At 69.7% G+C, this 51673-nt stretch carries 40 protein-coding genes, 1 tRNA gene and 3 pseudogenes; 23 read left to right on the top strand and 21 right to left on the bottom strand.

The genetic code is table 11. The annotated features are described in order from the left end of the window. Positions 1–133: pseudogene (locus IE318_RS46850) on the top strand (IS110 family transposase); the annotation flags it as partial. Positions 134–1009: 876 nt separating this feature from the next. Here IE318_RS46850 and IE318_RS20265 read toward each other — a convergent pair. Beyond that, positions 1010–1459 carry a hypothetical protein gene (locus tag IE318_RS20265; RefSeq protein ID WP_189902312.1) on the bottom strand — a complete coding sequence of 150 codons (450 nt, stop codon included), beginning with the start codon at positions 1457–1459 and terminating at the stop codon, positions 1010–1012. Positions 1460–1905: 446 nt separating this feature from the next. Here IE318_RS20265 and IE318_RS20260 point away from each other — a divergent pair, with 446 nt between their 5' ends. The 6 genes from IE318_RS20260 to IE318_RS20235 all read left to right on the top strand — a co-directional run bounded on the left by IE318_RS20260 (position 1906) and on the right by IE318_RS20235 (position 13848). Beyond that, positions 1906–3504 (top strand): restriction endonuclease, encoded by a 1599-nt coding sequence (locus IE318_RS20260; protein ID WP_229903617.1) that lies wholly within the window; start codon positions 1906–1908, stop codon positions 3502–3504. 430 nt (positions 3505–3934) lie between these two features. After that, positions 3935–4756 (top strand): helix-turn-helix domain-containing protein, encoded by an 822-nt coding sequence (locus tag IE318_RS46525; protein ID WP_189902310.1) that lies wholly within the window; start codon positions 3935–3937, stop codon positions 4754–4756. Continuing rightward, positions 4753–6510 (top strand): hypothetical protein, encoded by a 1758-nt coding sequence (locus IE318_RS20250; protein ID WP_189902308.1) that lies wholly within the window; start codon positions 4753–4755, stop codon positions 6508–6510. Before IE318_RS46525 ends, IE318_RS20250 begins: the two co-directional genes overlap by 4 nt. Before the next feature lie 2 nt (positions 6511–6512). After that, a complete protein-coding gene (gene dptG, locus IE318_RS20245) occupies positions 6513–8195 on the top strand; it encodes a DNA phosphorothioation-dependent restriction protein DptG (RefSeq protein ID WP_189902306.1) in 1683 nt (560 codons plus the stop codon). Continuing rightward, positions 8192–13339 carry an FtsK/SpoIIIE domain-containing protein gene (locus tag IE318_RS20240; RefSeq protein WP_189902304.1) on the top strand — a complete coding sequence of 1716 codons (5148 nt, stop codon included), beginning with the start codon at positions 8192–8194 and terminating at the stop codon, positions 13337–13339. Before dptG ends, IE318_RS20240 begins: the two co-directional genes overlap by 4 nt. Positions 13340–13770: 431 nt before the next feature. Further along, a tRNA-Arg gene (locus IE318_RS20235) sits at positions 13771–13848 on the top strand. Positions 13849–14040: 192 nt separating this feature from the next. On the opposite strand, the gene IE318_RS20230 is transcribed toward IE318_RS20235, so the two are convergent. Both IE318_RS20230 and IE318_RS20225 read right to left on the bottom strand, forming a co-directional pair. Beyond that, positions 14041–14448: a hypothetical protein gene (locus tag IE318_RS20230; RefSeq protein ID WP_189902302.1), complete on the bottom strand. Its 408-nt coding sequence runs from the start codon at positions 14446–14448 to the stop codon at positions 14041–14043. Positions 14449–15222: 774 nt separating this feature from the next. Continuing rightward, positions 15223–15627, bottom strand: coding sequence for a hypothetical protein (locus IE318_RS20225; protein ID WP_189902300.1), 405 nt, complete (start codon positions 15625–15627; stop codon positions 15223–15225). Between the two features lie 271 nt (positions 15628–15898). Here IE318_RS20225 and IE318_RS20220 point away from each other — a divergent pair. Next, positions 15899–16265 (top strand): annotated as a pseudogene (locus IE318_RS20220) (DUF4265 domain-containing protein); the annotation flags it as partial. A 273-nt stretch (positions 16266–16538) separates the two neighbouring features. On the opposite strand, the gene IE318_RS20215 reads toward IE318_RS20220, so the two are convergent. Next, positions 16539–16739 carry a DUF397 domain-containing protein gene (locus IE318_RS20215; protein ID WP_189902298.1) on the bottom strand — a complete coding sequence of 67 codons (201 nt, stop codon included), beginning with the start codon at positions 16737–16739 and terminating at the stop codon, positions 16539–16541. Beyond that, positions 16736–17602, bottom strand: coding sequence for a helix-turn-helix domain-containing protein (locus tag IE318_RS20210; protein WP_189902296.1), 867 nt, complete (start codon positions 17600–17602; stop codon positions 16736–16738). Before IE318_RS20210 ends, IE318_RS20215 begins: the two co-directional genes overlap by 4 nt. Positions 17603–17736: 134 nt before the next feature. Here IE318_RS20210 and IE318_RS20205 point away from each other — a divergent pair, with 134 nt between their 5' ends. Beyond that, positions 17737–18174 carry an ATP-binding protein gene (locus IE318_RS20205; protein WP_189902294.1) on the top strand — a complete coding sequence of 146 codons (438 nt, stop codon included), beginning with the start codon at positions 17737–17739 and terminating at the stop codon, positions 18172–18174. A 70-nt stretch (positions 18175–18244) separates the two neighbouring features. Here the strand turns inward: IE318_RS20205 and IE318_RS20200 are convergent, their stop codons facing one another. The 7 genes from IE318_RS20200 to IE318_RS20170 form a co-directional block, all read right to left on the bottom strand. Then, positions 18245–18985 (bottom strand): hypothetical protein, encoded by a 741-nt coding sequence (locus IE318_RS20200; RefSeq protein WP_189902291.1) that lies wholly within the window; start codon positions 18983–18985, stop codon positions 18245–18247. Next, positions 18982–19536: a SigE family RNA polymerase sigma factor gene (locus IE318_RS20195; protein ID WP_189902289.1), complete on the bottom strand. Its 555-nt coding sequence runs from the start codon at positions 19534–19536 to the stop codon at positions 18982–18984. The genes IE318_RS20200 and IE318_RS20195 overlap by 4 nt, the downstream gene beginning before the upstream one ends. A gap of 75 nt (positions 19537–19611) precedes the next feature. Further along, positions 19612–20229 carry a hypothetical protein gene (locus IE318_RS20190; RefSeq protein WP_189902286.1) on the bottom strand — a complete coding sequence of 206 codons (618 nt, stop codon included), beginning with the start codon at positions 20227–20229 and terminating at the stop codon, positions 19612–19614. Between the two features lie 172 nt (positions 20230–20401). Beyond that, a complete protein-coding gene (locus IE318_RS20185; RefSeq protein ID WP_189902284.1) occupies positions 20402–20794 on the bottom strand; it encodes a hypothetical protein in 393 nt (130 codons plus the stop codon). Next, a complete protein-coding gene (locus IE318_RS20180) occupies positions 20794–23145 on the bottom strand; it encodes a DUF4132 domain-containing protein (protein ID WP_189902282.1) in 2352 nt (783 codons plus the stop codon). The genes IE318_RS20185 and IE318_RS20180 overlap by 1 nt, the downstream gene beginning before the upstream one ends. Further along, a complete protein-coding gene (locus IE318_RS20175; RefSeq protein WP_189902280.1) occupies positions 23142–25658 on the bottom strand; it encodes a DUF4132 domain-containing protein in 2517 nt (838 codons plus the stop codon). Before IE318_RS20175 ends, IE318_RS20180 begins: the two co-directional genes overlap by 4 nt. Positions 25659–25778: 120 nt before the next feature. Beyond that, positions 25779–26216 (bottom strand): isomerase, encoded by a 438-nt coding sequence (locus tag IE318_RS20170; protein ID WP_189902279.1) that lies wholly within the window; start codon positions 26214–26216, stop codon positions 25779–25781. Between the two features lie 130 nt (positions 26217–26346). On the opposite strand from IE318_RS20170, the gene IE318_RS20165 reads away from it, so the two are divergent. Continuing rightward, positions 26347–27123, top strand: coding sequence for a helix-turn-helix transcriptional regulator (locus tag IE318_RS20165; protein ID WP_189902277.1), 777 nt, complete (start codon positions 26347–26349; stop codon positions 27121–27123). 417 nt (positions 27124–27540) lie between these two features. Continuing rightward, positions 27541–29354, top strand: a pseudogene (locus IE318_RS20160) (beta-ketoacyl-[acyl-carrier-protein] synthase family protein). A 30-nt stretch (positions 29355–29384) separates the two neighbouring features. On the opposite strand, the gene ku reads toward IE318_RS20160, so the two are convergent. Beyond that, complete coding sequence (gene ku, locus IE318_RS20155) at positions 29385–30446, bottom strand: non-homologous end joining protein Ku (protein ID WP_189902275.1); 1062 nt, start codon at positions 30444–30446, stop codon at positions 29385–29387. A 72-nt stretch (positions 30447–30518) separates the two neighbouring features. Between ku and ligD the strand changes: the two genes are divergently transcribed. Next, complete coding sequence (ligD, locus tag IE318_RS20150; protein ID WP_030170339.1) at positions 30519–31400, top strand: non-homologous end-joining DNA ligase; 882 nt, start codon at positions 30519–30521, stop codon at positions 31398–31400. Positions 31401–31451: 51 nt separating this feature from the next. On the opposite strand, the gene IE318_RS20145 is transcribed toward ligD, so the two are convergent. After that, entirely contained in the window at positions 31452–32297 is an 846-nt protein-coding gene (locus IE318_RS20145; protein ID WP_189902273.1) for a nuclease-related domain-containing protein, read from the bottom strand. 312 nt (positions 32298–32609) lie between these two features. Here IE318_RS20145 and IE318_RS20140 point away from each other — a divergent pair, with 312 nt between their 5' ends. From IE318_RS20140 to IE318_RS20120, 5 genes are all read left to right on the top strand, one after another. Continuing rightward, positions 32610–33443 carry a hypothetical protein gene (locus tag IE318_RS20140; RefSeq protein ID WP_189902271.1) on the top strand — a complete coding sequence of 278 codons (834 nt, stop codon included), beginning with the start codon at positions 32610–32612 and terminating at the stop codon, positions 33441–33443. Beyond that, positions 33440–34768 carry an ATP-binding protein gene (locus tag IE318_RS20135; RefSeq protein WP_189902269.1) on the top strand — a complete coding sequence of 443 codons (1329 nt, stop codon included), beginning with the start codon at positions 33440–33442 and terminating at the stop codon, positions 34766–34768. Before IE318_RS20140 ends, IE318_RS20135 begins: the two co-directional genes overlap by 4 nt. 190 nt (positions 34769–34958) lie before the next feature. Beyond that, the gene (locus IE318_RS20130) at positions 34959–35468 is read left to right on the top strand and encodes an SH3 domain-containing protein (protein ID WP_189902267.1); all 510 of its coding nucleotides are present in this window, start codon (positions 34959–34961) and stop codon (positions 35466–35468) included. A gap of 63 nt (positions 35469–35531) precedes the next feature. Beyond that, a complete protein-coding gene (locus IE318_RS20125) occupies positions 35532–36914 on the top strand; it encodes an FtsW/RodA/SpoVE family cell cycle protein (RefSeq protein WP_030170358.1) in 1383 nt (460 codons plus the stop codon). 31 nt (positions 36915–36945) lie between these two features. Then, complete coding sequence (locus IE318_RS20120) at positions 36946–38415, top strand: penicillin-binding transpeptidase domain-containing protein (protein WP_189902265.1); 1470 nt, start codon at positions 36946–36948, stop codon at positions 38413–38415. A gap of 49 nt (positions 38416–38464) precedes the next feature. Here the strand turns inward: IE318_RS20120 and IE318_RS20115 are convergent, their stop codons facing one another. After that, a complete protein-coding gene (locus IE318_RS20115) occupies positions 38465–39577 on the bottom strand; it encodes a ferritin-like domain-containing protein (protein ID WP_030170364.1) in 1113 nt (370 codons plus the stop codon). 153 nt (positions 39578–39730) lie between these two features. Between IE318_RS20115 and IE318_RS20110 the strand changes: the two genes are divergently transcribed. The 4 genes from IE318_RS20110 (at position 39731) to IE318_RS20095 (ending at position 43217) form a co-directional block, all read left to right on the top strand. Further along, positions 39731–40669, top strand: a complete 939-nt coding sequence (locus IE318_RS20110; RefSeq protein WP_030170368.1) for an AurF N-oxygenase family protein — start codon at positions 39731–39733, stop codon at positions 40667–40669. Between the two features lie 120 nt (positions 40670–40789). Continuing rightward, positions 40790–41446 carry a TetR/AcrR family transcriptional regulator gene (locus IE318_RS20105; RefSeq protein ID WP_189902263.1) on the top strand — a complete coding sequence of 219 codons (657 nt, stop codon included), beginning with the start codon at positions 40790–40792 and terminating at the stop codon, positions 41444–41446. Between the two features lie 10 nt (positions 41447–41456). Then, positions 41457–41765 carry a DUF8847 domain-containing protein gene (locus IE318_RS20100; protein ID WP_229903616.1) on the top strand — a complete coding sequence of 103 codons (309 nt, stop codon included), beginning with the start codon at positions 41457–41459 and terminating at the stop codon, positions 41763–41765. A 105-nt stretch (positions 41766–41870) separates the two neighbouring features. After that, complete coding sequence (locus IE318_RS20095; protein WP_189902259.1) at positions 41871–43217, top strand: NlpC/P60 family protein; 1347 nt, start codon at positions 41871–41873, stop codon at positions 43215–43217. On the opposite strand, the gene IE318_RS20090 is transcribed toward IE318_RS20095, so the two are convergent. Genes IE318_RS20090 through IE318_RS20070 form a run of 5 tightly spaced genes read right to left on the bottom strand, consistent with a single transcriptional unit; the run spans position 43181 to position 48897 of the window. Then, on the bottom strand, positions 43181–44443 hold the full coding sequence (locus IE318_RS20090; RefSeq protein ID WP_189902257.1) for a styrene monooxygenase/indole monooxygenase family protein: 1263 nt from the start codon (positions 44441–44443) through the stop codon (positions 43181–43183). The genes IE318_RS20095 and IE318_RS20090 overlap by 37 nt on opposite strands. A gap of 15 nt (positions 44444–44458) precedes the next feature. Next, positions 44459–45070, bottom strand: coding sequence for a GTP-binding protein (locus IE318_RS20085; RefSeq protein WP_030170383.1), 612 nt, complete (start codon positions 45068–45070; stop codon positions 44459–44461). Next, the gene (locus IE318_RS20080; RefSeq protein ID WP_030170386.1) at positions 45051–45473 is read right to left on the bottom strand and encodes a DUF742 domain-containing protein; all 423 of its coding nucleotides are present in this window, start codon (positions 45471–45473) and stop codon (positions 45051–45053) included. Before IE318_RS20080 ends, IE318_RS20085 begins: the two co-directional genes overlap by 20 nt. Positions 45474–45493: 20 nt before the next feature. Further along, positions 45494–45997 carry a roadblock/LC7 domain-containing protein gene (locus IE318_RS20075; RefSeq protein ID WP_189902255.1) on the bottom strand — a complete coding sequence of 168 codons (504 nt, stop codon included), beginning with the start codon at positions 45995–45997 and terminating at the stop codon, positions 45494–45496. Further along, complete coding sequence (locus IE318_RS20070; RefSeq protein ID WP_229903615.1) at positions 45994–48897, bottom strand: sensor histidine kinase; 2904 nt, start codon at positions 48895–48897, stop codon at positions 45994–45996. Before IE318_RS20070 ends, IE318_RS20075 begins: the two co-directional genes overlap by 4 nt. A gap of 414 nt (positions 48898–49311) precedes the next feature. Here IE318_RS20070 and IE318_RS20065 point away from each other — a divergent pair, with 414 nt between their 5' ends. Then, positions 49312–50100, top strand: a complete 789-nt coding sequence (locus IE318_RS20065; protein ID WP_189902251.1) for a protein phosphatase 2C domain-containing protein — start codon at positions 49312–49314, stop codon at positions 50098–50100. A gap of 61 nt (positions 50101–50161) precedes the next feature. Here IE318_RS20065 and IE318_RS20060 read toward each other — a convergent pair whose 3' ends face one another. After that, positions 50162–50665 carry a MarR family winged helix-turn-helix transcriptional regulator gene (locus IE318_RS20060; RefSeq protein ID WP_030170396.1) on the bottom strand — a complete coding sequence of 168 codons (504 nt, stop codon included), beginning with the start codon at positions 50663–50665 and terminating at the stop codon, positions 50162–50164. A 280-nt stretch (positions 50666–50945) separates the two neighbouring features. Between IE318_RS20060 and IE318_RS20055 the strand changes: the two genes are divergently transcribed. Beyond that, a partial coding sequence (locus IE318_RS20055; RefSeq protein WP_229903614.1) for a lysozyme occupies positions 50946–51673 on the top strand: 728 nt, incomplete at its 3' end.

Below are 51673 nucleotides of genomic sequence, written 5' to 3'. Positions count from 1 at the left end.
CGCCCGCCGCACCGCCGAAGGCATGTCCAAGAAGGACATCCTCCGCTGCCTCAAACGCTTCATCGCCCGCGAGGTCTGCGGGCACCTCACCCATCCCCACCACACGCCGAAACCACTCACACAGACCGCTTGACGGCCTATAGGAGCGTCATCATCAACGACGGCGGGTCGGGGCGTACACCAGCGTCTCTGTGCGGCCGCCGCGCCCGTGGCCGGCCCAAGCGGGAGCGCGCTTCGATCGAACCCCTAAAGCGGTGCTCACCCATCAGCCAGCTCAGGGCAAGGTGGAGAAGCCGACGGACTGGTCAAGGTGAAACGCCGAGCCCGCGCGAGTGGGAACCCATCCCTGTCGTAGGGCGGATGCAATGGCATTGGCGACATCGGAGGGCAGTACCGGGTTGCCCACGCCTCCAAGCCAATTGCTGAGGTGAGGCTGCTCTGTGGTGACGACGAGAGTCGTCCCGGGACTATCCGCATGCTCCACGGCGTAAGTGCACGGCGACCAGCAAAGAGCCTGGCTGTAGGTGGGTCTGCGTCGCAACCGCCAGCGGTAGACCGTGCCGTCGACGACTATGCGCCGTGCCCCCTCATGACCCAGTGCCATATCTGCCCCCTTCGATCCCGGGATGCTAGCGGGCCTAGCTCAACGAAGGCCCGGTGCGATATTCGGGCCGTCTCTGGGCCGTCCAAGGTCACCCGACGCCGACCAATAACGACAGACACCCACGGCATCCGAGCAGTTCGGAGCCGTGGGCTTCCTCAGCCGAGCTGGTGAGCGAGACCCTTGATCAGTAGACCGGCTCCTGATCACAGTTATTGGCGCTGGCCGCATCCATTGAGACTCCGTCGGCCTGGGAAGCCACAGGTTGCGTACGGTCGCGTCGCTTGACATCCCGGAGAGCGCCGGACTGCCTCAAGCTCACGGTCACCCGCAGAGGCAGCCCGTATGTCGGTCTGGACATGATTCGCGCGGACACGGTCGAGAAGGTGGCGGAGGCCGTGCAAGGCATCACCACCGGCGCCGGCGAACCTTACCCGTCTTGCGGATCTGCCGAGCAAAGATCTTGCCCGACTCAATGAGGTACCGCCCTCCATCAGACGTCCTCACCTCTACCTCCAAGATCCGGCGTTGAAGATGCGGGGGAAGGTGCGGGTACGTGTCGCGGCGTCTCTGTCTCCAGGAGATGATCGATCCGAGTGGGAGCAGATAGACGTTGCCGCGCTTGTCGCGGTAGTACAGGGTCAGATCGGTAAGGACGAAATCCCCGTCAGGCGCGGGGAAGTAGGACAAGATCTCGCCCGTCGAGGCACCCTCGGGAGGCATCGGTTCCTGGCGGACGAGGTCGCCAGCGCTACTTGCGACGGGCGTCTCTCCCTGCTGAAGGCGATCTCCGAGCGCCCGAGTCCTGTCGGCAAGACGCTGAGTGAGTTCTGTCCTGGCCGTTACCCGTATGCCCATTGGTGCCACTCCTCTGTGTGGTGAGATGAGTTGCGGCATCTTCTCGCGGTTGGAGGGCGCATATCACGGTTTCGCCGAGTCGGCAGCTAGTGGTTGTGCCGGCCCTATGGTCACCACCGCAGGCTCACCGCACCAGGCGCACCGGCCGTAGCAGCGCACCCGCACTGCACCACAAGCGCACCAGATCGAGCGGGGAACAGCGGGGAATCACAGTGAATGCGGCCCGCCCGACGATGCCGTCGTGTCGCCGGTCGCCCAGGTCAGCGCCCGAACCTGCCACATGGGGTCGCAGCTTCCCAAGCTGATGGCTCCGAGGTCGTCCCTAGTTTCACCGCCGTGCCGCAGCTGCCGCACCTCGCACCAGGTCCACGTTCCTAGGAGCGTGATTCTGCGAGATGAGAGGGGAATGCAGCTTTGGGGAGCCGAGCCAGGGGAGGGGCTAGCGAGTGGCGCAGCGCAGTAGTGACCGAGGCAACGAGTACCAGCGGCAGCAGCAGGCTTTGCGACGAGCCCAGGAGCAACAGGCCCGCCAGGCGGAGCGGGCCCGCAAGGCTGCTGAAGCGGCCAGCAAACGGCGGGAGCAAGAGCGAAAGGCTGCGTATCTAGAGCAGCAAGCCGAGCAGGCCAAGGTGCAGGCGATCGGGGTCGAGCACGAGGTCGAGCAGCTGAGCCAGTTGCTGCGTGATGCTCTGGTCGGTGACCCGCCCACGACGTTCGAGCGTCGGCGGAGGACTCATACGCCGACGGTGTTAGATGAACGCCCTTGGTCCCGCCCGGAGCCTTCACCGCGGTGGGAAGACTTCGCGCCCCCGGAGCCCGGAGGGCTCGCTGCCGTCCTGGGCTTTGGCAGGAAGCGATACGAAACGGAGGTTGCCGAGGCCCGTGAGCGGTTCAGCGAAGCGCAGGCGCGGCATGCGCGAGCTGAGGAGAAGCGCCGGGCGACGCTGGAACAGAAACGCGCGGAGCACCGTCAGGCGGAGGAGCGATCCGCTGAGGAGGCCGAGGCCTTCAACAGGCAGTTGGATGAGCAGCGCGAAGCGTATCGCGCCGGCGATCCGGAAGCAGTGGAAGCGCACCTAGGGGCCATCCTCGATGCCTCGTCGTACCCCATGGGCTTCCCTCACGAGCACCGCATCGCCTTCCGCCCTGCTACGGGGGACGTCCTTGTCGAGATTCAACTGCCGCCGGAGGCGATCGTGCCCGCCGCGCGCGGCTACAGGTATGTGAAGAGCCGGGATGAAATGACTGTGGTGCCTCGGCCGGAGAAGGAGCGTAAGGAGATCTACGCGTCTGTCTTGGCGCAGGTCGCTCTACGGACCGTCCACGAGATCCTGGCCGGCGATCCGGACCGGGTGGTCAACGGCGTCATCTTGAACGGTCGCGTCAAGACCATCGACCGAGCTACTGGTCAGGAAGTCTCACCCTGTCTCGTCACACTGAGTGCCAGCAGGGAACAGTTCGGAAAGCTGCGCCTCAGCCAGGTCGATCCCGCTGCCTGCCTCAAGGGACTCAACGCCCTCATCTCTCCCAACCCTTACGACCTCGAACCCATCCGGCCCATCATCGAGTTCGATCTGACCAAGTACCGCCTGATGGACAGCATGGACGTGGTAGCCGACCTGGACAGCAGGCCAGTACTGGTCAAGCTGACCCCCACCGAGTTCGAGCACCTGATCCGCCAGCTCTTCGAGGCAATCGGCATGGAGGCATGGAACACCCAGGCATCGAAGGACGAAGGTGTTGATGCGGTAGCCGTCAGCAAGGACCCTGTCTTCAACGGTGAGTGCATCATCCAGGCCAAGCGCTACAGCAAGCTCGTGGGCGTCGAGGCCGTCCAGGCACTGGCTGGCGTTGTGGAGCACAAGCGCGCCGCCAAGGGCATCCTGATAACCACCTCATGGTTCGGTAGGGCCAGCCACGACTTCGCCCGTCAGCATGGTCGGCTCCAACTCATCGAAGGCCCTGAGCTCAAGTACTTGATCAAGGAACACCTGGGCAAGGACGTGATCCCGGGACCGGTTCCTCCGAAGCGTCCGTCGCGCTGAGAACGGGCGGCCTACGCGGCCCGGGTGGAGCCGCGTTCTGGGCCGTCTCTGGGCCATCCGAGGCCGCTCAACAGTGGCCAACGACGACCGACGATGACCACCAAGCGTGCGGGCCCGCCGTCCCTGACCCGCGCAAACCCAGCTCCCCAAGATCTCCGACAAGACCCAGGGCAAGAAGACGTGTTGCGACCCGCTCCTCCGCCGCAGCACCAAGGATTTCTCCCTTCCTTGCGCTCAACTGTGCGGACGAGTGGTGATCTTTATGTCCTCTTCTGAGCCCAAGGTGAGCGCCGTTGGGGCGAGGAAGACGACACCGCAGGCGGCGACTTGAGCGGTCGCCTCAGTTCCATGTGCTCTCGACTGTGTCCTGTGCGCACAAGACACAGCCCGGGGTTTGAGGTTCAGGAACTGTGTCTGCCACCGTTGAGTCATGGATGGTGAGGAGCCTGCCGAGGCCAGTAGCAGAGAGTGGCCCACCGAAGCTTTCGCCCGCGCCCTGCGGGATGCACGTAGCGCAGCAGGCATGTCTCGTACGCAGCTAGCGCATGCTGCAGGCTTGCACCGAAGTGTGCTGTCCCGATTGGAAAACGGGCGCTATCGGCACAGGCTGAGCGAAGGCAGCCTCGGGCGATTGAGTGCCGCACTCGCCTGCGGAGATGCCCTATACGAGGCGGGGGGCTTCCCCATGCCGGGCATCCGCGATTTGGTAACTGACCCTGCACTTGGGCGGGCCCTTTCTGACGCTCCGGCTGCCCGGCATGCGCTGCGGCGACTGCACCTGGCCCAGGTTGCCCGGTCAGCTGTAGTTCGCACTCTGATGCCTGATGAGCCGAGCGTCGACGTGCAGCGGCTGTGGAGCGTGGCGCGGAAGCAAGCCGGGCTCGCTCCTGCGCCAACGCCAACCAGCGGCCCGGGAGGCCGGGAAGGGACGGTAGTTGGCAGGCGCTTCCGGACTGCCCATGGCGTTGCCCACTTACTCCTCAGCACCTGCTGCACCTGGCCCTACGGCACCGACGCGGAAAGCGAGGCAAGCGAGTTGGCCGGCATGCTGCTGACACCGCCAGGGCCCTTCACTCAGGCAGTCCGGGCGGCGTTCACCTCAGGCATTGACCCATGGGATCCGGACACCGGCGGACTCGTCGCGGCCATCTCCGATTCCCTACTGATTCCCGGGTGGTTGGCCGCCTACCGGCTTGCCGACTTCCCAGGCATCCACTTGCAGCTCATTCCTATTGACGAGGAGACGGCGTGAATTCCATTCCAGAGCCGTTTGACCGATCGCTGCCCAGCCCCCTGGCCGACTTGGCTGCCCTCCGCTCTTCCGGGGAGGACAGTGTGGTGGCCACGGATCGTCTATCGTCGCGACAGCGGGCCATGTACGTTGCCACCGAACTCGACGAAAACCTAGCGACCCGCATCGCTAACGATGTGGATCTACGGCTCGTCTTGCTGACCGGCAGCGCAGGAGGGGGCAAGAGCGCACTTATCCGTCAGCTGCAGAGGCGGCTCCCCCCTGGCACGCTAACTCGTGTTGTGGAGGACGCCACCCACGCGGATAGTCCCAGCGAGGGCCAGACCGACCGGCTGGCCGACATTCTTGCCGGATTCGAGGATGGCGTGCCAGGAGCCGGTGACCTTACCGTCATGGCTGCGAATACTGGCTTGCTGTTGGAACTTCACCGGGAGTTCCGTGATCGCGCCCGGGAGCCTCTGGCAGAGGTGGTTGCCTACGCACTCCATGTCCTCGGAGTCCCCGGGACACGCGCCGTCACGCCGACCCGCAGAGCAGAACTCAGCACAGCTGTGCTCGTGGTCGACCTCGATCAGCGCCCTACGTCCGGCGGCGAGAGGCGCCTCCTGCGGAGCATGCTCTCCGCCCTGCACCCCGATTCCCCGGATGGCGTTCTGGCAGGCGCCCCCCGCTGCCAAACCTGCACAGTCAAGGCCTGGTGTGCACCCCGGACTAACGTCGAGTTGCTTGCCGACTCTCGAATCGGCGAGGCCCTAGACGAAGCGATCGAACATGTAGCCATGCGCCGCGGACGAGATGTGGCTCCCCGTCAACTGTGGGACAGCGTAGATGAACTCGCGCTGGGCGGAATCAGCACTGAAGGGGACCCATGTGACGCTGTCGCCCGCATCGCTACCGACCGGAATGCGGGCGCCGTGTGGGCCCACCTCCTCCCTAACGGCGCATTCGTCCATCCACAGAGTGCCGTGACTAGGGAGCTGGCGGAGCTCGATCCTTCCTATCGTGCCAGCGATGAAGCGCACGCCATCATCGCCTCTGTCGGGATCTCACCTGCGGATGACCGGCGCATGCTTGAGCGTCTGCTGGGTCACGGGGGCAGCGATGTACTGCATGCCGTCGTCACCGCTGCCTCGGCTCTGGAACAGGGAGTAGCCGCGAATGCAGCGCGCGGCCTAGTGCGTGCGCACTGGCTCGTCCGCCTCATACCACTAGGCCCCGTAGTGCCGGACGAATTCAAGGCTGCGGTCGCGGCGCAGGAGGAAGCCGAGGATCGGGTCATTGAAGTGGTCTGCGAAGGCCTGGTGCAGGCCTTCGGACGGAAGGCGGAGCGAAAGAGCTACCTACCGACGGAGAGCCTGGGAGAGAGCCGTGAGGCGCGCGTCTTGGTTCAAGTCGAACTCGAGGACGAGGTTCAGCTACTGGACCAGTACGCCCAAACGCTCAATCCTGAAGGTTCCGCCGTCGTCGGCCGGCGGCCGCTAACGGCCCGCCTGAAGATCGGCAAGTCGACGGTAGACCTGGACCTTCCACTCTATCAACTCCTGCAGTTGGCTGGGGATGGCTCGCTTCCGGCCACTGTAGACATTGAGCGTTTCCATGCTCTGCGGTACGCAGCCGAGAGAGTGGGCAGAGCCGCGAGCGACGACATCGACCGCCCCTTGCTCATCACAGACGACACCCACGGCACGGCCTTTCTGGTGTCCTCTCAGCAGCGCCGCGGCAAGCAGCGACTCAAGATCGAGAAGGTAGCCTGAGGATGACCGACAGCTTCACTGACCTCAAACGCCTGGCCGACCAACTACCCGGAGCCGCCCACGGTGTAACTCTGAAAGACGGCCGCATCGTCGTGCCCGGTGCACCAGGCATGGATGTTCCACAGACTCCGAAGGCATGGCTGCAACACGAAGCGCCCACCGTCTGGCCGAACACGCCTCATGGCGAGCCCCGGCCCACTTTGCTGTTCGGAATCGTCAAAGACGCGGGGGCAGCACATGGGCGACAGCCCTTGGACGGAGCCCTTCGAGACGCTCTGGAACGCGATCTGCCTGGCGATTCCCCGCAGCAGCGACAGGCGTTGGCCGCGGCTATGCGCTCCAAGTTCTGGACTACCGCAGCTGGAGGCCGTAGTAGAACCTTGGAACGCCGCTATCTACTACCGCTGCACGCCCAGCTGCCGCTCTCCTTCCAGCAGGAGAAGGCCCAAGGCGGCAAGACCGCCTTCGGATACAAGATGTTCCGCGGCACCGTCCTGCCGTTCCTGCTCAGCGGACCATCAGGCGAGGTCGACCGCAACCTCCTAGACCAGGTACTGGAGGTCTTCACGGACGACCAGGACCTGACCAGGCTGGACAAAAAGGTGCTGGAAATCGCTGCAGACATAGCGCCGGAAATCTCCGGACCCCAGACCGAGACCTTGATCAACAGCTCTCAGAAAGTGCTCCAGCGCCTCCATGAAGCAGGAGGGGCATTCTGTGCGCCGTCCCTGGATCAGTTCCGGCACGACCTAGGCCAGGTCCTCGCCCTCGACCTGCCGCGCCGAGACCGCATCCATCAGCTGACCCTGCTCCTCGCGCTGCATCTGACCACACGCCTCTACCGGGCCGGCCTAGTATTGAGCCTACGGCTGGATCGCTGCGTAGCCCTGTTCCCCGGAGGCCAGCCTGGCGATCCGATCAGCGCCGCCTGCGCAGCCCGGTGCTGCGGCGAGCCCGGCCAGTGCGATCTGTCTGGCACGATGCGCTTCCGGACCGGCTCCGGGTCCTTCCGACCCGTCAAGCTCACCGAGCCCTGTGTGACCAGCTACCGCGATCTGACCAGCAACTACCTGCTGCCCCTCCCCGTGACGATCAGCACCGCCAACATCGCACGACACGCCGTGTACGCGGCCGGGGGACCAACCCTCACTCCAGCAGACTTGGAAGGGGTGTACGACGCCCTTGCTGAGGATGCAGCCCTGCGTACCAAGTTCGATGCCGTGGCGCGGTTGCTGGCAGTTTGCCGCCGCTACCAGCTGCGCCGTAACAGCGCTGTCGGTGCCCCCGTGCCCGCCGGTCTGCCCGGGCTCCATGCCCTGCGCTTGGCCCTGCTAGAAAGCCGAAGGACCACCATGCGCCACGAAGGGCGGGACGTTGTGCATCAGCTTGCCAAGGAAGTACGGACGGGCCGTCTGATCGCCAGTAACGGCAATGCCGCCACATTCTTCGAACTCGATGAAGACATGCTGCACCTGCTCGTGCGCCTCGTCTGCGAGGACCAGCTCCTCGCCTACAGCCGGTTCCTCGAAGGCTTGCGCCGCTACGGGCTGGCCCCGCAGGACCCTGCGGAGGAGCAACTGCTCCAATCGGCGCTCTCCCGCCTCGGCATGCTCAAGCGCTACTCAGATGCAGGCGAGAGTGCGTACGTCCACCACTCCAGCATCAGCAACGAGGAGGACTTGTGACCGACACCCGCGCGCCCATGGCCGCCGGAGCCATCGCGTCAGCGCTGGTTGAAGCGGCCGCAGGCAGCATGACGCACCGTCGGCTGTACCTACGTACTCACCTCTCTGTCCCTCCGGCAGCCGTGTTTGCCCAAATGGAGGCCAGCCTCACTCATGAAGTCACGGTCGGCAGCGACAGTCCGAGGCAGCTGGCAGCCGCCCCAGCAGGTCGTGCTCTGCTGATCCCCTACCTTGTCGACGAGGAACGGCCTGGACCAAACCGGGGTCGGCGCGGATATGCCGCGACGCTACGTACAGACTTTGCGGCGCATGCGAGCGCCGGGGCGCCTCACGTCCTGCTGGTGCTGGACGAGCACCCCTTCGAGACGGTCCTGACAGCCGCCGAGGACGCAGCCGACCTGCCCCAGCTGCAATGGGGCCGCCTCGTCGCACGTATCGCCCAGGGGGCATCCGGTCCGGCAGCCTCGGTCGTCACCACAGTCGCCGCTGACCTGGAGTACATCCCGGAATCACTGCGCGCTGGCGCGCTGCTGGATGAGTTCGCCACATTCGCCGCAGCAGACTGGTCAAGTACCGAGCAGGCAGGCCTGGCCCTGGCTGACCTGAGCCCTTACCTTGCCGACCCGCAGCCGACGGCGGCGCGGCTCAAGCAGTCGCGGGAATGGCGCCATTGGCTGCGAACATGGACCCGCCCCGACCGCGACCTGGCGGCAGAACTAGTCCGCTACGCCGGCGAGCACACACCCGGGGTGAAGAATGTCCTCGCGGCGCTCGGCGTAGGCGGCCTTGACTGGCACAGATTCACTCTCTGCGACCTCCCCGCTCGGCCCGACAAGTCCAAAGCCGCCCTCGTTATCCCTGCCCAGCTCGACGGCGTTCGTTCCTTTCTCCCCAACGGCCACTCCGCTGCCGCCTGGATCGGCCCGGGTGATGAATCTCTTGCAATTCGCTTCACCGGCGACCCGAAGGGCCTGGCAGCGTCAGCACGCGTACGCTGGGGCGGCCGCGAGACCGAGAAGCCTGTAGTCGACGAGGCAGAGCTCGTCGTACACCTCAAGGTTCCTGACGCTGGCACCACAGGGTGGCAGTTCGGGCGGCTGGATCTGCGCCGGGGGCAGCACCTAGACCTGGCGGTTTTCCGAGGGGAAGGCACTTGGTTCCCCGTCGAACGGTCCCTGGCGCTGGACCCACTCGCTGAGGCTTTTATCGCCCCTGATCCAGCCAGCGTCGCTGCGGTAGGGCACGACGGAATTATCCTGGGCAGCGCACAGTTGGGGGACGAGGTCGCCAACAGCGACCCGGGCGAGCGCGTGATGGCTGCAGCGGTGTACGCCGGAGCCCGGCAGGACATTCCGCTTCTTGATGAGAGTGACCTGGAGTCCTCAACACCTCCAGGAGAGGGATACGACGGACCAAACGAAGGTGACGGCCCGGACGGAGCCCCCCCACCGGAACCGCCGTCCGAGCCAGCTCCTCCTGCTACTCAGGGCACTGCTGCGACTGGAGCGCACGCTTTGCTTGCCTTCACCTCAGCCCGCGCTCACAGCGGACTACCAGTGGCAACCGAGCTCCTGCATTTCGCCGGCGGTGACGCCCCAGGCTTCAGCGGTGGGGGCATCAACCAGGCCCTAGAGAGCCAGAACCTCAGCCGTGGCTTGGACGGCCTCGCACTGGAGGCGGCTGTTCTTCAGCAACCCTCCGTGCTGGCCTTCGCCGTCTCGCGCGAAGGCAGCTCGCCCAGGCTGGTACCTGACCACCCCTTGGAGTCGCTAAGCCTAGGATCCCTCAACAGCACTGTCGTACAGGCATTCCTGAAGACGCGCGCGGCCTTCTTTGAGAGTTTGAGGGAGTACGGGTCAGTACACGCGCTGCTCTGCGGCGCCGCCCAGGAACAGGGCCGCGCCTACACGGACGCCTACCAGGCACTCCTGTCTTCGATCTCGGTCCCGGGACGCTACGAGCCTGAATATGACCGGCTGTTGCTGTGTGACCTAGTCTCCGACGCAGCGACCGGGCAGTGCTGGCTTGCCCCCACCAATCCAGTAACCGTCGCCTGGGCGTTGGAACTTGCACGCACAGCGTCCCACTGGGCCCAAGAGGGCGCCCAGCTAGCCCTCCGCGACCTTGACGCCCTGTCTCCCGCCTTCCTCCTGCCCCTGCTCCACCATGGCCAGAGATGGTGGGAGGTTGACCCCCGCTCTCCACGACTATGGCGCCGTTACCGGCCGCTGGGCTCCTCCCTCGCCCTGGGCGGGGGTGACCCGCGCACCATCACCCGCCGCTTGGAGAAGTTCCTGGCCGTCTTTGACGACTACAAGGACCCACGCCAACGCCTGGCTGTTGCTCTCCACGAGCCCGGCGACGGTGGCAGCGCCGCCGACGCCCTGCGCGCCTTCTACGCCGCCGAACACCGCCCGGGAGCGGAGCAGGTAAGGCCCGGCCTGGATGTCACTGTTTACGCAGGTGACGGACGCGTGCCCGAGCAGATGGCCAAGCTCGTCGCTCCAGACAACGACGCAGACGTCGACAAGCTCGTGCGCAGCCGTATCAGCCTGACGTGCGCGCCTGGAGAGCAGGAGCCTTCCTTCGCCCATCTTTCGTTTGTCTTCCGCTCCCCAGCTCAGCGCGAGCCACGGTCGGCCGATCTGGGCGAACGCGCCCCCACCGCCTGGGTAAGCGGACTGGCCGCGGCGCCAGGCCGTACCGCCCGTATCGGCGCCAACGAGAAGGCGTTCGCTTCCGGACTATTCGTAGCCCCTGGTAGCGGTCCACTCGCGCCGCTTCTAACTCGTACCCTCGAGCTTGTCGGCGGTCAGCCGCGCGGCCGTCTCGCACCTGCGGCCACGCAGGTCACCACCACGGTCATCGAACCCGGCGCCATGGATGCTGTCTACGCCAACAGTGTGTGGACAACCCACGCCGACCGTCTCCTCGGCCCCGAGGCCTTTGCCCCAGCGCCTGGCCATGCCCCGAGCATTGTCGACTTCGACGACCGCAGCAGCTACTGGCAGTCGGGGCTGGACAGCATCACAGTGACCGAGCGCGTAGAGCCTTACCGTACGGCACTCACGCGCGCGTTCGCCCCGGCAGCCGAACTCATGCGCAGCGCATTGCCGGGATTGCTGGACCTCGGGAATGCCGTAAGCGGCCGCTGGAATATGGATCTGCTGTCGCTGCCTGTGAACAAGGTTCGTGAGCGGGTGGGCCTACTCGCTGCCATCGCCGCCCTCCGAGACCTGGACCGCGCCTTCACCCCAACGAAGTCCTCTGGGGATCTGGGTGGAGTGCTCCTCTCCTTGGAAGAGCTTTTCCGGTTGCTGCAGGCCAGCGGTGTGAAACGGCCCTCGATGCGTCTCTGCGACGATCTGCTGTACCTGCGCATCAGCGACAACGGCAACGGCCGTCTCCAGCTCCACACCCGCCTCATCGAGGTTAAGTTCACCAGCGAGGGACGTCCTGACCTGGGTATAGCGCGCGGCGAAATTGAAGCAACACGTGCATGGCTCGATGAGATCTACAACCGCGCCAGTTTCTCCAGGCCTTTCCGGTCACGCGACCTCGCGGAATTTATCCGCACCGGGGCCGCGCGCAACGCCAGCTTCGGTTTGCCAGGACTTGACCCGGCCGCGGTGGAAAAGATCGCCACTGCGGTCGCCGCGGGTGAGTTCGACCTGATGCTGTCATTCACCGCGGCAACCGACCGGCTTCACGGAGACGTCATCAGCCTTGAGCTGGACAGCCCGCGCATGGCGCACCGCCAGAGTCTGCCAGGTAACGGCACCTCCCCGATGGGCTACGTGCGCTTGGGAGCACCTGCGCTGCAACGGCTCGCGCAAGGAGAACCGCTCCCCCAACCGCAGGGGTGGGCGAGGGTCTCGTTCCCGCCAGCGGACGAACCTCCACCAGCGGCCATGGCGGAGCCCGAGGATGACGGCCCGCCCCCCGGTGGCGGCAGGGATGGGGCAGACGGCGCCAATGCCGGGGGTGAAATGGGCACTCCCCCAGCATTTCCGGAGGAGAACTTCCGAACTGATGGCATCTCAGAGAGCTTGGCCCGCGAGGTTGCTGCTAAAGCCGCCGAACTGGATGAGGCAGCCGCCAAATATGAATTGAACCTCGCCCCATTCGATACCGCTGCGGCCCAGGTCGGCCCTTCAGTCATCCGCTACCGCACGCGGCTCCTCGGCAAGCAGACCATCGCCGGTGTACGCAACAAAGCCCTGGACCTAGGTCGCGAGATCGGTGTGGCGGAAGGTGTTCTCGTCGACCAAGAACCCTATTACTTGACCGTGGACGTTCCTCGCCGCGAACGGGTCGTAGTGCCTCTCGCTGACTCCCTGTACAAGCTGCAGGACGTGGACGACCTCGGCGCACTGCCATTCCTTCTTGGTGTAGCGCCCAGCGGAGAGGTCCGGGTCGCAGACTTGGCGCGACTGCCCCATCTATTGGTGGCCGGCGCGACCGGTTCGGGTAAGAGTGTCCTGTTGCGCGGCCTGCTCTGCTGCCTGGCACGCGTACGCAGTCCGCGCCAATTGCAGGTTCTGATCATCGACCCCAAACAGGTCGACTTCATGCCTTTTGAGGACCTCCCCCACCTGACTGACCGGCGTATCGTCACCGACCCCGCTGAGTCCATCACCGTACTCACAGAAACGCTTGAGCGAGAAGTCTCCTGGCGGCGCGCCAAGCTGAAGGATGTCGGGGCCACTAGCGCTCTGGAATTCTACGAGATGGGGCACTCCGTTGAGGAACTACCTCAAATGGTGATCCTGGTCGACGAGTTCGCCGATCTGGCAGCCAGCCTGGAGCGGCGCGACCGCCAGTCGTTCATGAACCTGATCCAGAGATTCGGGCAGCTGACCCGAGCCTTTGGCATCTATCTGGTCCTGGCTACTCAGCGCCCCAGCGTCCAGGTGATTACAGGAGACATCAAAGCAAATCTGACCGCCCGCGTTGCCCTAAAGGTGCAGTCCGCCGTAGACAGCACCACCATCCTCGGCCGCGGCGGCGCGGAGTCACTTCGTGACCGGGGGGACCTCTTGTTCGACCATGGCGGCATCACCGAACGGCTGCAGGCATTCTATGCAACCCTGCAGGATGTCCGCTCTGTAACGTCTCTGTGGAGCGGCGAGGCGGGCCAATGACCAGTGTAAAGCCGCAGACGACAAGCACCTCGTGCATGCTGAGGTAGTCACGTGCCCCACCCGGCCAGAAGCTGGCCGCCACAAGCGGGGCACGTCGGAGGAACTCGTCAAGCATGAAAACAAACGACGTCGGAGGCGTCGGTCGGGAGCCTCGAAACTGCTATCCCAGGCCAACGGACTAGCGAATCACCACCTTGGGTGCCAGTCCCTGACCGCTTCCGAGGTGACACCTTGGTGCGGGCACCGGACCTGCCGACGGACCCCTCGGCTTCCTAGGTCGGCCCGGTCCGCCGAACAGAGATCAGCCCAAGCCGCGGAGCTGCAGCCGACGCCGTCCGTCAGCGACTGAAGCAGAGCTTCCCGAGGCCGTAGCGGCTTCGCGCAAGACGTGGCCTATTCGTGGACTGGAGTGGCTAGGGGGCGACATCTAAGCTCCTGAGCTGCTGGAACCTGTGAGCCGCACGGGGCCTCCGGAGCCGTGTGCGCAGGTTGGAATCCTGCCGGGGGCACCTCGAAGAAGGTGCCAAAAGACCCCGCCACCAGCGAAAGCGCTGAGTGCGGGGTCTTTACGTTTGCGCAGCCGCATGTCGGGAGCTGTGGACAAGGCGTGGGCGGGATCTTGGAGCGTTACCGCAGGTGAGCCCCAGAAAGCCACGACATCGCTGGACGGTCGGTCCACAGCACCTCAGTGTCCTAAATAACTACCGGCTGCTGGTAGGCGTCGAGGGGCGGGAGCGCGAGGGACGGGCCGCCAGGAGGACAAGAGGCACGCACGCAAGTTCACCGAGGGCCACGAGCGGGAAGCCGTCGATCGCGATCAGGACAGTGACAGCGAGGTGGCCGAGAGCGAGGAAAAGGAAGCCCCGGGACCAGGTCGCGATCGGCCGGCGGTACGCACGGGCGAAGGACCGGAGAGAGCCCCAAAGACATGCGACGACCCAGAGCATGGCCAGAGCGAAGGAGACATAGGTCGTCCACGTAGTGCCGGGGCGGTCAGGTTCGCGGGGGAAGGCCACGGCGACAACTGTGATCCCGGCGAGCAGAACGAACAGCCAGAGAGCCTCGACGATGAGGATCAGACCGAGGGCGATGCAAGCAGCCCTGCGCACCGGCGCTCCTCTGCGGAGGGGAAGGGAAGAAGGCGACGGAACAATACGCCGGAGACGGACGCTCAGGTCGTGCGGGGCCGCCCATGGCTCCAGTGGGAACGGCCCACCCCATCGGGATGCCCGGCTCGGGCTTGGTTCCAAGCCTGGCGATGGCGAGCAACGCTGTACACCTGCTCCAACTGGTCGGCAGTGAGAACGCCTGAGAGCGGAGCGAGTGCCGATACCTGGCGCTCCTGGTGCACCCGGACATGGAGCTGCGCAGCGACCACCTTCAGCTCGGTGACACCCGCGAAGACGAGCACCGGCTCCACCGGTACCGGGAAGTCGCAATACCGCTCAAGCACTCGGGCGACCCGCTTGGCCTCCGCCCGGCTCTTGCGTGCGTAGGGCGCCGGGTTCCCGTGAGGTGCAGCCCAAACCGCATGACGTCAATCGCCAAAGCCATCCTCACCCTGGAGCGGCAACGCTGAAGAAGCTCAGCAAACGGGATCCGGCCACAAGACCGCAGGGCGTGCGCCGCAGCTCAGTTCGGCCGCCCCCGGATGGTGCCGACCACGCTGTGACCATGCTCTCTGGAGCTGCGGGCTCAAGCCCGAGCACACGCGCAGGAAGTTGCCCATCCACCTGCGCCGATGTGTACGGGCAGGCTTGTCCATCCCGCAACGGGCCTGCCCTTGTTCGAGAGACTGACTCCCGTGCCCGACTTGGCAGGGCGGCGCCGGACCACTTCAGATGGCGGGGCAGCGTGGCCAGACATCGAACTTCAACGGGCACCTAGCCTGCCGAGCAGAGGCCGTCGTTCGGACAGAACACGACCCCCGTGTAGTTATAGCCGGTCCGTATAGTCACGGGATTTGGGTTGGGAGGGATATTGACGTATGAACCAGCGTCAGCTGTAGCGGTGAAGTGGACCGTCGTCCCAACCGAGAAGCTCGCAGTGCAGGTGCCGGTCGGGTTCGGCGCCGGGTCACCGGCGTACGGATCCCACGCTGAAATGTGGCAGTTGATCCCGGCAGGGCTGCTGGTGATGGTTCCACCACCCCAGCCGTCACCAACGTACGCATGGAGCTGAGCGGTGGACTGAGCCTGAGCCGGAGCGACGAAGCCTATCGCGGCGGCCGTGGCGAGTGTGGTGATGACTCCCATCGCGCGCCAGGCACGGTTTCTGTACTTACTCATGGGCGGCCCCTTCGATCGAACCGACCCCCTCCGACCAGGCTATTCGCCACCTCGGGGAGCCACAACCCGGGCGCGTTCACCCTTAGTACCGGCAGCGATTCTTCTCCCTCGAACGCGCATGTTCACTGCGCTTACTACAGTGAACGAACAGACACAGAACCCTTAACGGCCGTGTAGCGCGCCCAAGCCGCCGAAGCACGTTGCCGGACAGCACCAACAAGGGGCCCCTGGACGCGATGCCAGGGGCCCCCGATCGTTCGGGCCGAATCACCAGGGTGACGGCACGGCGCAGCTCGACAACATCCCCTGGTTCGTCCGGGGCATCGCCTGAGCCCGACGAGGACAGCGTGCGATGGGCCCGCGAGGTGGTTCAGCGTTCGGAGAACTGCGCTACCCGCCTCATCGTGTTCCGTGACGGCGGCTCGGGAGCCGCACGGCAGAGCGTGATTAACGCGTTTCAAGCACTCGACGTCGACGGTGAGGGCGTAGAGCGTTTCGGCATGGTCGCCCTGGACGTCCCGCCCACTGCCGACCTCGCCAAAGTGCAGAGGCTGCTCAGCCACGGCGTAGCCGAGGAGTGGTGGGACATGGAAGAGGGATGCGTCACCGCGCAGTGGCGGGTGGCTTCCGCCACCTGACACTGATCGTGTGGGCCACAGGTACGTCGTCCCAGGGGCGTGCCGCCCAGCGGGTCACCGGGGCTCAGCAGCCCCTGCGCCGGAGCCGGCGACCTTGCTGGTGTTGTGCGCCGTGACGGTGGCGGAGCCTCGGCAAAAAGCCGGCCACACCAGCGTTCACATCCCGGCTGCCTGACAAGCGACGCAATGCGACACACCACACACAAGTAAACGTAGTGCCCACGGAGCGGAGCGCGGAGGTCAAACGGGACCGGATCTCCAGGGCGCGCGTGCTCAGCCTTCGGCCGCCCCCGCGTACCGCACGAACGCGGTCCACTGCGGGAGGTGGAAAGCGAGTTGGGCGCGGGCTGGGGCCTTCGAGTCGCGGATGTGGACGGTGGCGGGATCGAAGGCGGCCTCCAGGCATTCGCCGCCCTCGTTGCCGCTGTAGCTGCTCTTGAACCAGACGAGTCGCGCGGGTTCATCGGTGCTCATCGTTCCCCCAGCAAGTCCTCGATCAGGGCCAGGGACTCCCGCATGGTGAGCGCTTGGGCCCTGATGCTGCCGTACCGTGCGGCCAGGATACGTACTTCTTCGTGGTCCGTGATCAGTCGGCTGGAGTTCTGCGCCTCGGTGTATCCCAGCTGGACTTTGCCTCTCGGTGTGAGGAGTACGAACGGTCCGCCCATGCCCGCGTGTTCACTGCGGTTTGTCGGCATCACCTGTAGTTCTACGTTGCGTAGCCGACCGAGCTTGAGTAGCTGTTCGAGTTGCTCCCTGTGCGCCTCCGGTCCACCGAGCGGGCGCCGCAAGACGACCTCCTCGATCACGGCCGTGACCAAGGGCGATGGCCAGCCGGTCAGAATCTCCTGCCTGTCCATCCGGGCGGCGACCCGCTGCTCGATGGTCTCCTCGTCCAGCAGAGGCTTGCGCATCTCGTACAGTGCCCGGGTTCGCCGCTCGGTCTGCAGAAGACCAGGGACGTCGTGATTGTTGTAGAAGTTGATCTCGACCGCCTCGCGCTCCAGACGCGCATAGTCCCTGAACCAGGCCGGATGCCGAACTCTCGCCTTCGCCTTGGCCTTCTCCACATCCTCGATGGTCGCCTTCAGCAGCCCACCGGCGCTCAACAGTTCGTCCGCCGCCGACAGGAACTCCCGTTGCGGTGTCCGTCTCCCCCGTTCCAGTGACGAGACCAGGTCCTCGCTGTATCCGAGCCGGTCCCCCAGCTCCTTCTGCGTGAACCCCGCCCGCTCCCGAAGGAGCTTGACCTGCTTGCCGATCGCCCGGTTCAGATCGCCGGCCTGCTCACCGTCGTCGTACGTCTCCTGCGACTCCGCCATCGCCACCCCCGACATCCACGCTGCCGTCCCGCGCGCCCACCAAGTCACGGCCGACGCCCCGTACGGGACACCTTCCGTATCCGTACGCGCACCCTCCGTACCGAAGGATTCCCTGGTCAGGGTAGAGCGAGGCGGCCACGCTCAGTGACATGAAGTCGGAAATCTCCACCCGCCAGTTCAGTCAGTTCCTCAGTGCCACGCCTCGTGGCGCGCGTCTTGCCCAGCTGCTGGCTGTGCAGCAGCTCGATGCGTGGGGTTGGCCGCCCGGCTGCGCGGTGAGCGAGGCTGCGGCGCTGGTCGTCGCCGAGTTGGCTGCGAACGCGGTCACGCACGGGCGCGTGCACGGCCGCGGCTTCCGGCTCGCGCTCGCTGTCGACAGCCCGGACACGCTGCGTATCGACGTGGTCGATCCACGAGGCGATCGGCGGCCCCTGGCCCGTCGTGCCGCCGGTCCTGCCGACGAGACGGGCCGCGGTCTGCTCCTCGTCGAGGCGCTGGCCGCCCGGTGGGGCAGCGAGCCATGGCCGCCGTCCGGCAAGGCCGTGTGGGCGGAGATCGCTCTTCCCTGCCCCGCGATCAACGGTTGATCGTGTGGCGAGGAGGGCGGCATGAGGTGGTCACCGCCCGCAGGGTCATCGTGGCTTCACGCCCGCGGGGTCATTGCGGCTTCAGCCGGGCGTAGATCCCGCCTTCGGTGTCGTGGACGGTGACCTGGGACACGAAGTCCCAGGAGCCACCGTCGGGACCGGCGTCGGAACCGACCTCTGTGGTGGCGTACCAGACACCCCATCCGGGATGGCCGGCCAGCTCGATGAGCTTGCCGTGCACCGTCCCGGCCGCCGTTTCGATCTCGACATCGGACGCCACGCCCTTGCCGCCGTAGTAGAGACCCGAGAGGTAGACGCGGCCGTCCGCCATCTCGGACTGCAGCGACACGCCAGGAGTGTTCCGGTCGATGTTGCCGTCCACCACACTGCGGAACTGCGGCTCCGGCGAGGTGGGCGCCGTCCAGTGCTTGCCCTCGACCGTGAGCCAGAGCCGGAAGCCGGGAGCAGCCGTCACACGCTCACCGGAGGCGACGACGCGGAGCGTCGAGACCGGGGAGGCCGAGGGAGGGGGCGCGGCCGGCGCGGCCGCCGCCGGGGGCGTGGTCCGCTCCGTGTCGGAATCCGTGGCGTGCGGCGCGACGAGGGCCAGGGGTACCAGCAGCAGTCCGAACCCCGTGCCGAGTACGGTCGCCCGTCGCCTGCGCCGGAGCCGCCGCCCTTGATGTTCTACGGCCGCCAGCGGCAGACGGGACGGCGTGATGTCGTACGCCACCTCGGCCAGCGCCTCACGCAGCCACCCGGTTTCGGCGTGCTCGGGGCCTGGTTCTGCTTCGGTTCTGGGGTCGTTCATCGGCGGGCTCCGGAGACGGGGTGAGAGCGGTCGAAGGCTGCGAAGGCAGGATGGGAGCGCAGTGCCGCGAGACCGCGCCGCGCATGCGTTTTGACCGTTCCGAGCGAGCAGTGGAGCAGCTCGGCGATGTCGGTTTCGGCCAGGTCCTCCCAGTAGCGCAGCACCAGCACCGTCCGCTGCCGGGCGGAGAGCGTGGCAAGCCCCTCTGTGATGGCGGCGCGGCGCTCGACCGACTCGGCGTGGTCGTTGTCCGGCTGGTGCATCCGCTCGGGCAGGAACGGCATCAGCAGATGAGTGACCCGTCTCCTGCGGATCCGGCTGAGGTTGTTGTTGACGAGTGAGCGCCGTACGTAGAAGTCGACTTCGTCGAACGGGATGCGTTCCCAGCGCGCGTACACCTTGGCCAGGGTGGCCTGCACGAGGTCCTCGGCCTCATGGAAGTCCCCGGTGAGCAGGAGAGCCGTCCGCAACAGACGGGACCAGGCCGCACCGGCGTAGGTGGCGAAGTCGGGAGTCTCCGGGGAGCCTGCGAATGTCTCGTACTGCGGCACGGACGCCGTTCCTCTGGGTCGGGTGTGGGGGAGGAGAGCCGGGGGCGGGGACCGTACGGGCCCCCGCCCGCACGGTCACTGCGTCTTCAGCTGGGCGTAGATCCCGCCTTCGGTGTCGTGGACGGTGACCTGGGACACGAAGTCCATGGGGCCGCCGGAACCGACCTCTGTGGTGGCGTACCAGACACCCCATCCGGGGTGGCCGGCCAGCTCGATGAGCTTGCCGTGCACCGTCCCGGCCGCGGTTTCGATCTCGACACCGGACGCCACGCCCTTGCCGCCGTAGTAGAGGCCGGAGAGGTAGGCACGGCCGTCCGTGATCTCGGACTGGAGCGACACGCCAGGGGTGTTCAGGTCGATGTTGCCGTCCACCACACTGCGGAACTGCGGCTCCGGCGAGGTGGGCGTCGTCCAGTGCTTGCCCTCGGCCGTGAGCCAGAGCCGGAAGCCGGGAGCAGCCGTCACACGCTCACCGGGGGCGACGATGCGGGGCGTCGAGGCGGTGTTCTTCGTCGCCGGCCTCATCGCCGTGGCGGCCCGGGCCTTCCCTGCCGGAGCGGCCTCGATCTTCGCCGCGCCCACCTTCGTGACCGTGTTGTGCGGTGCCTTCGCCGGTGCGGCGTACGACACCGTGGCCATCCCGGCCACAGCGGCCGTGACGACCGCGCCGGCCAGGTACTTCATCCACTTCATGTACGGGCAACTCCTTGCGGGAGCCGGACCCGCATGGGGTCCGGGCTGGCTGGTGGACGGAGGGCGCCTCTCCACCCCGACAAACTCCCGCGGGTTCTCGCCCGGATGACACCGGCGCGAAAATTCTTCGCGTGGGGCAGCCCGCGTTCGTGACTCCCCAGCAGCCGGTCCCTCAGCCTCCGACCAGGGCGACCAGCTTGATGAAGACCAGGTCCGGATCGGCCGTGAGGTCCACGACTTCGTCGAGGTCCTCGACCTGGCGGTCGCCGGCCAGGACGAAGAAGCCGTTGGAGAGGAAGGCGCGTTCGGCGATCTCGGCCTGGCGTTCCCAGTCGATGCGGCGGGTCTCGCGGAGTCGGTAGCCGTTCAGCTCCGTCTCGGCGTCGTCGGGGCGGACGAGGCCGTTGAAGCGGTCGCTCGGGCGGGCGTTGTGCCGGGCGACCTCCTCGCGGACCCGGAGTCTGATCAGCTCCCGTACGGTCATCCGGTCGGGCAGGCCGGCCACCTCCCACTCGCTGAGCGCTTTGCCCGTCGCCGTCTCGTCGCGGAAGGTCACAGTGGCCATCAGGCACCTCGCTTGATCTGCATGAGGATGGACTCGTCGGTGATCTTGGTGTCGGCCGCGAGGAGGAACGCCTTGCTGAGGATGAGCGACAGTCTGTCGTCCTCGAACGGCAGGAAGACCTTGCCGTTCGACGAGGCTCGTGCCGGGACGATGCACAGGTAGCTGCCGTCCGGTTCCATCAGGATGTTGGCCGAGCCGAGGTGGATCCGGTACGTGCGCAGGTCCCCGGCCACCACCAGGAAGCGGCCGTCGAGCGAGCAGCGCTCGGCGATCTTCAGGCGCGGCAGGATCCGTTCCAGCGCCTCGCGGCGGGCCTCGGCGCTCGCCGTCAGTTCGGCGAAGCCGGACCGCTCCCAGTAGGTGCGCCCCGGGCCGGCGTCGGTCCAGTCGGGGTCGGCGGCTATCGAGGTCACGCCGACGAAGAGGTCCACGTCGCGCATCGCCTCGCTGAACACCAGCGGGGGCACCTCGGCGAGCGGTGCCTCGCGCCAGGCGCCCCCCGCCCGGCGGTCGAAGCGCACCTGGTCGGTGGAGGCCAGTTCGTCGTTGCCCGCCCAGTCCGCCCAGCTGTGGAAGAAGCGGACTCGCCACTTCCCTGCCGCGAGCGTGCGCTCCGCCTCGCCGGCCTCGCCGTCGTCCCAGGGGCCGAGCAGGCCGCTCTTCCATCCCCGGGCCCGGAACAGGGCGAACATCCTGCGGTAGTGGACGAGGTGCGCGGCGAAGCGGTTGGAGTAGGTCCGTGTCTCCTCTTCGGCCGGGGTGAGGAGGTAGATCTCGCGGAACGCCTGCTTGAAGGGCTGGCGGATGTGCCGTTCGATGAGCAGGTCACGCCAGGCCCGCACGGCGCCGCGATCGGAGCGGAGCGGGTGCCAGAGCCGTACGGGGGCGTCGTCGGGCGCGGCGGGAAGGTGCTCGTCCGTTTCGGGCAGTACCGCGCGCCACTCGCCAGGGGCGATCTCGATCTCCCAGATCAGCCGGCGTACGAGGGTCCGGGCGAGGGGGTGCTCGGCCAGTTCGGTGCGCCACCAGCCGTAGGGGTGGACGGCGTCGACGGTGAAGCCGCCCTCCAAGGCGCGTACGAGGGTGGCGAGATGCGCGTTCACCCGTTTCACCAGGTCGCGCAGCTCCTTGACCAGGGCCGGGTGGTCGCGGCGGACCGGGGCCGGCACGCTGCGCAGCGGGCGGCCGTCCTTCTCCCAGGTCAGCGTGGCGGTCTCGGTGACCGTGACGACGGCCTGGTAGTCACCGGCCGTCCGGCGCAGGACGCCACCCGCGGCCGAGCCGCTGATGGATTCCGTCTCGAACTCCAGCCTCGGCAGCCGCAGTGCCACGTCGGCGCGTTCGGCCAGGGCCGCGTCGGCCTTCTTGAGCATCTTGTCGAGCTGCTTGGGCACCCCTGCGTGCCGGACGGTCCGGCGCACCGTGCGGATCGCGCTCACCAGTTCGGGCGTCGGGAAGTCCTGTGCGGCGCGGACCACCTCGTACAGCAGGGCCTGCGACGGGAGGGTCTTCGCCGTCGTCGGGGCGAGGGCGACGCCGGGCAGCAGCCGGTCGAACAGCTCAGGCAGCCAGGGTTCGTCGCGCAGGAGCGCCACCCGCAGGGCCTGTCCGAGCGAGATGATCTCCCGGTCCGTGAACGCCTTGTCCGCCCGGTAGGGGATCTCGCCCGCCCGGATCGCGTCGGTGCGGTCGGCCGCCGCTTCCAGGGCGCGGCGGGCGAACGCCACGTAAGCGGGGTTGTCGGCGGACCTGCGCCATGTGTGCGGGAGCGACGGGAGGAACCTGTGGTCCTGGCCGATCTCGGACAGCAGCGTCTCCTGTTCGGCCGGTGCGAGGCCGGCGATGGCGGCCATCTCGTCCGCGACGATGGGGCCCACGTCACGGGAGAGGCGCTGCACGGCCGCGCACAGTGTCTCCTCGCCGGCGAGCCCCGCCACCGCGAGCAGCGCGTAGGGCTGGCGCACGGTGTCCTGTTCCAGCCGGAACTCGACCAGGGTGCGGGCCGGTTCGGACACGTCGGGCAGCGGCCCCGTGCAGTGCTCCAGCGCGCGCATGCCCAGGTCGAGGTCCGCCCAGCCGCGCTCCTGGCACTTCTCGACGAGCGTCTCGAACATCCGGCGGCAGGCGTCGGGCGTGTAGCGCGGCTGCCGTTCCCGGGCCGCGTCCTCGACGGCGAAACGGACCGTCCTCATCGTGTGGGGGGCCGAGGCGCCGACCCGCAAGGCCGCCACGAGCAGGCTGCCGAGTTCCTCGTCGGAGACCTGCGACAGATCGGGGTGCCCGTCGTCGCCCTCGAGTGTGAAGTCCGGGTCGGTCAGTGCGCGCATCAGCCGGGCGGCGAGGCGGTTCATCGGGCACCCCTCTTGATCTGGCGGAGGATGGTCTCGTCGGTGATCCTGGAGTCGGCGGCGAGCAGGAACGCCTTGCTGAGGATCAGCGAGAGCCTGTCGTCCTCGAACGGCAAGAACACCTTTCCGTCCCCCCTGCCTGCGCCCTTGCCGCGCGACGGGACGATGCACAGGTAGGCGTCGTCCGGTTCCATCAGGATGTTGGCCGAGCCGAGGTGGATCCGGTACGTGCGCAGGTCCCCGGCCACCACCAGGAAGCGGCCGTCGAGCGAGCAGCGCTCGGCGATCTTCAGGCGCGGCAGGATGCGCTCCAGCGCCTCGCGGCGGGCCTCGGCGCTCGCCGTCAGCGCACCGAACGTGGCCGTCCGCCAGTACGCGGTGTAGCGGTCCTCGCCCCGGTCGGTCCAGTCGGGGTCGGCGGCGATCGACGTCACGCCGACGAAGAGGTCGACGTCCCGCATCGCCTCGCTGAACACCAGCGGGGGCACCTCCGCCAGCGGAACCTCCCGCCAGCGCCGGCCGTCCCGCCGTTCGAAGCGGACCTGGTCCGTCGCGGCGTGCTCGGGCGCGTAGCCGCCGTCGTCCGCGGCGGGCTCGTGGTGGAAGCAGGCCCGCCACTCGCCGCCACCGAACTCTGCACGCGCCTTGCCGTCGTGGCCGCCGTCGTGGCGGCCGAGGAAGTTGGCCTGCCAGCCGCGCTCCTTGAACAGCGCGTAGAGCTGCCGGTAGTGGACGATGTGGGCGGCGAACCGGTTGGAGTAGACGCCGGTTTCCTCCTCCGCCGGGGTGAGCAGGTAGATCTCCCGGAAGGCCTGTTTGAACGGCTGCCTCAGCCGCTCGGCGACGAGGTGCTCCCGCCACGCCCTCGTGTCGTCGGCCGACGCCCGGATCGGATGCCACAGCCGGACGCGCTCGGGCCGGCCGGGCGGCTCGGCCGCCGGGGCCACCGCACGCCACTCGCCGTCGGCGTCCTCGGCGTTCCGGAACTCCCAGATCAGGCCGCGGACGAGCACCCCCGTGACCGGGTGGTCGCGGTAGTAGCGGCACCACTCGTCGTACGGCCACTCGCGCCCGGCCGACATCAGCGCCTCGACGCGGGTCCGCTCGGCCGACAGTGTCCCCCGCACCTCCTTGGCCAGGGCCTTCAACTCCCTGAGCTCGTCCGGGAAACCGTCCTTCACTGCCGTCGGAGCCGTGCGGGAGGTCCCGCCGTCGGGGCGCGTGAAGGTGAGCCGTACGGTCGTCGCGTCCTCGATCGCCACGCGTATCCGGTGTCCGCCCAACTCCCGTTCCAGCGAGCGGTCCGACGCCAGGCCGTGGTCCGGCACGCTGCGCTCGACGAGCTGCTCCGCCGTGATGCCCTGCTGTCCGGCCGCCGTCACCAGCGCGGTGTCGAGCTGCTTGCGCAGAGCCCGTTGCCTGATCCGCGACCGCAGCCGCCACAGGGCCTCCAGAGAGGCCGGGTCGCCCGTCTCGGCCAGCGCGTTGATCGCCGCGCCCGCCAGCTTGAGGTCCTCGGCCACGCCGGTTCCGGGGCCGCCGGTCCGCAGAGCGAGCGCGTCGAGGTGCCGCACCGCGGCCGGGCCGCCGGTCAGCGCGGCCGCCCAGACGATGCCGCGCGCCAGGTCGCCGTCGTTCTGGTGGACGACGTAGTGGTAGTGGTATCCGCCGCCGATCCAGCCGGTGTGTGCGCCGCTTCTCCTGCTGCACAGCGGATCGTCCTCGGCCAGTGCCCGCAGGACGTCGGCCACGATGTCCCGTGCCGAGGCCGCGTCCGCCAGTTCGAGGCATGTCCGCCGCCACCTCTGCGAGGGGCGCGGGCCCGACAGGCCCGCCAAGTGCCGTACGAAGTCCGCCAGTTCCCGCGTCGGGGCGGTGTCCGCACGGTCGCTCAGCGGTGCGGCCCAGGGCGTGTGGGCGGGGATCAGCCCCTCGGGGATGTGCGCCTCGTCCACGCGCGCGAGCAGTGTGCGCAGGCGCTGGGCGAGTGACGCGCGCAGGCGGGCCTCGACGGTGGTGTTCATGAGTTCCGCGTGTGCGTGCCGCAGCCAGGGCATGACCGCTCGGCAGCCGTCGGCGTCGAGCTGGTCGGCGGCGTTCAGCACCATCGCCAGCGAGTTGGCGAACCAGTGGCCCATGTCGTACTCGGTGGTGCGGAGCACCATCGCCGCGACCTCGCCGGGTGTCCAGCCGCGCACCCGTGAGATCAGTGACGCGATCTCGGCTTCGTACTGCCAAAAGCTCGTGTCGTCGAAGCAGGCGGCCAGCATGAGGCACAGGACCGCGGCCCTGCCCTCCTCGTCCGCGCAGGCCGCGAGCCGCTCGTCGATCTCGGCCCGGGTCGCCGCGTCCGCCGCCTCGAATCGCCGGTATTCGGGCCCCATGGACCATCGGCGCTCGGCGCGCTGACGATCCAGAAGGTCGACGAGCCAGCGGACGCGGACGAGCGCGGCGGACCTGACGTCGTCGAGCGCGTCGTTCCTTCGGGATTCGGCCACCAGGGCGTCGTAGAGCATGGCCGGATCATGGCAGGGGGGACTGACAATGCGCTCACACGATCAACGCGCGGTGCAACAGGGTCGGTTCACGTCAGTCACCTGCCGGCACTCGGCAGACCGGGCCCCGGGCGCCCGGACTCACTGGTGGTGGGCGTTGGGGTCGAAGCCCTCCGGGGGCTGGTCGAGGAAGGTGGTGATGGTGGTGATGTGGCCGTCGGGGGCGAAGACCAGAATGTCCGTTCCGGTGGCGAACGGGGTCTTGTCCTGGGCGTCGATCTGCCACATCAGGCGGGCGCGGTCGTGGTGGATCTCCGGTTCCTGCCGGGGGCGGAAGGCGACCTTGCCCATGTGCTGCGCGAACTCGTCGTGGAAGCCGATCAGGGCGGGCGGGCCGCTGAGGACACCGATCGGGGCGTAGTACTGGACTTCCTCGGTGAAGGTCGCCGACACGAGGTGCCGCTGCTCCTCGGGGGTCTCGGCGTTCCAGAAGCGTACGTAGTGCTCGACGGTCGCCCGGTGCTGTGCGGTGGTGGCGTCGGCAGTCTCGGTGTTGGTCTCGGTGCTGGTCTCGGTCATGGTCGGCTCCGTTCGTCTCGTGGGTGGTGCAGCCGTGGCCGCACCACGAGACACTGCGCGTCGTGGCCGCCGTGTGTCGATAACCTGCGAGGTTATTGCCGTCGCGCGCGCGGTCCGTCAGCCTCGGTGCATGGTCACCACGGAACCGGTCGGGCTGCTGGTACGGCACTGGAGGGAACGGCGGCGCCGCTCGCAGCTGGACGTGGCACTGGCCGCCAACCTCTCGACGCGGCATCTGAGTTACATCGAGACCGGGCGTGCCACACCGAGCCGGAAGATGATCGAGCGGCTGTGCGACGAACTCGATGTGCCGCTGCGGGACCGCAACACCCTGTATCTGGCCGCGGGTTTCGCGCCGGTGCACCGCGAACGGCCGCTCGCCGATCTCGGCGCGGCCCGCTCCGCCGTGGACGCGGTACTCGCCGGCCACGAGCCCAGTCCGGCGCTCGCGGTCAACGCGCGGTGGGACCTGCTGACCGCCAACGGCGCCGCCATGTTGTTTCTGGCGGACCTCCCGCCCGCGCTGCGTACGCCTCCGGTCAATGTCCTCCGGGCCACATTGCACCCGGACGGGCTGTCCCGGCGGATCCGGAACCTCGCCCAGTGGCGCGCTCACGTCCTGCGCCGCACCCGACGGCAACTCGCCCGCAGCGCCGTGGAGGGACTGGCCGACCTGCAGGCCGAGATCGCGTCCTACCCCGTGCCCGGGGACCACGGCGACGAGGCGGTGGCCAGCGACCTGGTCGTCCCCCTGCTGCTCTCCTCGGACCACGGTGACCTCAGTCTCCTCTACACCACCACGGTCTTCGGTTTCCCCCGGGACGTGACCCTGGACGAGATCGCCATCGAGACGTTCTTCCCCGCCGACACCGCCACGGCGGAACTGCTGCGGGCCATGTTTCCCTGACGAAGGGCCCGATGGACCCAATCGGTCGGGCCCCGGTGCCCCCGCGCACACGGCGGTGGCGCTCAAAGTGCGGATCAGTCGTCAGGCCGTCGCGTTCTTCCCTCAGGGCTGAGATCTCGCTCACAGGGGTCACCGTCGCGGGCAGCAACTGACGTGCCGTAAGTCACATGGCGCGGGCTCCTGTCGTACGGCCGGGCCCAGTGCTCGCCTGCACGACTGCTGAGGGTGGGTGACCTGCCGCACACCCGAACTTGGGTGAATCGGTCAACCGGGCGGCTGTTCAGGCGGATTGAGGGTATCCGTACGGGCATCCAGTTTTGAGCCCTGTGTCCGCCGCCATAGTTTTTCGGCTTTTTGTCCCTTTCACTCGGGATGGTCCGCCGAACGACACCTCGGGTCACAGGAAGCAGCACCGATATGCCCAATTCGTCCGAGATGCCTAAAGCTCCCATCCATCCCCACGCCGTGACCGCCGGCGAAGTGGTCCCCGGCGACCTCGTCGCCCTGTCGCAGGAAGAGGTCGAGCGGCAGCAGTGGTGTGTCGTGATGCACACCCTGCCCGAGTCTCCGGGGACGATCCGGGTCACGCTGCGGCCGCCGCTGGGTGGCATCGACCGCGAGGCCGTCCTGGCACGGGAGCAGCAGGTGGTCGTCGCCGGACGGCGGGTGGACGAGGCCGCCGTTCCGGCCGTGTCGTCGCCGCGGCTGGACGCCGTCAGGTTCCGGGACGGGGACCGCGTGACCCGGCTGCGGGCCGTCGACCCCGAGGGCGTCGAGGTGACGTACGAGCGGCGGTGGGGGGTCTGGCACCGGGATCTCGACGACAGGACCGGCGAGACCGTGTCCGACGACGTCGTACGCGGGTGGGCGGCCGACGCCGACCGGGCCGGGTATGTCGTACGTCACCACTCGCGGCCGGCCCGCGAGCCCTCGTGGGCCGGGCCGCGCCGGGTCGTCGTGACCGGGCTCGGGGCCCTCACCCCGCTCGGTGTCGGCGTGGACGAGCTGTGGCGGGGACTGCTCGACGGGCGCCACGGCATACGGGAACTGGAGGGGGAGGAGTTCCAGGAGCTGCCCGTGCGGGTCGCCGGGGTCGTGCCCGTGGACCCTGCCATGCTGCTGCCCCGGGCCGCCGCCCGGCGGATGAACCGTGCCGCGCAGTTCGCGGTGCTCGCCGCCCGTGAGGCCTGGAGCGACGCCGGGTTCGCCACGGGCGGGACCCGGGAGAGCGGGCTCGACCCCGAGCGGGTCGGGGTCAGCCTCGGGGCCATCCTCGGCGACGCCTCCGTGCTCGTCGGCGGGGACCGGAAGCTGCGGGACAAGGGGCCTCGCGGTGTGTCCCCGCTCACCACGCCCATGACCGTGCCCTCGCAGGCCGCCTCCCAGATCTCCCTCGACCTGCACATCACGGCGAGGCCCGCACCGTGACCAGCGCCTGCGCCTCCGGCACCGAGGCCATCGGCGAGGCCATCGACCGCATACGGTACGGCCGCGTCGACGTCGCCCTGGCCGGTGGCGCCGAGGCGGTGATCACCCCGGCGATCATGGCCTCGTTCGCCTCCATGCGGGCGCTGTCCGACCTGGGACTGGACGGCGGCGCCACGCCCTCGCGGCCCTTCGCCAAGGACCGCGCCGGGTTCGTCAACGGAGAGGGTGCCGGGGTGCTCGTGCTCGAGGCCGAGGAGCACGCCCGCGCCCGGGGCGCCCGGATCTACTGCGAGGCCGCCGGGTGGGGGCTGTCCGCCGACGCCCACCACATGGCCGCGCCGGACCCGTCCGGCAGCGGCGTCGCGCTCGCGCTGCGGCGGGCCGTACGGGACGCCGGCGGGCACGTCGTCGACGTCGTCCACGTGAACGCGCACGCCACCGCCACCGTGGACGGCGACCTCGCCGAGGCCGACGCCCTGCGGGCCGTGCTCGGCCAGGGCGGGGGCGCGGGTGCGGGTGCGGGTGCGAGTGCCGGCGGGGGGGTGCCCGTCACCGCGCTCAAGGGGAACCTCGGGCATCTCCAGGGTGCCGCCGGCGGTGTCGAGGCCGTCGCCGCCGTGCTCACCCTGCACAACCGGCTCGTCCCGCCGACCCTCGGGTGCGCGGAGCTCGACGAGGAGATCGGGCTCGACGTGGTGACCGGCGCACCGCGCACGCTGCCGGCCGACGGCGACCTCGTCCTCAGCAACTCCTTCGGCTTCGGCGGCCACAACGCCGTGCTGGCCCTGCGCCGCGTGGCGTAGGGGCGGGGCGACGGGGCGGGCGGCGGTGGGTCACGCTGTGCGTTTGCGGGCCGCCGCCTTCTTCGCCGGGGGCTTCTTCGTCGTGGACTTGGTGGTCGCGGCCGTCTTCTTCGGCTGCTGGGCCGACTTGGATGCTGTTTTCTTCGTCGAGGACGCCGTCTTCTTGGCCGCCGTCTTCTTGGCCGAAGGGGCCGCCTGCTTCTTCGCGGGCCGCTTCTCGGGGGCCGCGCGGGTGGTCTTGCGGCGCGGGAGGTGTCTGACCTCGGCCTCCGCCGACTCCTCCTCGGCGGCTTCCTCCGGGCGTCCCACGTCCTCTCCCCTGGACTCCTTGGCCGCCCGGACGCTGTTCTCCAGGGCGGCCATCAGGTCGAGGACCTTGCCGCCGGGGGCCGGCTCGGGGGTCTCCGGGGGTGCCTCGCCGGCGGCCTTGGCCGCGATGACCTCCTCCAGGGCCTCCCGGTACTCGTCGTGCAGGTCCGCCAGGTCCACCTCGCCGAGCGTGTCCATCAGGGCGTCGGCGAGATCCAGTTCCTTGTCCCGGACCGTGACGTCGGCCTCCGGAGCCACGCCCTGGGGGGCGCGGATCTCGTCCGGCCAGAGCAGGCCGTGCATGGCGATGACGTCGTCCACCACGCGCAGCATGCCCAGTCGCTCGCGGCCGCGCAGCGCGAACTTCGCGATCGCCACCTTCCGGCTGCGCTTGAGGGCCTCCCGCAGCAGTGTGTACGGCTTGGCGGCGGGCGCGCCGCTGGCGGCCAGGTAGTAGGCGTTCTCCATCTGGAGCGGGTCGATCCGGTCCGCCGGGACGAAGGCCACGATGTCGATCGTCCTCGCGGTCGGAATCGGCAGGTGCGCCAGGTCGTCGTCGGTGATCGGGATGATCGTGCCGTCCGCGTCCTGGTAGCCCTTGCCGATCTCCGACTGCGCGACCTCACGGTCCTCCAGTTCGCACACCTTGCGGTAGCGGATACGGCCGCCGTCCTCGGTGTGGATCTGGCGGAAGGAGATGGTGTGGCTCTCGGTGGCGTTCACCAGCTTGATCGGGATGCTGACCAGGCCGAACGAGATGGCGCCGTTCCAAATGGATCGCACGTGCAGCACCTTCCGGATCGGTTTGGGACGGTTTGCAATAGCTTGCAGTGAGTTCCGTGGTTTTCTTATCGTATGGCGCCGATCACAGAGGTGGAGGGGCGACGGCTCGCGCTCAGCAACCTGGAGAAGGTGCTGTATCCCGCGACCGGGTTCACCAAGGCCGAGGTGCTGCACTACTACGCGACGATCGCCGAGGTGCTGCTCCCCCATCTGCGGGACCGGCCGCTGTCCTTCCTTCGGTATCCGGACGGCCCGGACGGACAGGTCTTCTTCGTCAAGAACGTGCCGCCGGGTACGCCCGAGTGGGTGACGACCGCGGAGGTGCCCCGGTCGGAGGGGCCGGCGCGGATGGTCCTGGTGCAGGACCTCGCGAGCCTGATGTGGGCGGCCAATCTGGTGACCGAGTTCCACACCCCGCAGTGGCTGATCGGAGACCCGGGCGAGGCCGATCGCCTGGTCTTCGATCTCGATCCGGGGCCGCCGGCGACCGTGGTGGACTGCTGCCGGGTGGCGTTGTGGCTGCGGGAGCGGCTGGCGGCGGACGGGGTCGAGGCGTACGCCAAGACCTCCGGGTCGAAGGGGCTGCACCTGCTGGCCGCCGTGCGCGGATCGTCCAGCGAGCGGACCTCCGAGTACGCGAAGGGGCTGGCCGTGGAGGCCGAGAAGGCCATGCCGCGGTTGGTGCTGCACCGGATGACGCGGAGTCTGCGGCCCGGGAAGGTCTTCGTCGACTGGAGCCAGAACGCGGCGCGGAAGACGACCGCGGCGCCTTATACGTTGCGGGCGCGGGAGGTGCCGATGGTGTCGGCGCCGGTGTCGTGGGAGGAGGTCGCCGAGTGCCGGGCCGCGGGAGGGCTCGAGTTCCGGGCCTCGGACGTCGTGGGGCGGGTGGAGAGGTACGGGGACCTGCTGGCGCCGCTGCTGGATGTGGGGCGTGCGGCCGAGTTGCCGTGAGCCCCTGAGCTGGTGGCCCGCAGCAACGGCGGCAGCCCCCCTGCTACGTGTCTACACCCTCCCCCACGTGTGTCTGTCCCTCGCCATCGCGTAGAGGGCCTCCACGTCCGCCGGTTTGAGGACGCCGCCCAGGCTCGCCAGGCTGGTCAGGGTCTGGTCGTCCAGGATGCGGACGTCTCTCGGTGGGGCCGTGAGGCGCAGGTCGGCCGGGGTCGTGAGGGCGAGGAGGGGGTGGACCTCGGCGGTGAGGGCGTAGGAGGCGCGGTCGGCGGCGGCACGGGCACGGCGGAGCAGGGGCTCGGGCTCGTGGCGGCCCAGCGTGACCATCGGGTCGTCGATCCGCACCCGTTGCTTGCGGGCGTACACGGAGTGGACGGCGAACAGTCCGCCGGGTCCGATCACCAGATGGTGGATGCGGTCGCCGCCGGGCAGGGGTACCGAGTGCAGGGCGCGCCAGCCGGCGCCGTCCAAGCTGTCGAGGGCGTCACCGACCGTCTGTTCGGCGGTGAGCGCCCGGCGGCGTGGATCGGGGCGGAGGAGATGGGTGGGGCCGTGGCCGGGTTCCCGGTCCAGGGCTATCAGCAGGGCCTCGCCGGGGCGGTTCGGGGCGAGGTCGTCGTCGGGGTGCAGGCTCAGCCGGGCGAGTTCGGCGGCCGTCGGTACCGGGGGCGGGCCCACCGCGACCGGGCCCGTCAGATACGGGCCCAGGGCGTCCAGTACGTCGTCCTCCTCGTCCACGCTGAGCAGGTGGACGCGGGCGGCCTCCCGGTCGTACCAGGCGATGTTCCTCCCGTCGGGATGGCAGACGTAGAGCCGCTCCTGTCCGTGGCTCCAGCTCGGTATGACGCGCAGACGGCCGGGGCCGGGGCGGCCGGGCTGTCGACGTGGTCCGCTCATGCACCATCACCCCTATGACCATGGAACAGGCGTGGCGCTCCCGCGGCAAGAAGCCGGGAGGGAACGCCGAGCAACACCGTGGAACAGGGACGGTCCGCCGAACAATCGTTTTACCTTCGGTGCGTACGCTCTGCGCAGCCCCGCCTCACCGGCGCTTCACGGCCGCGTCCGGCGGGGAGATGAGCCGCTGAACAAGAAAGCCCGCCGAACAAAGAACAAAAAGGACTTCCGTACAAACCGAATAGGGTGTGCGACGCCCGGTCCGCCCCTCTCGTCCAGTCCGCCCTCGCCCACCGGAGACACCGAAGAGCAGTGTTCCGCAGACGTTCCGCCCTCGTCACCGCCCTGGTCGCGCTGCTGCTGGCCACGGCGGCGGCCTGCGGTGACGCCGGCGGGCTGCGGGGCGCGGGTGCCACGCCGACCGCGATCAGCCCGGCCCGGCTGTGGCCCTCCCTGCGTCCGGCCGCCAGCCCCGCGTGGCCGTACGACGAGGTGCAGATCGAGACGGTGAAGGGCGTCACGGCACCCGGCGACGACATCCGCAGGCTCGATCCGGTGGCCGTCGTACGGGCCGAGGTCGCCGCGCACCCGGACGACTACACGGCCGCGAAGGCTCCGTACGGCGAGACGGCCGTCCGGCTGTCGGACTGCGGCAAGAGCGGGAATCAGGGTAAGCGGTGTCCCGTCATGCGGCCGTACTACCGTGATCTCACGGGCGACGGGCGCGACGACATGACGCTGGGTTTCCGGCTGTATCCCACCAACCAGACGGCCGTGCGCGTCTACACCTTCGAGGGACACCGGCTCGTGCAGGTCTTCGCCAACGACGACGCGGTGATCGGTGTCGAGCTGGCCGGGCGGGCCGTGATCATCCGCTCGCCGGCCGGGATCTCCGGGTACGAGTACCGCACGACCTGGGCCTGGGACCCGGAGCAGCGGGCGATGGTGTTCTCCCGCGACGAGTTCCTGCGCACCGGCCGGCACAAGCCCACCCGTGCGCACACCCCGGCGGCCACCGCGTCGCGCTCCCCCGTCCCCCGGCCGACGCCGACCCCCGGCCTCAGCGCCTCGGCCGCCTCCCCGACCCCCGACTCGGCCACCTTCTCGCCCAGCCCTTCCGTCACCCCCCATGCGAGTGGGCGATGAGGGTCGCGCTGCCCCGGTGGACCGGGACCCTCGCCGTCAAGTCCGCGGCCTTCATCACGGTGATGTGCTGCGCGCTCGCCGCGCTCCTCGGCGTCCTGGTGCACGTCTCGGTGACCGACCAGACCGTCGGGCAGGCGCGGGAGCTGGCGCTGTCCCGGCTGAAGGACGCCACGAGCGCGTTCGAGTCCGGGGACACGCTGCTGCCGGGCGCGGGCGTCGACCCCGAGGGGCTGCCTCCGTCGCTGAGGCGGCTGGCGGCGCGCGGCGAGCGCGGCACGATGGTGGACCGGCACCACGGCCGGCCCACGATGTGGGCGGCCGGACCCGCCGACCACGGCCGGACACTGGCCGTCGAGGTCGACTACTCGCAGCAGGCCCGCACCATCGCCGGGCTGGACAACGCGATCCTGTGGTCGTCCGGGCTGGCGATCGGGGCGACGCTGCTGGTGGGCGCCTTCGCGGTGACCCGGGTGTCACGGCGGCTGCACGCGACGGCGCGGGTGGCCCGGCGGATCAGCGCGGGCGACCTGGACGCGCGTGTCGACGACCCGCTGGCCCGGGACGCCTCGCGCCCCCAGGACGAGGTGGCCGCGGTGGCCGCCGCGCTGGACTCGATGGCGGCGTCGCTTCAGGGCAAGCTCCTGGCCGAGCAGCGGTTCACCGCGGACGTGGCGCACGAGCTGCGCACCCCGCTGACCGGGCTGCACGCGGCGGCCGAACTGCTGCCGCCGGGCCGCCCGACGGAGCTGGTCCGCGACCGGGTGGCCGCGCTGCGCACCCTCACCGAGGACCTGCTGGAGATCTCCCGGCTGGACGCCGGGCGGGAGCGGCTGGACCTCGACGGCGAGCACCTGAGCACGGTGGCGGAACGGGCGGTCAGGGCGGCGCGCGCGGCAGGGGCCACGGGCGCGGCGGGCACGGACGGGGGCGCCGGGGCGGCCGACACCCGGATCAGGGTCGTACGGGACGTGTACGTGGAGACCGACCGGCGGCGGCTGGAGCGGGTGCTCGGCAATCTGGTGGCCAACGCGCACAAGCACGGGAGGCCGCCGGTGGTGGTGACCGTGGAGGGCCCGGTGGTCAGCGTCCGGGACCACGGCGAGGGCTATCCGGAGTACCTCCTGGAGCACGGTCCGCAGCGCTTCCGCACGGAGGGCGGGGCGACCGGGCACGGTCTCGGTCTGACCATCGCACTGGGGCAGGCGGAGGTGCTGGGCGCGCGGCTGGAGTTCGACAACGCTCCGGACGGCGGCGCGGTGGCGACCCTGACGCTTCCTCAGAGTCCGCCGGAGACACCCGCGGCCGGGGACACGGGCCCCTCCTGACGGCCGGTTCTCCACCCCTTCGCATTTGCCTGACGTCCCATCAGGTGACGCTCTCCCCGATGGCGCAGTGAGGCAGGCGTACGGCGAGCGGCGCTCTTAATGTGGCGGTTAGTCAGATTTGCCCACCGCGGGCTTACCGAAAGCTCACCGCGAGCCCTCCACGCCCCGACCATCCCAGCCGGAGGTTCCCATGCCGCCCCTGCCCCTTCGCTTCCTCCTCACCCGGCTGGCCGTGGTGACCGCCGCCGGGGCGCTGCTGACCGCGGCCGCCGTCACCCGCGCCGTCGGCACGGACGGCGCGGGCGACACCCCCGCCCCCTCCCCGACCGCCACCCCGGCAAACACCGCACCGGCCGCCGGGACGAGCACCCCGAGCCCCACCACCCCAGGGGGCACGACCACCCGGCCCTCGACCACCCAGCCCCCGAGCGACGGCCCTGCCGACGGCTCCGACAACGGCCCACGCTTCTACCGGGGAGTGGTCACGGCCCGCGGCGGACTGGCCCTGCGCGCCCGGCCGGACCGCGGCAGCCCGGTCGTGCGAGTGGCCCGGAAGGGGGAGGTCGTCTGGATCCACTGCAAGACGCCGGGGCAGGACGTGAACGGCAACCCCTTGTGGTACCTCCTCGCCGACGGCGCCTGGAGCTGGGGCACGGCCCGCTACATCGACAACATCGGGCCCGCGCCGCGCTGGTGCTGACGCGCCACGCTGGCGCCGACCCTCGCGACGGCCCGAGATGCCGGTTTTGGGTAAGTTCCCGACATGACCAAGGCCGGACCCACCGCGGCAGCGCCACCCCCCTCCGCGCCACACCCCTCCGCACCGACGGCCACCGTCCGTCTCCCCCGGCGCCGCGGCGTCGAACTCTCCCTCATCGTCCTCGCCGTCCTGCTGTCCGTGTACGGCTACTGCGCCGTCGGCCTGGCCAAGCACGGCACCGTCCCGCCCGGCGCCGCCGGCTACGGCGCCGGGCTCGGCGTGCTGGCGCTGCTCGCGCACACCGCGGTGCGCCTGCGGGCGCCGTACGCCGACCCGCTGCTGCTGCCCATCGGGGTGCTGCTCAACGGGCTCGGTCTGGTGCTGATCTACCGGCTCGACCTGGAGACGCCGGGCGAGGAGGCCGCGCCCGCCCAGCTGGTCTGGTCCACCCTGGGCGTGGCCCTGTTCACCCTGGTGGTGCTGGTGCTGCGCGACTACCGGTGGCTCCAGCGCTACTCCTACGTCAGTGTGGTCGCCGCGCTCGCCCTGCTCACGCTGCCGATCCTCTTCCCGCCCCTGAACGGCGCCCGTATCTGGATCCGGGTCGGCGGGTTCTCCATCCAGCCGGGCGAGTTCGCCAAGGTGCTGCTGGCGGTGTTCTTCGCCGCGTACCTGGCCGCGAACCGCGGCGCGCTGACGTACACGGGCGGCAGGAGGTGGTGGCCGCGGCTGCCGCCGGGGCGGGTGCTCGGGCCGGTGGTCGCGATCTGGCTGCTGAGCGTGGGCGTGCTGGTGCTGGAGCGGGACCTCGGGACGTCGCTCCTCTTCTTCGGGCTGTTCGTCGTCATGCTGTACGTCGCCACCGGCCGCACCGGCTGGATCGCGGTCGGGCTGATGCTCGCGGCGGCCGGGGCGGTCGCCGTCGGCTGGCTGGAGCCGCATGTGCACAGCCGGGTCGCGGAGTGGCTGCATCCGTTCGCGTCCATCGAGGCCGGACAGGGGCCGGGGCAGGTGGCCCAGTCGCTGTTCTCGTTCGCGGCGGGCGGGGTGCTCGGCCGCGGGCTGGGCCTCGGCCACTCGATCCTAGTCGGTTTCGCGGCCAAGTCGGACTTCATCCTGGCCACCGCCGGGGAGGAGCTGGGGCTGGCGGGGCTGTCCGCGGTCTTCCTGCTGTACGCGCTGCTCGTCGAGCGCGGCTACCGGGCGGGCCTCGCGCTGCGCGACCCGTTCGGGCGGCTACTCGCGGTCGGGCTCGCCTCGATCGTGGCGCTCCAGGTGTTCGTGATCGCGGGCGGGGTGACCGGGCTGATCCCGCTGACCGGCATGGCGATGCCGTTCCTGGCGCAGGGCGGCTCGTCGGTCGTCACCAACTGGATGATCGTGGCGCTGCTGATCCGGGTGAGCCATGTGGCGCGGCGGCAGTACGACGGGAAGGTGGCCCCGTGAGCCGCGGGCGGTCCCCCGGGGAGGCGGTCCGGTGACCCGGTACATCCAGCACGCCGCCGCCTTCTGTGTGCTGCTGCTGGTGGCGCTGCTGGTGAACACTGCATGGCTCCAGGTGCTCCAGGCTCCCTCGTACGGCGTCAACCCGGCCAACCGGCGCCCCACCATCGCCCGTTACGAGCAGCCGCGCGGCGACATCCTGGTCGGCGGCCGCGCGGTGACGGGGTCCCGGGACACCGGCGAGCAGCTGCGCTACGAACGCATCTACACGGACGGCCCGTTGTACGCCCCGGTCACCGGGTTCGCCTCCCAGCGGTACGGGACGGCGTTCCTGGAGCACTCCGAGGACGAGTTGCTGTCGGGGACGGACCCGATGCTGGCCGGGTTCCCGCTGTGGAACGGCTTCACCCGGGTGCAGAGCCCGGGCGGCGACGTGGTGACGACGCTGAACCCGGCCGCCCAGCGGGCGGCGTTCGACGGGCTGGGCACGCGCAAGGGCGCGGTGGTGGCGATCGAGCCGACGACGGGCCGGATCCTGGCGCTGGTGTCCACGCCGTCGTACGACCCGGCGGAGCTGTCCGGGAACGGGCCGGCGGTGGCGGCGGCCTGGGCGCGGCTGAACGACGACCCGGAGAAGCCGATGCTGAACCGCGCGGTGCGGCAGACGTATCCGCCGGGTTCGACGTTCAAGGTGATCACCGCGGCGGCGGCGCTGGATGCGGGCGTGGTGCGGGATCTCGACGCGCGGACCGACTCGCCCGACCCTTACCGGCTGCCCGGCAGCACCGCGAGACTGGTCAACGAGGGCGAGGGCTGCCGGGACGCCTCGCTGCGCTTCGCCTTCGAGTGGTCGTGCAACACGGTGTTCGCCAAGCTCGGCGTGGACGTGGGCGCGGCGGGCATGGAGGCGGCGGCGCGGAGCTTCGGCTTCGACGACCCCACGCTGAGGATCCCCTTCTCGGTGGTGCCGAGCACGTTCGACGCGCCCGAGGACCGGGCGCAGCGAGCGCTGTCGTCGATCGGGCAGTACAACACGCGGGCCACGCCGTTGCAGATGGCGATGGTGGCGGCGGCGGTGGCCAACGGGGGGCAGGTGCGCTCGCCGTATCTCGTGGAGCGGACCACACGCAGCGGCGGGAGCACGGTGTCGGCGGCCGGTTCACGGCCGGCGCGGCAGGTGATGCGGCCGACGACGGCGGTGCGGCTGCGGGAGCTGATGACGGACGTGGTGGAGGAGGGCACCGGCCGCAACGCCGCGATCCCGGACGCCACCGTGGGCGGCAAGACCGGCACCGCGCAGCACGGCATCGGCAACCAGGGCACTCCGTACGCCTGGTTCATCTCCTGGGCGCAGGGCGACGACGACATGGATCCGCGGGTTGCGGTCGCCGTGGTGGTGGAGGACGCGTCGGCGCGGCGCGGCGACATCAGCGGCGGCGGCACGGCGGCACCGATCGCGAAGGCGGTGATGGAGGCGGTGCTGCACTCGCCTCGGGCGGGCTGACTCCTGCCGGCTCGACTCCCGCACCGGCTCGACTCCCGCGCCGGCCCGGTCACCCGCCGAGGCGTTGGCCCTCCTCGATGGCCTGTTCCACCTCCGTCACCCGTGCCTTCTCCTCAGCCGCGAAGCGCTCGGCGTCGAGTCGTTCGGCGATCTCCTCGTCCTGGGCCATGAGCAGGTCCAGGTTGGAGTCGCCCAGTTCGAAGACGCCCATGTCGACGTAGGCCTCCTGGAGGCGTTTGCCCCACAGGCCGATGTCCTTCACGCAGGGGACGATCCGGCTGAACAGCAGCCGGCGGAAGAGCTGGAGGAACTCGGAGCGCTCGCTGAGCTGTTCGGCCTCGGCCTTCGGGATGCCGAAGTTCTCCAGGACCTCCACCCCGCGCAGGCGGTCGCGCATCAGGTAGCAGCCCTCGATGACGAACTCCTCGCGTTCGCGCAGTTCGGCGTCGGTGAGCTGCTTGTAGTAGTCGCGCAGGGCCATGCGGCCGAAGGCCACGTGCCGGGCCTCGTCCTGCATGACGTAGGCGAGGATCTGCTTGGGCAGCGGCTTGTCCGTGGTGTCCCTGATCATGCCGAAGGCCGCGAGGGCCAGGCCCTCGATGAGGACCTGCATGCCCAGGTAGGGCATGTCCCAGCGGCTGTCGCGCAGGGTGTCGCCGAGCAGGGACTGGAGGTTGTCGTTGATCGGGTAGACCATCCCGATCTTCTCGTGCAGGAAGCGGCCGTAGATCTCGGCGTGCCGGGCCTCGTCCATGGTCTGGGTCGCCGAGTAGAACTTGGCGTCCAGGTCGGGGACGGACTCCACGATCCGCGCGGCGCAGATCATCGCGCCCTGCTCGCCGTGCAGGAACTGGCTGAACTGCCAGGACGCGAAGTGCTGCCGCAGTTCGCCCTTGTCCTTGTCGGTCATCTTGGCCCAGTACGGCGTGCCGTAGAGGGTCATCGCCTCCTCGGGCGTGCCGAGCGGGTCGTGGGGGTCGACCTCCAGGTCCCAGTCGATACGTTTCTGCCCGTCCCACTGCTTGTCCTTGCCCTTCTGGTACAGGGCGAGCAGCCGGTCACGGCCGTCGTCGTACTCCCAACTGAAGCGGGCCTCCCCGCTCGCGGGCACCTGCCAGTGCGCGTCTCCCGGGTCCCTGGCGTACAGGTCGTAGGTCGGCATACCTCGCAGGCTCACACGTAGACGCCGAGTCAACAAGTCGTGTGCGAGGGATTGACGGGCTTGCTGACAGGCAGTCTTATAAGAGGCGGGTGATCTGACCCGTGAGTAACCAGCCATTCCAGCCACGATCCCGTACGACGAGGTGGGACAGCCATGACGACCGTGACGGAAGCCGACGCGCTCGCCGGACTGCGCGACGCGCTCGGTCTGCTCAAGGACCGAGAGCAGGTCGCCGAGCGGCTGCTCGACTCCTCCGCCAAGCACTCCTTCGACCCGGACGAGGAGTTGGACTGGGACGCGCCCTTCGAGGAGGGCAAGTGGTTCTGGCCGCCGGAGCTGGTGTCCCTGTACGACACACCGCTGTGGAAGCGGATGAGCGAGGAACAGCGGATCGCGCTCTCCCAGCACGAGGCCGCCGCGCTCGCCTCGCTCGGCATCTGGTTCGAGCTGATCCTGATGCAGCTGCTGGTGCGGCACATCTACGACAAGGCCGCCACGAGCGCGCACGTGCGCTACGCCCTCACCGAGATCGAGGACGAGTGCCGGCACTCGAAGATGTTCGCCCGCGTGATAGCCCGCGGCGGCACGCCCTGGTACCCGGTCAGCCGTGTCCACCAGAACCTCGGCCGGCTCTTCAAGACGATCTCCACCACCCCCGGCTCCTTCACCGCCACCCTGCTCGGCGAGGAGGTCCTGGACTGGATGCAGCGGCTGACGTTCCCGGACGAACGGGTGCAGCCGCTGATCCGCGGGGTCACCCGCATCCACGTGGTGGAGGAGGCGCGGCACGTGCGCTACGCCCGTGAGGAGCTGCGCCGACAGATGCTGACCGCCCCGAGGTGGTCGAAGGAGTTCACCCGGGTGACCTCCGGCGAGTTCGCACGGGTGTTCTCGGTGGCCTTCATCAACCCCGAGGTCTACACGAACGTGGGACTCGACAAGCGGGAGGCCATGGCCCAGGTGAAGGCGAGCGGGCACCGGCGCGAGGTCATGCAGACGGGTGCCAAGCGGCTGACGGACTTCCTGGACGACATCGGCGTGCTGCGGGGTGTCGGACGGCAGCTGTGGCGGTCGTCGGGGCTGCTGGCGTAGCCCGGCCGGCCCGGACCGTACAGATCCTGGACCGCGCAGGTCATGAACGGGGAGCGGTGGCGGGGCCGCGGGGCCGGGACGCCCGGCTGGAGAGGTCGGTCAGCGATTACGCTGCCCGTCATGAGCCCTGCCGCGTCCACCCCCGCCTACCGCCGCCTCAGCGTCGAGGAGCGGCGTGCTCAGCTGCTCGACGCGGCGCTGTCCCTCTTCGCGCACCGGGCACCCGAGGACGTGTCGCTGGACGACGTGGCGGAGGCGGCGGGGGTGTCGCGCCCGCTGGTGTACCGGTACTTCCCCGGCGGCAAGCAGCAGCTCTACGAGGCGGCCCTGCGCTCGGCCGCCGAGGAGCTGCGGCACTGCTTCGACGAGCCGCACGAGGGCCCGCTGCTGCCCCGCCTCGCCCGCGCCCTGGACCGCTATCTGCGGTTCGTGGATTCGCACGACGCCGGCTTCACCGCGCTGCTCCAGGGCGGCAGCGTGGTGGAGACGTCCCGGACGACCGCCATCGTGGACGGTGTGCGCCGGGCCGCCGCCGAGCACATCCTCAGCCACCTGGACGTCACGGACCCCGGGCCGAGGCTGCGGATGACCGTCCGGGTGTGGATCACGGCCGTGGAGGCCGCCTCCCTGATCTGGCTCGACGAGGACAAACAGCCGCCCGCCGAGGAGCTGCGGGACTGGCTGGTCGAGCAGTTCGTGGCCGTCCTGAACGTCACCGCCGCCCGGGACCCGCAGACCGCCGCGCTGGTGCGGGCGCTCGCGTCTGCGGATGGCTGACACTGGTGGCGTGAAGAGCGAAGACACCCCGTTCGAGGGCGGGCCCATGGACGGGCGGGTGCTGCCCGTGCTGGTGGGGCCCACCGGGAACCCCCCGAAGACGTATCGCATCCCGGTCCCGGACGCGGCGGGCGGGCCGCCGATCGTGCTCGTCTACCGCCGGGTGCCGCGGGGGCACAGCAAGAGGCTGGGGCTGCCGCGCGGGTGGAAGTACGAGTTCGATCCCGAGGGGGAGTCCGGGCCCCGGCTGAAGTGGCCGTGGTCCAGGCCGGCGCCCCGAACCGGCTCGCAGGGCAAGCCGGGTGACACGGACGGGTGATCGCGGTGGGCCGCATGGCGCAGACCTGACCCACATCTTCGGTTCATAGGTCGAATCCTCACGGGTGGGGAGCGGAGAGGCCGCCCCCGCACCGGAGGTGATGACGTGTCAGGACGGGTGCTGCGACTGGTGTGCACGGCGGCGGTGGCGGCGCAGGCCGCTCTCGCTCCGACGGCCGCCACGGCCGTACCGCAGCCGCTGCGACAGCCACTGCCACAGCCACAGCCACAGCCAGTGCACCGACCACAGCCGCTGTTGCAGGCGCAGCCGTCGCAACCCTGGCCGTACGGGCCGGCCGGACCGCTCCGACAACCCGGCCCGTCCGGCCGGCCCGGACGACAAGGGCAGCCGGGACCGTCGGGGCAGCCGGGGCAGACCACACAGACCGGCCGGCCCGGACACCGGTCCACCGCCGCCCTGCTGACCGACTTCCAGACGCTGTACCGGCAGGCCGTGCAGGCCGCCACGACCTACAACGCCCTTGCCTCCCGGCTGAAGAAGCAGCGGGTCGTCGTCGAGCGGCTGGACGCAGACCTCGGCCGGGCCCGGTCCGCCCTGCGCGGCAGCATGGGGGACGCGGGACGGCTCGCCCGCCTCCAGTACCAGGGCAGCAGCGACTTTTCCCCCTACCTGCGGCTGCTGCTGGCGCGCGATCCGCAGCAGGCGCTGGAGGCGGGGCAGATGCTCGGACGGCTGTCCCAGAAGCAGGCCGGGACGGTGGGGCGGCTGGCCGCGAGCGAGCGGAAGGCCTCCGAGCTCGCCCGTGCGGCGCGCACGGCATACGACGCGCAGCTGATCCTCGTCCGCAAACAGCAGCGGGCCCGCGACGAGGTGCGCAAGCGGCTGCTGGACGTGGAGAAGCTGCTCGCCTCGCTCAGCGCCCGGCAGCTGGCGGCGCTCACCGCGGCCGAGCAGAGCGGAAGGAGCGGGATCAGCGAGGCGCAGCGGGAACTGCTGGCCGCCGGGGCGCTCGTCGCCGGCAGACCGCCGAGCGAGCAGGGCGAGAAGGCGGTGAGCTACGCGGTGGGGCAGCTGGGCAAGCCGTACGTGTGGGGCGCCGAGGGCCCGGACGCGTACGACTGCTCGGGGCTGACCTCACGGGCCTGGGAGCACGCCGGGACGCCGATCCCGCGGACCAGCCAGGCGCAGTGGGCCCAGCTGAAGCGGGTGCCGTTGAACGACCTGCGCCCTGGCGACCTGGTCGTCTACTTCCCCGGAGCCACGCATGTCGCCCTCTACCTGGGCGGCGGCATGGTGGTGCAGGCGCCCCGGCCCGGCGCCAGGGTGAAGGTGTCGCCGCTCGCGTCCAACCCGGTGCTGGGGGCGGTGCGGCCCGACCCGGACGGGAAGCCCCTGCGGCGCTATGTGCCACCGAGGCTTCCCAAGAGCGCCCTGCGCGGTTCGGACGCGGGCTACTACGCGGCCGGTCCCCCGGCGACCTCGGCCAGGTAGGCCTCGGTCTTGGCCGGCTCGTAGAAGAAGTTCTCGAAGTCGGCCGGGTCGTTGAAGGCGTTGGCGAAGCGGTCGGCGACCGGCTGGAGCTGACCGGCGGCGCCGATCAGGTTGAGGATGTGCTCCGGCGGCGGGGCCAGCATGGCGTTCGTCCACTTGGTCACGTGCTGGGCCGTGTTCCAGTACCGGTCGAACGTCTGCCCCATCCACTCCTCGTCGAACGGCTTGTCGCCGTGCTCGAGGATGGAGGCCAGGTAGGCCGCCGCGCACTTGGAGGCCGAGTTGGAGCCCTGGCCGGTGATCGGGTCGTTGGCGACCACGACATCGGCCACGCCCAGCACCAGGCCGCCGCCGGGCAGCCGGCCGACCGGCTTGCGCACGGTCGGGGCGTACCGGCCGGCGAGGGTGCCGCCGGCGTCCGTCAGCTCGGCCTTCGCGGCCCGCTCGTACTCCCACGGCGTGAACGTCCGCATCAGGTCCAGGGTCAGGGCCAGGTGCTGGTTCGGGTCCTTCACGCCCTGGAACGCGTCGAGCGGGCCGCCGGGGATGCCCTCCCAGAACAGGATGTCGGCGCGGCCGGAGAGGGTGTACGTCGGCATGATGAACAGCTCGCCGACGCCGGGGACCAGGTTGCAGCGGACCGCGTCGAACTCCGGGTGCTCCGGGCGCGGGCCCAGGCCGTGCACGTACGCCACCGCCAGCGCGCGCTGCGGCTCGCTGTACGGGGACCGCTCCGGGTCCCGTTCGAACATCGACACCAGCTCGCCCTTGCCCGCCGAGACCAGGACGAGGTCGTAGGCGCGGGAGAAGTAGTCGAGGTCCCCGACCGCCGCGCCGTGGATGACCAGCTGGCCGCCGCGCTGCGCGAAGGTCTCCATCCAGCCGGCCATCTTCACCCGCTGGTCGACCGACTGCGCGTACCCGTCGAGCCTGCCCACCCAGTCGATCGCGCGTGCCGCGGGGCCCTCGCTCCAGGAGCCGGGGGCGGCGACCGAGACGCCGAGTCCCTCGATCCTCGGGGCCTGGGACTCCCAGAAGTTCAGCTGCAGGTCCCGCTCGTGCTGGAGCGCCGTGTGGAACATGCACTGCGTCGACATGACCCGGCCGGAACGGATCTCGTCCGCGGTCCGGTTGGACATCAGGGTGACCTCGTACCCGTGCGACTGGAGGCCGAGGGCGAGCTGGAGACCGGACTGGCCGGCCCCCACGACGAGTATCTTGCGCATGCGGGTGCTGTTCTCCTACTCGGGTGTTTCGTCCAGCGCATGGCCGACGAGGGACAGCAGCGTCTCGATGACCGAGATCCGCCGCCTCGCGTCCATGATCATGACAGGTATGTGCGCGGGTATCGTCAAGGCCTCCCGCACATCCGCCGGTTCGAACAGCTCGCTGCCGTCGAAGTGGTTGACCGCGACGACGTACGGCAGCCCGCAGCTCTCGAAGTAGTCGAGGACCGGAAAGCAGTCCTTCAACCGACGCGTGTCGGCCATGACGACGGCACCGATCGCGCCGCGCACCAGGTCGTCCCACATGAACCAGAACCGCTGCTGGCCCGGCGTGCCGAACAGGTACAGCACCAGGTCGTCGTCGAGCGTTATGCGGCCGAAGTCCATGGCCACGGTGGTGGTCAGCTTGCCGGGCGTGGCGGTGAGGTCGTCGGTCTCCGCGCTGGCCTCGGTCATCAGCGCCTCGGTCTGCAGGGGCGTTATCTCCGAGACCGCCGTGACGAGCGTGGTCTTGCCGACACCGAATCCCCCGGCCACCACGATCTTGGTGGCGATGGGGGCCCGGGTGCGGTCCGTCTGCCAGGACTTCAGGTCCTCATCGGTGTCTTCAAAGACGACGGAGTCCACTCAGCACCCTTTCCAGCAGAGCGCGGTCCGGACGGCCGGTGCCGTGACCGGTTCCGGTGCCGTACACACGGATCTTTCCCTGGTCCGCCAGGTCACTCAGGAGCACACGGACCACGCCGAGCGGCATCTTCAGCAGCGCGGCGATCTCGGCCACCGTCCGCATGCGGCGGCACAGTTCGACGATGGCCCGCATCTCCGGCATGACCCGGCTGCTGAGGGAACCATTCGTCAGCTCTTTGCGCTCCTCGGGGGCTTCCAGCGCGGCCGTGCTCCCGACGAACGTCTCCACGAGGAGGACATGGCCGAAGCGGGTACGGCCGCCGGTGAGCGAGTAGGGGCGCACGCGGGCGGGTTTTCGGTCCCCGCCGCGGACCGGGAGCTGGTGTTTGGGCCTACCGCTCATCGGGCTGCTCATGGCACTGCTCATCGGGCACTCCCCGCCGACTCGGACTCCAGTGACTTCCGCAGCTCGCTGCGGAGTTCGGGCGTCAGGACGTGTCCGGCGCGGCCCACGAACAGCGCCATGTGGTACGCCACCACGCTCATGTCGCACTCGGCGGAGCCGTGCACGCCGAGCAGCGAGCCGTCGCTGATCGACATCACGAACAGGCTGCCCTCGTCCATCGCGACCATCGTGTGTTTGACGCCGCCGAACTCCATCAGCCGGGCCGCTCCGACGGTGAGGCTGCCGATGCCGGAGACGATGGTGGCGAGGTCGGCGGCGGAGCCGCGCGGGCCGCTGCGGGCCGCCGTACGGCTCTGGCGGGCCTCCTCGATATGGCCCTGGTCGGAGGAGAGGAGCAGCAGGCCGTCGGAGGAGACCACGGCGACCGACTCGATGCCCGGCACCTCCTCGACGAGGTTGGTCAGCAGCCAGTGCAGGTTGCGGGCCTCACTGCTCAGTCCGAAGGTGGTGGACGCTGTCAACTGCTTGCCTCCTCGACTGTGCCCCCCGTGGCTTCCTCGCCATGTGTACGGCTCGTGGCCGGTGCCGGTCGCTGGTGCTGCGCCGTCCGGTCCGCGATCTCCGCCTCGACGTCGCGGTAGCCCGCCTGCGCGCCCTGGCGGAAGCCGCCCAGGCGGCGGCGGAGCGCCTCGGCGTCCACCGATCCGGTGCGCTGGCGCGGGGTGTGGGTGGGGGTGGTGAGCTTGGGGGTGCGCTTGGGGAGCCCCTTGGCGGTGACGGGCTCTTCGGGGGCGCGGGTGTGTTCGGCCTCGGTTTCGCCGTCGGCCGCGAAGGCGCTGCCGACCGCACCACCCGTGCGGGCTTCGTGGTCGGGTGCGGGTGGCGCCTGTGGGGCGGGCTCGCGGTCGGCGGCCGCGGGCCGTGCCTGCGCGGGGCCGGCCTCCGCCTCGGGGTGTGCCTGCCGGCCGTCCCACCCGGCCGCCGGGGACGGGATCAGCAGTGTCATCGTCGTCTCGGCCGGGGACTCCGGTGGCGTCTCGGTGACCGGGGACTGCGGCGTCGTCTCGGTGACCGGGGACTGCGGCGCCGTCTCGGCCGTCGCCTCCGGCGCTGTCCGGGCAGCGGCCTCCGCGGCCTCCGACTGCCGTACCGTCCGCTCCGCCAGGGCCACCAGCGGGTCGGTGGCGCCGTCCTTGGCGCGGGCGTGCAGGACGTTGGAGTTGACCTCGGCGTCCGCGCCGGGCAGGGAGAAGCTTCCGGTGCCGCCGTGGGCCGGTCCCGTCGCGGGCGCGGCGGAGGCGGGAGCCGCCGCCAGGAGCTGCTGGGGTACGACGACGACCGCCGCGATGCCGCCCTGCTTCTGCTCGCGCAGCCGTACCCGGACGCCGTGCCGGTGGGCGAGGCGGGCCACCACGTACAGGCCGAGGCCGAGGCCGGCCTCGCCCTCCTGGCCGTAGGGGGCCTCCGGGTCGAACTCGGCGAGGCGGTCGTTGAGGCGGCCCAGCCGGTCGTCGGCCATGCCGATGCCCTCGTCCTGGACGGAGAGCATGATCTCGCCGTTCTCCAGGAGCCAGCCGGAGACCTCCACCGGCTGGTCGGGCGGCGAGAACGAGGTGGCGTTCTCCATCAGCTCGGCCAGCAGGTGGGAGAGGTCGTCGGCGGCGAAGCCGGCCACGTGTGCGTGCGGCGGCAGCGCGGCGATGCGGACGCGCTCGTAGCGTTCGATCTCGCTGACCGCGGCGCGTACGACGTCGACCAGCGGGACCGGACCGGCGTGCTGCTGGACGTGCTCGGTGCCGGCCAGGACCAGGAGGTTCTCGCTGTGCCGGCGCATGACCGTGGCGAAGTGGTCGAGCTTGAAGAGGGTGGCCAGGCGGTCCGGGTCCTGCTCGCGCTCCTCCAGGCCCTCGATGACGGCGAGCTGCCGCTCGACCAGGCCGAGGGTGCGCAGCGCCAGGTTGACGAAGGTGGAGCCGATGCTGGTGCGCATCCGCTGGAGCTGGGCGTTCGCGACGGCGAGTTCGGCACGCAGCTCCTCGCGGGCGTCGGCCATCTTCTGGCGCCCGCCGATCAGGTGCTTGCGGTCGGCCTCGAGGGTGGCGACCCGTTCGGCGAGGGCGGCGGCCTGCGCGTGCAGGGCGTTGACGTGGTGGACGACCTGGGCGAACTCGTCGTTGCGCCCGGTGAACCTGATCGGCTCCTCGGCACTCGCGTCCTCGGCGCCGGCCAGCCGGGCCGAGCCCAGGCGGAGCACGGCCAGCGGGCGGGTGAGGGTGCGGGCGAGGGCCGTGGCGATGCCGATGGCGACGAGCAGGAGGGCGCCCAGGAGGGCGATGCGGATCTCCAGCGCGGTGACGTCGTCGTCGCGGAGCTTCGCCAGGTCCTTGGTGCGGTGGTCGTAGAGGGACGCCTCCACGCCGCGCATCAGGTCGACGCGGGCGGTGAGGGCAGCGTCCGCCTTCTTGGTGCTGGTGCCCAGCTCGGAGTCGGACAGCGTCGGCTGGTCGGTGAGCTTGGCCAGATAGCTCGCGGCGGAGTTCACCTCGGGGCCGGTGACGGTGGAGTCGTAGGAGCTGCGGGCCGCCTCGGGGGCGGTGTCGCGGAACTCGGCGAGGGCCGCGTCGGAGCGGACCCGGGCCTGCTGGGCGGCGGCGGTGAGCGCGTCGCGCTGCTTGGTGTCGGCCTCGGAGGAGGTGGTGGTGGTCGTGGGCAGGCCGGTGACCGGGCTGATCACGGTCCGCGTGGAGCTGGGCACGTTCAGGGCGGCGAGAAGCAGCCCGCGGGCGGCGGCGGACTGCTGCACGGCGGTGTCGAGCTCGGCGAGGGCGTACGCCCCGGAGCCCGCGCGCGGGGGCATCTGCTCGGCCAGCTGTTCGGCGAGCTTGTGCAGCTCGGCGATGGTGGCGGAGTACGCCTGGTGGGCCTGGAGGGCGCTGCTCTGGCCGGTGAGCGCCGAGCGCCGCACGGCGGCGATGCCGTCCAGGTCCTGGCGCAGCCAGGCGGGTGTGTCGGTGGCGGTGCGCAGCTCCTCGACCTGGCGGTCCACGCGGGTGCTGCGCTGCTCCGAGGGCGCCTTGGTCTTCGGGCGGCCGGCCGCGACGTAGGAGGTGACCTCGTCGCGTTCGTCGGCGAGCGCCTGGGCCAGGGCGAGGGCGTCCTGGGTCTGCCCGGCGAGCGTGACCAGGTCCTGGGAGTCGCTCAGCTGCCCGGACGCGGCGATCACGGAGGGGGCGCCCGCCCCGGCCACGGCCGCGGCCACCACGGCGACGGCGGCGATGAGGCGGTTGCGTACGTGGGTCGGGCGGCCCTTGCCCACCGGGGCGGCGGGCCGGCTGGTGGCGGAGGTGGTGCCGGGCGTCTTCTCCGGGCTCCTCCCGGTGGCCGTCTGCTTGCCTGTGCGCCGAGGCCGCTTCTTCTGCACCGGTGCTCGCATTCCTGTACTCGTGTACTCATGGGCCCGGGTGGCGCGCCGTCACCTGGTGCGACTGGTGCGTACACCCTCCCCCGGCTCTCGGCTGCGCCCGAGCAGGGGACCTGCGTCGGTCTCCGACCCTCCCAGTGCCGGTGGGCAGTGGGCCCGCATCGTCCGACCGGCCACCCGAAGGAGTGAACATCGGAGGGGAGTTGGCGGGCAAGTTCCCGTGGCGCGTAAGCGGGACGCGTGCGGCGGGCCGGTTGGACGTCGGCGGCAGGCTTTGGCAGTATTCGCCGCCACGCCTTCCCGGAGCCCTCCATTCCCTCCCAAACCAGGCGCCTGACCTGCGCTGCTGCATCAATTCCAAGGTGATTGGCCATCTTTGGCGAACCATGTGAAGGCCTCGTGCAGACTGGCCGGATGCGTATGGAGGTTGTTTCGGAGCCGGGCGGTCCGGGCCGCCCGAACGAGGACTTCGCCACCGTCGGAGTACCCGCTTCCGGGCAGGGAGGCTGCCTTGTCGTCCTGGACGGTGTGACACCGCCGAGGACGGAGACGGGCTGTCTGCATTCGGTGCCCTGGTTCACCGCGCGACTCGGCGGCGCTCTGACCGAACTGACCGTTTCCTGCCGAGATCTGACGCTGACGGAGATTCTCTCGCGGGCCATCGCGCGAACCGCCGAGGCGCACGCGATCACTTGTGACCTTTCTCACCCGCGCACGCCCCAGGCAACCGTGGTGCTCGTCCGCTGGTCGGCCGGGACCGTGGAGTACCTGGTGCTGTCCGACTCGGTGCTCCTGCTGGAGTCCGAGGACGGCTCGGTCGTGCCCGTCCTTGACGACCGGCTGGCCCGCCTGCCCCGGGCCGCGCTCGCCACCGACGCGCTCGTCGACACCACGCTGCGCAACAAGGAGGGCGGCTTCTTCACCGCGGCGGCGGACCCCTCGGTGGCGGACCGGGCCGTGACGGGTGCCGTGCCGGCCGACGAGGTCCGCGCCCTGGCGGCGCTGACGGACGGCGCCTCGCGGTGGGTGGAGAAGTTCCACGAGGGCGACTGGGCGCAGTGCCTCCGCCTGGTGCGCAAGGAGGGCGCGCAAGCGCTGGTGGACCGCGTACGGGTCCTGGAGGCGGCGGACCGTCAGGAGCGGGCGTGGCTCGGGCGGAGCAAGACGCACGACGACGCGACGGTGGTGTTCGTGGAGCGGTGAGGAGCGAAGGCGCGGCGGGGCGGAGAGGCCGCCGGCGCGGCGCGCGCCGAGGCCCGCCCGGCTACTTGTCGTGCTTGGCCATGACGCCGTTCAACTCGTGCAGCAGCCGAGCCAGTTCCGCCACCTCGCCGCGGTCCCAGTGGGCGAGCCGCCGGCCGTAGCGCGCCCGGCGGGCCTCGCGCACCCGGCCGACGCGGCTCCGGCCCTCCTGGGTGAGGGCCACCAGCCAGGCCCGCCCGTCCGCGGGATCGGGCTCACGGGCGACCAGGCCGAGCTCCTCCAGGGCGCGCAGCTGGCGGGACATGGTGGCCTTGCCGACACCGATGTAGGCGGCGAGCTCCGTGGCGCGCTGGCTGCCGCACTCCTCCAGACGGATCAGCAGTCCGTACGCGGAGGACTCCAGGTCCGGGTGGACCTCGCGGGCCATCTCGCCCTGGCTGGCCCGGGCGCGCCGCAGCAACACCGTCAGTTCCCGCTCCAGGGCCAGGAACTCGCGGTCCACACCAGTGGGCGAGGCATCGCCCGGTGCGGGGTCCCGCCCGTCGCCTCTTGCGTCTTCGTGCACGTCAGCCCCTGCCTCAAAGTTTTCCCGGTCCTGAAAGTTTCTGCCCGTCGCCGCCATCGCCGCAGCTGAGTCAGTATTTCGCAGGCGTAGACCAACGGCAGCCCCCGGTCCCTCTTCCCAGGGCGCATCTACGTGCGTAGCTTCGATGCCAGGCAATGAATGGCATGCCCACGACACCAACGCCCCCGGCGGGTCTACCGTGACCCGCTCTTCCCTTGTGCAACGGTGGGCATGCCCCCGTTTCCCCCCACCGAGCACCACCGACCTTCGGAGGCACGTCATGCCCGTGCACAGATCCGGAACGGCCCGCGCGCGGCGGCTCACCGTCGCGGGAGTCCTGCTCGCAGCGTTCTCGGTCTTCTTCACCGTTCCCTCCTCGGCCGACACCACCCCAGCCCGCGGCTCCGCGTACATGGGTATGGGCGTCCTGGCGCACGACGGCCGCAGCGGCACGCCCACCAGCGCCGACGCCACCCAGACCGAAGGCGTCGACGTCTCCAGCTACCAGGGCAACGTCGCCTGGTCCACCCTGTGGAACAGCGGCGTGCGGTGGGCCTACACGAAGGCGACGGAAGGGACGTACTACACGAACGCCTACTTCGCGCAGCAGTACAACGGCGCCTACAACGTCGGCATGATCCGCGGCGCGTACCACTTCGCGACCCCGGACACCACCAGCGGCGCCACCCAGGCCAACTACTTCGTGGACCACGGCGGCGGCTGGTCCCGTGACGGCAAGACCCTGCCGGGTGCCCTCGACATCGAGTGGAACCCCTACGGCGCCGCCTGCTACGGCAAGTCCGCCAGCGCGATGGTCAGCTGGATCGCCGACTTCCTCAACACCTACAAGGCCCGCACCGGCCGCGACGCCGTCATCTACACGGCCACCAGCTGGTGGACCCAGTGCACCGGCAACTACGGCGGCTTCGCCGCCAACAACCCCCTGTGGATCGCCCGCTACGCCTCGACGGTGGGCACCCTGCCGGCGGGCTGGGGCTACTACACGAT

It is taken from the genome of Streptomyces spiralis (genome assembly GCF_014654675.1).
Taxonomy (GTDB): Bacteria; Actinomycetota; Actinomycetes; order Streptomycetales; family Streptomycetaceae; genus Streptomyces; species Streptomyces spiralis.
The sequence above is the reverse complement of the archived record's forward strand: the minus strand, read 5'-3'. Positions and strand labels throughout refer to the sequence as shown.

What these genes read in the sequence shown, in the direction of transcription:
- IE318_RS20180 (WP_189902282.1), bottom strand. Translation starts at nt 23,145, where the DNA reads ATGAACCGCCTCGCCGCCCGGCTGATGCGCGCACTGACCGACCCGGAC.
- IE318_RS20110 (WP_030170368.1), top strand. Translation starts at nt 39,731, where the DNA reads ATGACGACCGTGACGGAAGCCGACGCGCTCGCCGGACTGCGCGACGCG.
- IE318_RS20185 (WP_189902284.1), bottom strand. Translation starts at nt 20,794, where the DNA reads ATGGCCACTGTGACCTTCCGCGACGAGACGGCGACGGGCAAAGCGCTC.
- IE318_RS20200 (WP_189902291.1), bottom strand. Translation starts at nt 18,985, where the DNA reads ATGAACGACCCCAGAACCGAAGCAGAACCAGGCCCCGAGCACGCCGAA.
- IE318_RS20190 (WP_189902286.1), bottom strand. Translation starts at nt 20,229, where the DNA reads ATGAAGTGGATGAAGTACCTGGCCGGCGCGGTCGTCACGGCCGCTGTG.
- IE318_RS20210 (WP_189902296.1), bottom strand. Translation starts at nt 17,602, where the DNA reads ATGTCGGGGGTGGCGATGGCGGAGTCGCAGGAGACGTACGACGACGGT.
- IE318_RS20165 (WP_189902277.1), top strand. Translation starts at nt 26,347, where the DNA reads ATGGTCACCACGGAACCGGTCGGGCTGCTGGTACGGCACTGGAGGGAA.
- IE318_RS46525 (WP_189902310.1), top strand. Translation starts at nt 3,935, where the DNA reads ATGGATGGTGAGGAGCCTGCCGAGGCCAGTAGCAGAGAGTGGCCCACC.
- IE318_RS20215 (WP_189902298.1), bottom strand. Translation starts at nt 16,739, where the DNA reads ATGAGCACCGATGAACCCGCGCGACTCGTCTGGTTCAAGAGCAGCTAC.
- IE318_RS20065 (WP_189902251.1), top strand. Translation starts at nt 49,312, where the DNA reads ATGCGTATGGAGGTTGTTTCGGAGCCGGGCGGTCCGGGCCGCCCGAAC.
- IE318_RS20115 (WP_030170364.1), bottom strand. Translation starts at nt 39,577, where the DNA reads ATGCCGACCTACGACCTGTACGCCAGGGACCCGGGAGACGCGCACTGG.
- IE318_RS20090 (WP_189902257.1), bottom strand. Translation starts at nt 44,443, where the DNA reads ATGCGCAAGATACTCGTCGTGGGGGCCGGCCAGTCCGGTCTCCAGCTC.
- IE318_RS20170 (WP_189902279.1), bottom strand. Translation starts at nt 26,216, where the DNA reads ATGACCGAGACCAGCACCGAGACCAACACCGAGACTGCCGACGCCACC.
- IE318_RS20080 (WP_030170386.1), bottom strand. Translation starts at nt 45,473, where the DNA reads ATGAGCGGTAGGCCCAAACACCAGCTCCCGGTCCGCGGCGGGGACCGA.
- IE318_RS20265 (WP_189902312.1), bottom strand. Translation starts at nt 1,459, where the DNA reads ATGGGCATACGGGTAACGGCCAGGACAGAACTCACTCAGCGTCTTGCC.
- IE318_RS20145 (WP_189902273.1), bottom strand. Translation starts at nt 32,297, where the DNA reads ATGAGCGGACCACGTCGACAGCCCGGCCGCCCCGGCCCCGGCCGTCTG.
- IE318_RS20135 (WP_189902269.1), top strand. Translation starts at nt 33,440, where the DNA reads ATGAGGGTCGCGCTGCCCCGGTGGACCGGGACCCTCGCCGTCAAGTCC.
- IE318_RS20125 (WP_030170358.1), top strand. Translation starts at nt 35,532, where the DNA reads ATGACCAAGGCCGGACCCACCGCGGCAGCGCCACCCCCCTCCGCGCCA.
- IE318_RS20105 (WP_189902263.1), top strand. Translation starts at nt 40,790, where the DNA reads ATGAGCCCTGCCGCGTCCACCCCCGCCTACCGCCGCCTCAGCGTCGAG.
- IE318_RS20175 (WP_189902280.1), bottom strand. Translation starts at nt 25,658, where the DNA reads ATGCTCTACGACGCCCTGGTGGCCGAATCCCGAAGGAACGACGCGCTC.
- IE318_RS20130 (WP_189902267.1), top strand. Translation starts at nt 34,959, where the DNA reads ATGCCGCCCCTGCCCCTTCGCTTCCTCCTCACCCGGCTGGCCGTGGTG.
- dptG (WP_189902306.1), top strand. Translation starts at nt 6,513, where the DNA reads ATGACCGACAGCTTCACTGACCTCAAACGCCTGGCCGACCAACTACCC.
- ligD (WP_030170339.1), top strand. Translation starts at nt 30,519, where the DNA reads ATGGCGCCGATCACAGAGGTGGAGGGGCGACGGCTCGCGCTCAGCAAC.
- IE318_RS20205 (WP_189902294.1), top strand. Translation starts at nt 17,737, where the DNA reads ATGAAGTCGGAAATCTCCACCCGCCAGTTCAGTCAGTTCCTCAGTGCC.
- IE318_RS20225 (WP_189902300.1), bottom strand. Translation starts at nt 15,627, where the DNA reads ATGAGTAAGTACAGAAACCGTGCCTGGCGCGCGATGGGAGTCATCACC.